The sequence below is a fragment of the Streptomyces sp. R818 genome (assembly GCF_056172735.1).
In genome coordinates, this window is record NZ_JAOCNE010000010.1 from 57,033 (window position 1) to 114,031 (window position 56,999).

Genomic DNA, 56,999 nt, shown 5'->3' on the forward strand with positions numbered 1-56,999 from the left:
TCTGCCCCTGCGGCGCGAAGATCTCCGCGTTGTCGCGCACGCGCAGGAACCAGAGGATGAAGCCGATCGCGGTGACCACGAGCGCGCCCGCCTGCGCGATGCCCAGGAGGCTGTACGCGTCGTCGATGCGGCCGAACCGCCCCTCGTCGTACCCGGACCAGTCGCCGTCGGCGATGTCGGACAGGGTCCCGTACTCGGCGATCCCGACGCCCACCGCGCCCAGGTCGACCGCGATGACGAGGCCGAGCAGCGCCATGGCGAGGGTGGCCAGGCCGTTCGGCGACTTCAGCAGCGCCCAGCGGGCCCTCGGGTCGTAGGGCGCGGACGGCAGCGGCGGCGGCAGCGGCGCCAGGGGCTCCGCCCGCTCAGCCTCCGTGCCCGGCGCCGCCGTCAGCGACCCGAACGCCTCGTCCGAGCAGCGGGCGCACAGCCCGTCCTCGACCAGCGCGTTGTTCTTCCCGCATCTTCTGCACAGCACAGCCGCGCGCCCTCCCCAGGCAACCGCCGCTGTGTTCGACCCCCCGGCCGCGCGGCCAGCGGACCATACGGCCCGCCGCCCTGCGCTGTCCAGTCGTTTCCGCAGGTCAGCCGGTTACCCGACCCGCGAGGTCGACGAACTGCGGCCACGTGAGGTCCGGCTTCCGGGCGTCCCACAGCTTCTGCGCGGTGGCCCGCAGCGGCATCCGTACGCCCTGCGCGACCTGCGCCCGGGTCTGCGACTGCGCGAGGTCGCACCAGACGGCGAAGGTCCCGCCGAGGATCTGGTCGTCGTACTTGGCGGGCACGAGCGTCGTCCCGCGCACGACGCGCGGCGTCCAGCTCTCGTAGATCCGCTTGCCGGTCGGGTAGGTGAAGGTGTTCGGCTGGCCGAGGACGTAGTACAGGAACTCGTCGTTGTAGTTGGTCAGCTTCCGCCCGGCGCTCAGGTACGAGACCGGTTCGCGCGCCCCGATCTCCTTGCCGGTCCAGTACGCGACCTCCAGGTTCTTGTCGGCGTCGACGGTCCCGCCCTCGTAGAACCCGTCGTTCCACGCCTTGAGGTGCCGGTCGTAGGGGGCCATGGTCTTCGCCCGGTCGTTGAGCCAGGACTGCGCGAGGTCCTGCACCCGCGCGCCCGACCCGTGGGCCCGCCGCGCGGCGGTGGCGAGCTGCGGGTAGGAGGTCTCCGGGCTCTTGACGGCCAGCGCCCGGTACTCGTCGGCGCCCAGATGCCAGTACGCGCCCTTGAACAGGCCCGCGTACTCCTTCAGCAGATCGTCCACGATCTTCGCCGACCCCGGCTTGGAGATGTCGACGGCGCCGCGCTGGGCCACGCCGTTCGCGTCGCGCAGCTGCAGATCGGGGTGGGCCTTGATGACGGCGCCGAGGTGCCCGGGCGAGTCGATCTCGGGGACGACCGTGACATGCCGCTCGGCGGCGAGGTCCAGGATCTCCCGCACCTGCGCCTTGGTGAGGTGGTCCTCCGACACGACCTCCGGATGCGAGTCGGACTCGATCCGGAAGGCCTGGTCGTCGGAGAAGTGCAGCCCGAACTGGTTGAACTTCAGGTCCCCGATCTCCCGGATCCGGTCCTTGATGAAGTCGGCGGAGAAATGCTTGCGGGCGATGTCGAGCATGAATCCGCGCTGCGGTTTGGCGGGCTCGTCGGCGACGACCCCCTCGGGCACGGTCGCCCCGCCGCGCGCCTCCTGCTTCAGGGTGCGCGTCCCGTAGAACACGCCGGTCTCGGTCGGCCCGACGATACGGACGGCCCCGTCCCGCACGGTCATCCTGTACGACTCCTGGTTCGCCCGGCGCGCCCCGCCGAGCGCCAGTTCGACGTCCCCGGCGCCCGCCTCGGCGTCCTCGCCCGCGTACGTCAGTCCCAGCTCACCGGCGATCAGCCTGCCCTCGTCGGCGAGCCCCTTGTCCCGCACGACGACCCGGCCGCCGTCCGCCTTCCAGCCGGGCCCGCGCGCCGCGGTGAAGTCGCGGACCGCGGGGATCGTGCGCGGCGGCTTCGACAGCGCGTACGACCTGCTCGGCGAGGGGGACGGGGACGCGGGCGCCGACGAGCCGGTCTTGCCGTCGGACGGTGCCTGCGAGGAGGAACCGTCCCCACCGTCCGGCCAGAGCACGGCCGCGACGACCACCGCCCCGGCCACGACGACCCCGCCGCCCAGCAGCACCTTGCGCTCCACGTCCGACCACCTCCGCTAGCGATCACGTTCCCGCCGACGGTAACGGCCGCCCCCCAGGGGCGCGGGGAACTGCGCGACAAGCCACGACGCGCCGACACGTACAGCCGGACGGAACCACGACGGCGCTCCCACGGAAACGCCCTAAACTCTTCCGTCCGGGTGAAATTCGCGCATCCGTCGGACACCCGCAATCACACCTCGCTAGCGTTACGCCACAAACACACGCACGCCGCACGTATCACCAGACCGTCGCACAGCCCCCACCCGTTCCCGCCGGAGGCACCCGCTGTCCGCGCACCGCGCCCCGTCCCCACCCGGTCGCCGGCCCTTGCCGGCGCAGACCGGATCAGCCCAGGGAGTCGCCCGCTTCAACGCCCTTCCGCGAGCCGCCGCGGAGGACGCCCTGCACAGCTGTTTCGGCAGCCGCGCCTGGGCCCGCCGCCTCGCCGCGCACCGCCCCTACCCCGACCTCGACGCGCTGCTCGCCGCCGCCGACGAGGCCGCGTACGACCTCCCCATCAGCGCGATCTCCGAGGCCCTGGCCCGCGAAGAGCTGCCGTGCCTGCCGGGCGCCGACGTCTACGAGGCCGCGTACACCGCGCTGGCCGCGGCGCACGGCGCGTACGAGTCCCGGTTCGGGCACGCCTTCGTGATCTGCCTGGACGACGTCGCCCCGAGCGAGGCGCTCGACCATCTGCTCGCCGGGATCCACGCCCGGCTCGGCAACGACCGGGAGGAGGAGCGCGTGACCGCCGCGGAGGAGCTGCGCCGACTCGCCCGGGGCCGCATCACCCGTCTCCTGCGCGCGCTGCCCGCCGCGAGGAGCGCGGGGCCGGACGCCGCACGGGGACAGAGCCTGGGCGATAGCCCGTACGTGCCTGTTTGATTGCCTGTTTGATCACACCGGAGGCCCCGGCGCGAACGAGCCGACAACTCGTCGATACGATGACGAGCGGCCGGTGGACCGTACCCGGCCGGGCCCGACCGACAGTGAAGCCGGCGCGGCCCTCAGTCCCGCTCCCGGAGGGTTCTTCCGTGCCGGCTGGAACGCTGTACCGCGGCCGGGAAGGCATGTGGTCGTGGGTGGCTCATCGAGTCACCGGTGTCCTCATCTTCTTCTTCCTGTTCGTACACGTCCTGGACACCGCTCTCGTCCGCGTCTCCCCCGAGTCGTACGACGACGTCGTTTCCACCTACAAGACGCCGATCGTCGCGCTCCTTGAGTACGGCCTCGTCGCCGCCATCCTCTTCCACGCGCTCAACGGCCTGCGTGTCATCGCCGTCGACTTCTGGTCGAAGGGCCCGCGCTACCAGAAGCAGATGCTCTGGACCGTCGTGGGCATCTGGGTCGTCCTGATGATCGGGGCGCTCTACCCGGTCCTCGGCCACGCCGTCCGTGAACTCTTCGGGAGCTGAGGCCAGACATGTCCGCTGAGACCACTTCCGCCCCGTCCGGTGTCGGCCCCGTCGAGAGCGCCCCGCTCTACGACGCCGACAACCCGGCCCCCGTCATCGAGGCGCCGCGCAAGCGCACCTCGAAGACCGGCAAGGGCAGCCGCGGCAACTTCGAGATGGCCGCATGGCTCTTCATGCGCCTGTCGGGCGTCGTCCTGGTCGTCCTCGTCATCGGCCACCTGCTGATCCAGCTCGTCCTCGACGGCGGCGTCTCCAAGGTCGGCTTCGCGTTCGTCGCGGGCCGCTGGGCGTCCCCGTTCTGGCAGGGCTGGGACCTTCTGATGCTGTGGCTCGCGATGCTGCACGGCGCCAACGGCCTGCGTACCGTCATCAACGACTACGCCGAGCGCCCCCAGAGCCGCCTGTGGCTGAAGGGCCTGCTGTACGCCGCGACGGTCTTCACCGTCCTGCTGGGCACGCTGGTGATCTTCACCTTCGACCCGAACATCCGTTAAAGCCGAGGCGAGCGAACCCGTGAAGATTCACAAGTACGAGACCGTCATCGTCGGCGCCGGTGGCGCGGGCATGCGCGCGGCCATCGAGTCGACCAAGCGCAGCCGCACCGCCGTGCTGACCAAGCTCTACCCCACCCGCTCCCACACGGGCGCCGCGCAGGGCGGCATGGCCGCCGCGCTGGCCAACGTGGAGGAGGACAACTGGGAGTGGCACACCTTCGACACGATCAAGGGCGGCGACTACCTGGTCGACCAGGACGCCGCCGAGATCCTCGCGAAGGAGGCCATCGACTCGGTCCTCGACCTGGAGAAGATGGGCCTGCCGTTCAACCGCACCCCGGACGGCACCATCGACCAGCGCCGCTTCGGCGGTCACAGCCGTAACCACGGCGAGGCGCCGGTCCGCCGGTCCTGCTACGCCGCGGACCGCACGGGCCACATGATCCTCCAGACGCTGTACCAGAACTGCGTCAAGGAGGGCGTGGAGTTCTTCAACGAGTTCTACGTCCTGGACCAGCTGATCGTCGAGGAAGACGGCGTCAAGAAGTCCGCCGGTGTGGTCGCCTACGAGCTGGCCACCGGTGAGATCCACGTCTTCCAGGCCAAGTCGGTCATCTACGCCTCCGGCGGCACCGGCAAGTTCTTCAAGGTGACGTCGAACGCGCACACCCTGACCGGCGACGGCCAGGCCGCCTGCTACCGGCGCGGGATCCCGCTGGAGGACATGGAGTTCTTCCAGTTCCACCCGACCGGCATCTGGCGCATGGGCATCCTTCTCACGGAGGGCGCCCGCGGTGAGGGCGGCATCCTCCGCAACAAGGACGGCGAGCGCTTCATGGAGAAGTACGCGCCGGTCATGAAGGACCTCGCGTCCCGTGACGTCGTGTCCCGCTCCATCTACACCGAGATCCGTGAGGGCCGCGGCTGCGGTCCCGAGGGCGACCACGTCTACCTCGACCTCACGCACCTCCCGCCGGAGCAGCTCGACGCCAAGCTCCCGGACATCACCGAGTTTGCGCGGACCTACCTCGGCATCGAGCCCTACACGGACCCGATCCCGATCCAGCCGACCGCGCACTACGCCATGGGCGGCATCCCGACCAACGTCGAGGGTGAGGTCCTCGCGGACAACACCACCGTCGTCCCGGGCCTGTACGCCGCCGGTGAGGTCGCCTGCGTCTCCGTGCACGGCGCCAACCGTCTCGGCACCAACTCGCTGCTCGACATCAACGTCTTCGGGCGTCGTGCGGGCATCGCCGCCGCCGAGTACGCGCACACCACCGGGTTCGTCGAGCTGCCGGAGAACCCGGCGTCGCTCGTCGAGGCCCAGGTCGAGCGGTTGCGCAACGCGACGGGCACCGAGCGCGTCTCGGTCCTGCGCAACGAGCTGCAGGAGTGCATGGACGCCAACGTGATGGTGTTCCGCACCGAGCAGACGATCAAGACGGCCGTCGAGAAGATCGCCGAGCTGCGCAAGCGTTACCTCAACGTCTCGATCCAGGACAAGGGCAAGCGGTTCAACACCGACCTCCTGGAAGCCATCGAGCTGGGCAACCTGCTCGACCTGGCCGAGGTCATGGCGACCTCCGCGCTGGCCCGCAAGGAGTCCCGCGGCGGCCACTACCGCGAGGACTTCCCGAACCGAGACGACGTCAACTTCATGCGCCACACCATGGCGTACCGCGAGGTCGGCGACGACGGCTCCGAGTCCATCCGTCTGGACTACAAGCCGGTCGTCCAGACCCGCTACCAGCCGATGGAGCGTAAGTACTGATGGCAACCCCGATCATGGACAAGGCGGAGGCGGCCGGCACGGCCGAGCCCGGGTTCGCCGACTCCCCGTACATCACCGTCACCTTCCGGATCCGCCGGTTCAACCCGGAGGTCTCGGCGGAGGCGAACTGGGTCGACTTCCAGCTGGAGATCGACCCGAAGGAGCGCGTCCTCGACGCCCTCCACAAGATCAAGTGGGAGCAGGACGGGTCGCTGACCTTCCGCCGCTCCTGCGCGCACGGCATCTGCGGGTCCGACGCGATGCGCATCAACGGCAAGAACCGCCTTGCCTGCAAGACGCTCATCAAGGACATCAACCCGGAGAAGCCGATCACGGTCGAGGCCATCAAGGGCCTGACGGTCCTGAAGGACCTGGTCGTGGACATGGACCCGTTCTTCCAGGCGTACCGCGACGTCATGCCGTTCCTCGTCACGACGGGCAACGAGCCGACGCGTGAGCGCCTGCAGTCCGCCGAGGACCGCGAGCGGTTCGACGACACCACCAAGTGCATCCTGTGCGCCGCGTGCACGTCGTCCTGCCCGGTGTTCTGGAACGACGGCCAGTACTTCGGCCCGGCCGCGATCGTCAACGCGCACCGCTTCATCTTCGACTCGCGCGACGAGGCCGGGGAGCAGCGCCTGGAGATCCTCAACGACCGTGACGGTGTGTGGCGCTGCCGCACCACCTTCAACTGCACGGACGCCTGCCCGCGCGGCATCGAGGTCACCAAGGCGATCCAGGAAGTGAAGCGCGCGCTGATCACGCGCCGCTACTGACCTTCCGGTCGTACCCGGCCCGTGGGCCCCGCTCCTCTGCTGGAGCGGGGCCCACGGCCGTTTCCGGGGCGCCACGGTCGCGCCACCGCCTCGTACGCGGGGAATTGACCGATTCAGCGCTAATCTGACGGTATGTCACAGGTCACGTCATCATCGCTGGACACCCTCGGCTTCGACAACGCCTTGCTCCCCGTCGGCGACCTGGCCGAGGCCGCCGCCTTCTACGAGCGCGCCGGGTTCCCCGTGAAGTTCCGTCTCGACGAGGCCGGTATCGCACTCCTCGGCGTCGGCAAGGAGACGCCGGGGCTGCTGCTGCGGGCCGAGGAAGGGTTCACGCACCGGCTGCCGCCGTGGCCCGCGACGCGGCTCTGGCTGGAGGTGCCGGACGCCCGCGCGACCGCCCGCTCCCTGCTCGAAGCGGGCATCAAGCCGCTCGATCCGCCCTTCTCCACATCCACCGGGTACGTCGTCGAGATCGCGGACCCCTGGGGCAACGTCATCGGGTTCACGGACTACCTCAAACGCCCCGAGCTGGCGCGCACTTGCTGATTCCGCCCTCCAGCTTGAACGTGTTCAAAAACAGGTCTACTGTCACTCCTGTCAGCGTTTTTTGAACGCGTTCAAGGCAGTTCAAGGAGGGTGGGGCATGGACCTCACAGTGGTCGCCTACGTCGTGTACCTCGTCATCAGCATCGGTCTGACCGTCTGGGTGGCACGCACGCTGAGCCGCAACGGCAAGGTCTTCCTCGCCGACGTGCTGCACGGCAACGAAAAGCTGGCCGACGCCGTCAACCACCTGCTGGTGGTCGGCTTCTATCTGGTGAACCTCGGCTTCGTCGCCCTCTACCTGAGCGGCGACGGGACCATCGAGAACGCCCGAGGCGTCTTCGAGGCGCTGTCGACCAAGCTCGGCGTCGTGCTCCTCGTCCTCGGCGTGATGCACCTGGGCAACGTCTACGTCCTCAACAAGATCCGGCGGCGCGGCGTCATGGAGCGCGAACAGCAGCCGCCGGTCCCGCCGCAGGGCTGGGCCGCTCCGGTGGCCGGGGCGTGACAGCGGTGGGAACCCCGGGGGGAGCCATGGGGGAGACGGACCGGGGCGCCCGGGGGGACGCTCCGGTCCGCCGGCTCACCGTGCTCTACGACGCCGAGTGCCCACTGTGCACGTTCGCCCGCGGCTGGCTGGCCCGGCAACGGCAACTGGTGCCGCTGGACTTCGTGCCCGCGGGCTCCGACGAGGCGCGCGGCCGCTTCCCGGGCATCGACCACTCGGCGACGCTCACCGACATCACCGTCATCGGGGACGGCGGGCAGCTCTACCGCGGCCCCGCCGCCTGGGTCGTCTGCATGTGGGCGCTGCGCGAGCACCGGGCCACCGCCCACCGCATGGCGACGCCCGCCGGGATGAAGGTCGCCAAGCAGGTGGTGCTCGGCGCCGCCAAGTACCGCGAACTGCACCAGGGCCGGCAGGCCGGGGGCGGGGCGTACCGGCGCGCGGACGGCTGGGTGTACGACGCGAAGGACGGCTGGTACTACGTGCGGCCCGGCACGGTCAGCGCGAGCCAAGGCCATGGGGCGGGGGGCGCTAGCCACGGGGCCGGGAGCGGGAGCCGCGGGGCCGGGAGCGCGAGCCAAGGCCATGGGGCGGGGGGCGCGAGCAACGGGGTCGGGAGCGCGGCCTGTGACACCGGCTGCCGCGTGGCCGATTAGGCTCTTGGGCGTGGCTACAGACAAGTCGGAGGCCAAGGGCGCCAAGAGTGAGCAGACGCGGGCGCTGATCCTGGAGACCGCGATGCGGCTGTTCCGGGAGCGGGGCTACGACAAGACGACGATGCGGGCCATCGCCCAGGAGGCCGGGGTCTCCGTCGGCAACGCGTACTACTACTTCGCCGGCAAGGAACACCTCATCCAGGGGTTCTACGACCAGATCGCCGCCGAGCACCAGGCGGCGGTCCGGTCCGTCCTGGACCAGGAGACCGACCTCCAGGCGCGGCTCGCCGGGGTCCTCCGGGCGTGGCTGGAGATCGCGGAGCCGTACCACGAGTTCGCGGCGCAGTTCTTCAAGAACGCGGCCGACCCGGACTCGCCGCTCAGCCCCTTCTCGGCGGAGTCGGAGGGGGCGCGGGAGGCGTCGATCGCGGTGCACCGGGAGGTGCTCGCCGGGTCGAGGTCGAAGGTGGCGAAGGAGCTCGCGGTCATCCTGCCCGAGCTGATGTGGCTGTCCCAGATGGGGCTCGTCCTCTACTGGGTCTTCGACAGTTCGCCGGGCCGCGAGCGCAGCCGGCGCCTCGCCGAGAGGGGCGCCCGGCTCACCGCGCGGGGCGTGGCGCTCGCCCGGTTCCGGGTCCTGCGCCCGCTCGTCCTTGAGGTGCACGAACTGTTCATCGATTTCCTGCCGGGGATGACGCGGACGGCGCCGGAGGAACCGTAGCCCGTGGGTGTGTGCCCCGGGCCCCTCTGTCCTTTACCCGGGCTTGGGCCGGTACGGTCGCGGAATGCCCGGCACCACCCCTCCCCCACAGCCCCCTCTTCCCCCACATACCTCGCGGACCGTCTCGCGCATAAGCCGCCGCAGCGCCCTAGGCATGGGCCTCGGCGCGGCGGCCGCACTCGCTCTGCCCGCCGCTCAGGGCGCGTCCGCCGCCACCTCCGTGATCGGGGGCGAGCGGCTGGCCGCCTCCGGTGTGCAGGTGCGGTACGGCGCGGGAGCCCCGAAGCTGCCGAAGCTCGCCGCGAAGGCGTGGCTCGTCGCCGACGGCGACAGCGGCCACGTCCTCGCCTCCTACGGCGCCCACCGCGTCCTGCCGCCCGCGTCGACGCTGAAGATGCTGTTCGCGGACACGGTCCTGCCGGAGTTCGAGCACGGCATGACGTACAAGGTGACGGCGGAGGATCTGGCCGACATCCCGGCGGGCTCCAGCCTCGTCGGCATCCAGGCCGGAACCACGTACACCGTCCACCAGTTGTGGCAGGGCGTCTTCCTGCGCTCCGGGAACGACGCCGTGCACGTGCTCGCCTCGATGTACGGCGGCGTCGGCAAGGCGGTCGCGGCGATGCAGGCCCGCGCGCGGGACCTCCAGGCGCTCGACACGCACGTGGTCAGCCCGGACGGCTTCGACCACCCGGGCCAGGTCTCGTCCGCGTACGACCTGACGCTCTTCGCCCGCGCCGGGCTGCGGAACGCGGACTTCCGCGGCTATTGCGCCACGAAGGTCGCCGACTTCCCCGCGGGCGGAGGCAAGACGTTCCAGATCCAGAACACCGACCGCCTCCTGACCGGGCAGGGCATCGCCGCGTACGAGGGCCTCATCGGCGTCAAGAACGGCTACACCTCGCACGCGGGCAACACCTTCACCGGCGCCGCGACCCGCGAGGGACGCACGCTCCTGGTCACCGTCATGCATCCGAAGGCCGGGTACGAGGCGGTCTACGCGGAGACGGCCGCGCTCCTGGACTGGGCTTTCGCGGCGGGCGACAAGGTGAGCGCGGTCGGCGAGCTGGTCCCGCCGCTGAGCGAACAGCCCAGGTCCTCGGCGTCCCCCGTGCCGGGCGCTCCCGGTGCTCCCGGCGCCGCCTCCGCGACGCCGCCCGCCCAGAGCTCGGAAGGCTGGGCACTGGGCGGCTCGGCGGCGGTCGCGGCGCTGGCGGGCGGCGGTCTTTTCGCGTTGCGCAGGCGCGGGAACGGGAGGCCCACCGGGCGACGCCGCAAGGCGTGAACCCCGGTGGCCTCCGGCTCCGTCAACGCACGGCGTCCGTGCGCGGGTCGGCGCCTGTGCGCGGGCCCAGGCCTGTGCCCGGGGCCACGCCTGTGCCCGGGGTCACGCCTGTGCGCGGGTCGGTCTCGGCCTCCGTCGAGACCTTCATCTCCACCTCCACCTCCACGTCCACCTCCACGTCGTACACCAGTGGTTCGTCGACGACCGTGACGCGCCGGGCGAGCGCGTCGGCGCCGTCCCGGCCGGGCGCGGTCACCGTCAGGACGTACGTGCCGGGGGCCGGGGCCGCCACGATGTAGGAGCCGTCGGCCAGGGACTCGACGCGGTCGAGCGGGCGGCCGTCCCCGGCGACGAGGATGACCGCGGCCCCGGCGAGCGGGTCGCCGTCCGGGGTACGCAGGAAGCCGTGGACGACGGTGGACCCGGCCGGCGTGCCGACGCCGGGCGGCGGTGGCGGGGGCGGCGCCGGGGTCTCGCGGGGCTCCACCGCGAGGTGGGGCAGGCGCCGGTCGAGGCCGCGCGGCAGCCACCAGTTGGCCCGGCCGAGCAGGAACATCGCCGCCGGCACCAGCGCCGTACGCAGGATGAACGCGTCCAGGGCGACCGCCGCCGCGAGCCCGATGCCCGCCATCGCACCCTCCATGTCACCGCTGAGGACGAACGCGGAGAAGACGCAGACCATGATCAGCGCGGCGCAGTTGATGACGCGGCTGGTCTCGGCGAGGCCGACCCGTACGGCGCGCGCGTTGTCCTTCGTGTGCACCCACTCCTCGTGCATCCGGCTGACCAGGAACACCTGGTAGTCCATCGAGAGGCCGAAGAGCAGCGACAGCATGATGACCGGGAGGAAGGCCGTGATGGGCCCCTCCTTGCCGAGGCCGAGGGCCTCCGCGCCCCACCCCCACTGGAAGATCGCGACGAGCACGCCGAACGAGGCCGCCGCCGCGATCAGGTTCATCAGCGCCGCCGTCAGCGGGACCACCAGCGAGCGGAACGCGACCAGGAGCAGCAGGAAACCGAGCGCGATGATCGTGCCGATGAAGTACGGGAGGCGGTCGCCGGTCACCGCCGCAAAGTCCTTGAAGACCGCGGTCACACCGCCGACATGGGCCTCGACCCCGGACTGCGGGATCACGTCGTCGCGCAGCCGGTCGATCAGCTCGTCCGTCTCCACGGACTGCGGTGAGGTCGTCGGCACCACCTGGACGACGGAGACGCCGTGCGCGGGCGGCGCCGCCGCGACCTGCGCGACGCCGTCGGCCGTACGGATCCGTGCCACGAGTTCGGACGCGTCGGCGCCGTCCGGCACGACGACCTGGAGCGGCCCGTTGAACCCGGGCCCGAAGCCCTCCGCGAGAAGGTCGTAGGCCTGCCGGGTGGTGGTCGAGGTCTTGTGGTTGCCCTGGTCGGTGGCGCCGAGGCGCAGTGAGAGCACGGGGATCGCCAGGACCAGCATGACGACGACCGCCGCCGCGCCGATCGTCCGCGGCCGCCTCTGCACGTACGCCGCCCAGCGCGCCGCGAGCCCGCTCGGCTCGGCCGGGTCCGGTCCCTGCGCGGCGAGGCGGCGGCGCCTGCGGCGGCTGAGCACGCGCGGGCCGAGGAGACCGAGCAGCGCCGGCAGCAGCGTGATCGCGGCGAGGACGGAGAGCACGACAGTGAGGGAGGTGGCGATGACGACGCCGTCGAGGAAGCGCAGGTTCATGACCAGCATCCCGGCGAGCGCGATGCAGACCGTGCCGCCCGCGAACAGCACGGCCCGGCCCGAGGTGTTGAGCGCCTGGACCGCCGACTCCTCGGGGGCGAGGCCGCGTTCGATGCCCCTGCGGTGGCGGGTGACGATGAACAGGGCGTAGTCGATGCCGACGCCGAGCCCGATCAGCGAGCCGAGCAGCGGGGCGACCTCGGGGACGTCCGTGACGTGGCTGATCAGCGCCGTCGACATCAGGCCCGTACCCACGCCCATCACCGCGACGACGATCGGCAGCGCCATCGCGAACAGCGAGCCGAACGCCAGGAACAGCACGACCGCGGCCGCCGCGACGCCGACCGCCTCGGACAGGCCCTGCGGCGGCTCCTGGATCCGGGTGATGGCCTGGCCGCCCAGCTCGACCTGGAGCCCGTCGCGTTCGGCCGCTCGCGCCCGGTCGACGACATCCTGCACGAGGTCCTTCGGCACCTCGTTGGCCTGCTGGGTGAAGACGATCCGGGCATAGGCGATGGCGCCGCCGCCCTCCTTGCTGATCTGCGCCGCCGCGCCGGGCCCCGTCCCGTACGGGCTGGTGACCTCGCCGACGCCCTTCATCGCGGCGATGTCCTCCAGCGCGGGCTCGATCCGCTCCCGCACACCCCGGTCCCGTACGGAACCCGCCCCGTCTCCGGTCTTCCAGACGATCGTGTCCGTGTCGCCCGCGCGCTCGGGGAACGCCTTCGTCATCTCGTCGTACGCCGTCTTGGAGTCGGTGTCCGGGAGGGAGAAGACGTTCGCGTAGTCGGTGCCCGCCGCCGTGCCCGTGGCCCCGAGGCCGAACAGCGCCCCCAGCCACAGCATCAGGACCACGAGGCGGTGCGTGTAGCACCACCGTGCCAATGCCGTCACGTTGCTCGCTCCTTCGCTCCTTGTCGATGCGACCGCGTCCCCCGAGGCCTTGACCCGTGCGGACCTCAGCATCCGCCGCCGACCCGCGCCCCGCCGCGGCCCGCCCATGACTCTCAAGGAACTCCAAGAAGCCCGGGGCCCCTGCGGGGGCGGGGCGCGCGGATACTTGGGGCATGAGTGCCGAAGGCAGAAACACTGCGCGGGGGCGCGCCGGGGACGGGAGCGTGGGGGCGGGGGCGGTGCTTGGGGGGTGGGCGCCGGAGACTGGTGCCGGGTCCGCGACGGAGGCCGGTGCCGGGTGTGCGACGGAGGGCTGTGACGGGTGGGCGTCGGAGGTCTGTGGCGGTTGCGCGCCGGAGGTCGGTGCCGGGTCCGCTCCGGGAGCCGGTGCCGAGTCCGCGACGGAGGCCCGTGCCGGGTCCGCGCCGTCCGCGACGGAGGCCCGTGGCGGGACCGCGCCGGAAGCCCACGCCGCGCCCGCCCCAGAGGCTCGCGCCGCATCCGCCCCGGAGGCCGATGCCCGATCCGCTGCGGAGGCGGCCCGTGCCGCGTCCGCCCCGGAAACCCGTACCGGGTCCACGCCGGAGGCGCACGTCGCGACCGTGCTCGTCGTCGAGGACGAGCCGAGTATCGCCGATGTGCTCACGATCGCCCTGCGCTACCACCGCTTCGAGGTGATGACGGCCGGCACCGTGCGCCAGGCCCTCGCCCTCGCCGAGCGGACCCGCCCGGACGCGGCGCTCCTCGACATCATGCTGCCGGACGGCGACGGCCGGGCCCTCGGGCGCGAACTGCGCACGCGGCGACCGGAGATGGCGCTCGTCTTCCTCACCGCCCGGGACGCACCCGCCGAGGTCGTCGGCGCGCTCGGCTTCGGCGACGACTACATCACCAAGCCGTTCAACATCGACGAGGTCATGGCCCGGCTCCACGCCGTCCTGCGCCGCACCCGCCCGACGGACGTCCTGCCGCAGCGGCCCCCGCTCACCTACGGCGACCTCGAACTCGACGACGTCACGTACACCGTCCACCGCGACGGCCGAGCCGTCCACCTCACCCCCACCGAGTACGCCCTCCTCCGCTTCCTCGTGCGCAACGGCGGCCGGATCGTGCCCAAGGAGCAGCTCCTGCGCCATGTATGGCAGTTCGAGCACGCGGCAACGGCCGAGTCCACGGTGGTCGAGACCTACATCAGCTACCTGCGCCGCAAACTCGACACCCTCGGCCCACCGCTGATCACGACACGGCGCGGCGTGGGCTACGGACTGGCGGCGCTGTGAGCACGCGGCTGAGCCCGGCGGCCGGACGACAACAGCGAGCTGGGCGACGACAGTTGGCCGGGCGACGACAGTTGGCCGGGCAGCGACAGTTGGCCGGGCGACGACAGTTGGCCGGGCAGCGACAGTTGGCCGGGCAGCGACAGTTGGCCGGGCGGCGACAGAGGACCGCGCGGCGGCAGTGGACGACCGCGCGATGAGGCGGCACCGGCGCGGAATGCACTCCCTGCGCGCCAAACTGACCCTGGCCAACGTGGTGCTGCTCGCCCTCGGCATCGTCGCCGCGACCGCCGTCAGCCTGATCGGCATGCGCCACTTCCTCCTCGACAACGTCGACCAGGAACTGCGCGCCTCCCGCACCTCCATCCAGCGCACGGGCATCACCCTCAAACAGGTCCAGGCCCTCAGCCAGCTGGGCATCGCGCTGGACAAGATGTCACCGGGCGGCACCGGCGCGGCGGGCTCGCTCCCCCGGTCCGAATCGGTGTTCGTCGCCGTCGACAAGGACGGCGACCCGGTCCCCGTCGGCGCCCTCCGCCCGACCGCCCGCCAGCGCGAACTGGCCGCCGCCGTCGACGACCCCGCCGCCCTCGCCCGCGACACCGCCGTCCGCGACCTGCACCTCGGCGGCGACCCGTACCGCCTGGTCGGTGCCCACCTCGCCGACGACACCACCATCCTGATGGCGACCTCCACCGGCGCCGTGCAGTCCGCCGTCCACAAGGCACTGCACCTCGATCTCGCGTTCGGCGCCGCGCTGCTGCTGTTCCTCGCCGTGGCGACACTGCTCGGCACGCGGCGCCGCCTGCGCCCCCTGGAGGACATGGTGGAGACGGCGTCCGCCATTGCCGAGGGCGATCTGACCCGGCGCGTGCCCTCGCGCCGCGCGCCCGCCCAGGAGACCGAACAACTCCGCATCGCCCTGAACTCGATGCTGCACCAGGTCGAATCGGCCTTCGACACACGCGAACGCAGCGCCGCCCAGCTCCGCCGCTTCGTCGCCGACGCCTCACACGAACTGCGTACGCCGCTCTCCGCGATCCGCGGCTACCTCCAGCTCTACGACAAGGGGATGCTCCGCGACCCCGAGGAACGGGCCCGCGCCTGGCACCGCGTCAACGCCGAGGCCGACCGCATGCAGCGCCTCGTCGACGAGCTCCTCACCCTGGCCCGCCTCGACCAGCGCCCCGAACTCCGCCTGCGCAACGTCGACCTGAGCCGCCTCGCCCGCGACGCCGCCGACGACCTGCGGGTGCAGCAGCCCGAACGCCCGGTGACGGTCGCCGCCGAAGGGGCGGTACTCGTCCGCGCCGACGAGTCGGGGCTGCGCCAGATCCTGGGCAACCTCCTCACCAACGTACGGGTGCACACGCCGGCCCGTACTCCGGTCGCGGTGTCCGTGACGCGGGAGCCGGCCGATTCCGGCGCGGTACGCCTCGTCGTCGCGGACGAGGGCCCGGGGCTCGCACCGGAGGAGGCGGCGCGCGTCTTCGACCGCTTCTTCCGTGTCGGGGGCGCCGCGGGGAGCGGGCTCGGCCTGGCCATCGTGCAGGGGGTGGTGGAGGCGCACGGCGGAGAGGTCACGGTGCGTACGAGCCCGGGGCGGGGCTGTCGGTGACGGTGACGCTGCCGGGGGCAGGCCCGGGAAGGAGGCCGGGAGCGGGCCCGGGACCGGGAGCAAGGCCGGGAACGGGAACGGGGACGGTGGCCGGCGCGCGGTCCGGAGAAGCGGTCGCGGAGGGGACCGCGGAAGAGGGTGCGGAGGGGGCAGGGGCAGGGCCCGGCTCCATGGAGCGGGGTCAGGAACGCACCAGCGCCCAGACCGTCTTGCCGTAACGGCCCCGATGCCACACGCCCCACGCCTCGGCGAGCGCGTCGACCAGATGCAGGCCGCGACCGCTCTCGTCGTCGGGGGTGCGCGGCGGCCGCATCTCGGGATCGGCCGTGGACTCGTCGGACACCTCGATGAAGCACGAGCCGTCCGCGAGCACCGTCACCGCGATCTCGAACTCCCGTTCGCGCGCGGGCCCGTGCCGGATCGCGTTGGTCGCCAGCTCGGAGACGAGCAATATCGCGGCGTCGAGCGCGTCGGCCGGTTCCGTGTGGCCCCAGACAGCGAGGTGATCGCGCACACGCAGTCGCGCCACCCCCACCGAGGCCGGGTGTCGGGGCAGTCTGAACGCACTGCGCCGCAACACACGTAGCCACCTCCTCCACTTAGTGAACACAGGTTCGACACATCATGCAGCGTGAAGGCAACTGTGCGTGTCACTGCGCTCACTTTCCCCACACCACTATTCGGACAGTTTGCCGACGCACAGGAGGGATTCGCGTTCTCAGGCCTGTTTGGAGGCGAGCTCGACGACCGTGATGTCGGACGGCGCCCCCACCCGCACCGGCGGACCCCATGCCCCCGCGCCGCGGCTGACGTAGAGCTGCGTGTCGCCGTACCGCTCGAGCCCGGCGAGCGTCGGGTTGGCCGCGTCGGCGACGAAGTTGCCGGGCCACAGCTGCCCGCCGTGCGTGTGCCCGGACAACTGCAGGTCGACGCCGTGCCGCACCGCTTCGTGAATCATCACCGGCTGGTGCGCGAGCAGCACCGCGGCGCGGGATCTGTCCCGGTCGCCGAGCGCCTTCGCGTAGTCGGGCCCGTCGTCGTGGCTCTCGCCGCTGATGTCGTTGACCCCGGCGAGGTCGAACGCACCCATCTCGACCCGGGCGTTCTCCAACGGGCGCAGCCCGATCTCCCGCACATGCGCGACCCACGGATCAGCGCCGGAGAAGTACTCGTGATTGCCCGTGACGAAGAAGGCGCCGTGCCGCGCGCGCAGACCGGCGAGCGGGGCGACCGCCGGGGCCAGGTCCTCCACACTCCCGTCGACCAGGTCACCGACAACCGCGATCAGGTCCGGCTGCGTGGAGTTGATGGTGTGCACGACCCGCTCGGCGAACCCCCGCCGAGCACGGGCCCGAGGTGGATGTCGCTGACCACCGCGATCCTGAACCCGTGCGCCGAACGCGGCAGCTTGGCCAGCGGCACGGTGACCCGCTTCACCTTCGGCCCCCGCAGCACGCCGTACGCCCCGTTGCCCACGACCCCGACAGCAGCGACGGCGGCCACGGCCCCGACAGACCGAGCGAGCACAAGGCGCCGAGTCGGGTCGGGGGTGGTGACGCCGGACGCGGCGGGATGGGGGGCGACGGAGTTGGGGGGCGACGGCCTCGGGGCGGGCAGAGTCGGGGGAGTCGGGCAGCGTGGCGACAGGAGTGGGACCGACAGGAGCGGGGCCACGGAGTGGGGCGACGGAGTGGGCTCAAGCTCTGCTACTGCAACCTCGGGCACGAACACGCGCCGCAGGAGGGGCCGGACGACCTCCCCCACCAGCAGAGCAAGCAGCAGGTAGAGCGCGAAGGCCATCCACAGGAACCCTGGCCACGCCAGAATCCGCTGCAACAGGAACGGCGCCCCGGCCCGCTCCGCGATCAACGCCGCGAACATGAGCACCGGCCCAGCGACGAACACCCCCGCACCGATCCGCCTCGGCCACCCGGGCCCCGACGTCGTGTCCCGCACGAGCCGCCGCACGCGTAGTAGTGCAACGCCGCGAAGACCCCGAGCACCACAAGGCCGACCAGCACAAACACAACGACCATGACCCCGCCCACCCGTCCCGCCCGCTATCACCGCTATGGCCTGTTGTCGTCCCGCTAGGTCGCCGAGGTGCGCCGCAGAGCGCGCACTCCACGGAACCCGATGCCTCCGACGACCGTCCCCAAGACAAAGGAGACAACGGCGAGTGTCAGATGCACGAAGAAGTACGCCGTCGGGTCACCGGCGTCGTCGAAGGCGAGGCCGCTGCCGTCCTTCCACAGGTTCTTGACGAAAGTGATCCAGATGATCCAGCTCCATACCCCGAAGGCGAGCAGGAACCAGGAGACGGGACGGCTGAGCTTCATACGTTCAGTATCGTCAGCCGCCGTCGCGCACCGCCGCCGGGGTGGGGCCGGAGAGACACAGAACACCTCGGCGAAGACTTACGGGCCGGGTACATGTACGTTTCCGACCGTGCTTGCCTCCCATGCGTCGTACTCGTCGGACTCGTCATATGCGTCGAACACCACAGACACGTCGGACACGACCGACACGACGGACACGACGGCCGCGACAGACGCGCCGTACGTGAAGAACGTCCGACAGCCCGCGCCCAGGCCCACGGCCGCCCCGCTGCGCACCCGGCTGCTGGCGGCTTCCGCGGCCCTGCTGACGGTCTCCGCGCTCTCCCTGGCCGCCGCGCTGCCCGCGTCCGCCGCGGACACCCCGGACAGTGACCCGACGAAGAACGCCTCGGGCAAGGCCGGACCCCCGGCCGACATGTCGACCATCGGCGGCGCACAGCTCGGCAAGCCGGGCACCCAGGTGAACCTCGGAGCCGGCGCTCCCGTCCTCCCCAAGGACCTGACCGCCAAGTCCTGGATCGTCACGGACGCCGAATCCGGCGAGGTACTCGCCTCCCACAACGCGCACTGGCAACTGCCCCCCGCCAGCACCCTCAAAATGCTCTTCGCGGACACGCTCCTCCCCAAGTTCCCCAAGACCACGACGCACAAGGTCCTCCCCTCCGACCTGGACGGCATGGGCGTGGGCTCCAGCCTCGTCGGCGTCAAGGAGAACTTCACCTACACCGTCCACGACCTGTGGCTCGGCGTCTTCCTGCGCTCCGGCAACGACGCCGTGCACGTCCTCTCCGCGATGAACGGCGGCATCCCCCAGACCGTCGAGGACATGCAGACCCACGCCGACGAGCTCCAGGCCAACGACACCCACGTCGTCAGCCCCGACGGCTACGACGCCCCCCGCCAGTACTCCTCCGCCTACGACCTCACCCTCTTCGCCCGCTCCGGCCTGCAGAAGGCGGACTTCCGCGAATACGCCGCCACGGCCACCGCCAAGTTCCCCGAGTCGCAGAAGAAGGGGAAGACGACCAGCCGCTTCGAGATCCAGAACACCAACCGCCTCCTCACCGGCGACGTGGGCCTCGACGCCTACAAGGGCATCGCCGGCGTCAAGAACGGCAACACCACCAACGCGGGCGCCACCTTCACCGGCGTCGCCGAACGCAACAACAAGGTCCTCCTCGTCACCGTCATGCACCCCGACGCCAAGGAGAGCCACGCGGTCTACAAGGAGACCGCCCGCCTCCTCGACTGGGGCTTCCAGGCCGACGGCAAGGTCACCCCGGTCGGCACCCTCGTCCCCCCGAAGAGCGCCGCCTCCCCCAGCGCCTCCGCCACCTCCCAGGGCGACGCGGGCCCCGCCAAGCCGGCCGCCCGCGCCGCGGTCTCCACCTCCAACTCCAGCGGCATCGGCATCGCCCTCGCCATCACCGCAGGCGCCTTGGCCCTCCTGGCCGCAGCGGCGTTCACGGTCCGCAAGAAGTGGCCCACCCGCACCCCCAAACTGTGACCTCCGGATCTCCTCGACTCGGCTGCTCTTGCTCCGCCACGGTCTGGCCATGCTCAGCTCGGCCGGGGCGATTGCTCCGGCACGCTCTGGCCGTGCACAGCTCGGCCGGGGCGATTGCTCCGGCTGGTCCGCTGGTCCGGCCGGGTTGCAGTTGCCGGGCTGAGGCTTCCGGGTTGAGGCTGCCGGATCGAAGGCGCTGGGTTGAGGCCTGCCGGGCCGGGCCACAGCCGCCGGGCTGAGAATTGTGGGGCACGACTGCGTATTGCGTCCCCTGCGTTCACTTCCCGGTTCTGGACGCCCGACCAGCCCCGCCCCCAGCAGCGAGGGAACTCCCACCAGCAGCAAGGGAACTCCCGCCAGCCTCCTCCGCGCCTCGACCACCACGACCACCCTCAGCCTCACCGGCGTCTTCAACCTCAACGGCTCCCCCACCCTCGCCCCCTGCCGCGCTCCCGGCACGGGCCCCCTGCGCACTGCCCGCACCTTCCACACCGGCGGAGCCCACCGCCCCCTCCAACTCGGCGCTCCCCGAATCCCGCCCCCGCGCAGCGAAACGCCCCGTCGCGGTCCATGCCGCACAGAACAGCACCAGCTTCGCCGTGAAGTTGATCCACAACATCAACGCGACCGGCGTACCGAACGCCCCGTACATGCTCTTACCGGCAACCCCCTTGATGTACCCGCCGAGCAACAGCTTCAGCAGCTCGAACCCGGCCGCCCCGATCAACCCCGCCTTGAGCAGATCCCGCCGCCGCGGATGCACCCCCGGCAACAACGTCAGCACGTACAACAACAACAGGAAGTCCGCCGCCACCGCGATAGCGAACGCGAAGACCTGAAGCAGCGCCCCGCCCCATCCCTCCTTGTCGATCCCCAAGTGATCCGCGGACCACCCCACCGCCGTGGACGCCACAGTCGATGCCACCAACGAAGCGAGCCCGGCACCCCCGAGCCCCACCAACACCCCGGCATCCTTGAGCTTGCGCAGGATCGGGTTCTCGTCCCCCTGCGGCAACTCCCACACGGTCCGCAGGCAGTCCCTTATCGACCCGACCCAGCCGACACCGGTGAACAGCAGCAACGCCCCGGCCACCACCCCGATCGTCCCGGCGTTGTCGATCAGCGCCCCGAGGTCCAACTGGTCGGCGATCCCCGGCACCTGCTCGCTGATCTTCTCCTCGAACTTCCGCTGCTGCCCCGGTCCAAGCGTTCCTGCCGCGACCGCCGCCCCCACGGTGATGAGCGGGAACAGCGCCAGGAAGCTGATGAACGTCATCGCCGCCGCCAGCCTCGACCAGAGCACCTCGTCGAGCCGCTCGTAGGCCTTCCAGACATGGGTCCGCATCAGCCGGACGAACAACGGCCCGATTACGGGAAGTCTCTTCAGCCAGTCCATGATCCCCGCCTGCCCTGATCGACCGGTCCGACCGGCTCGACCGGCACACCCGGCCGAACTCGTCTCGCCGCCGCCGGCCTCTCGTCAGCCGGCCCTTCACTCGGTCTCGCACCGAAGGCCAGAGTCCGAGTACCCCAGAACCGCACCACCGTGGCCAGAGCCATCCCCACCCCGGCCCCCGAGACCGTGTCCGCCCGCGACGACGTGAACCCGAGCGCGTAGTGCGAGACCCCGATGCACAGCACCTGCACCACCGCCCCTGCCACATTCACCGCGAAGAACACCCCGTACTGCCGCAATTTCGACGCCCCGGCCGCCCTCTTCCGGTACGTCCCCAGCGCGTTCCCCGCATACGCCACCGAACAACCGGCCACGAACGACAGAGCCTTGGCAGAGATCGGATCCATCCCCACCGACCCGCGCAGCCACACAAAAAACCCCAGGTCAACGGCGTAGGCGCACACCCCCACCACCGCAAACCCCATCAGCTCGGCCCTCAACGCCCGCAGCCGCTCCCTCACTCCACACCCGTTGCGCACAGCGCCTTTCACTCCACGCCCGACACGCACGCCTCCCCAAACTCCAGGCCGCTCACGCGCACTGCCCCTCACTCCACGCTGCTCACGCGCACCTCCCCTCACTCCAGGCCCGACACGCGCATCTCCCCTCGCCTCGCGCCACTCGCGCACGACTTCCCTCACGTCCGCCACCACACCCCGCCCCCTTCCGCTGCCCTGTCCCCACCCCTGGCTCCTGGCTCCCCCCACCCCTGGCGGCACCCCACGCCTCCGCCGCTCACCAGCCCGCGACCGCGAGCCCGTACATCGCCAGCCAGACGAGCCCGATCACCGCCAGTGCCCGGTCCCGCAGCACCACGTCCTCCGGCTCCCCCGCCGTGCCCCGGTCGGCGAAGACCGCGTATCTCAGCACCGCGACGATGAACGCCACCATCGACAACTGCCGCCACGGCAACAGACTGGTGTGCGCAGCCTCTGCCCCTTCCATCGCCCACAGGCAGTACGCGAGCACAGCCACTCCGGCCGCCAACTGCCAAACGAAGCGCAGGTATCCCGTCGTGTACTCGGTCAGCAGAGCCCGCGTGGCGCCCGCTCTGCCCGCCATCTGGACCGACTCCGAATACCGCTTGGCCGAGACCATGAACAACGCCCCGAACCCTGTGGTGATCAGGAACCAGCGCGACAACGGAATCCCCAGCGCAAGTCCCCCGGCCATCGCCCGCATCAGGAACCCGGTGGTCACCACGATCAGGTCGACCACCAGCACGTGCTTGAGGCTGACGCAGTACGCCAACTGCATCCCGACATAGGCGGCCAGCAACGCCGCCGTCACCGGATTGCACAGCACCACCGCCCCGACCGGCGCGAGCACGGCCAACGCCCCGCCGACGGCATACGCGACCGGCACTGGAACCAGCCCCGCCGCCACCGGCCGACGCCTCTTCACCGGATGCGCCCGATCCGCCTCCGCGTCCCGCGCGTCATTGATCAGGTACACCGCCGATGCCGCCGCCGTGAACAACACGAACACCACTGCCAGTCGCACGATCGCGTCCGGCGCGAACAACTCACCCGCCGCAGCCGGCGCGGCCACCACCAGAACGTTCTTCACCCACTGCTTCGGCCTGGCCGTCCTCACCAACCCGGCCGACAACCCGACCGACATGGCAACGGCTCCCGCCGAAACCTGCCCACGCGGCCGCTCCAGCGCCACCGTGCCCGCCCCGCCGGCACGCGCCGCCCCTGTCCACGACGCCACACCCCCACTCACCCCCATGTCCTCCACACCTCCAGCCCTCTCCTCACGCACCTCACCACCCATTCCGACCCCCTTCGACCCCTTCTCCGCCCTGCCCCCGTCCTCGACACACTCCGCACCTCGCACTTCCTCACGCGACGGCCCGGCCCCCTCCCCCAACACGGCCCGCTCCACCGGCTCCGGCTCCGCTGACTGAATCGGCCCCGCCGATTCCGCTCGCCCCACTCGTTCCCTCACCGCGCCCCACCCCCGGCCACCCAACGGGCCCCGAGCTGCGCGGTGAGTGCGCCCAGCACCGCCCCCGCCGCGATATCGGAGGGATAGTGCACACCGACCACCATCCGCGAGACGCACACCGCGGCCGCCAGCGGCGGCACCAGCCGCGCCCCCACCGGCCCCAGCGCCCCGTACGCGACTGCCGCCGCGGCCGCCGACGTCGCATGGGAGCTGGGGAACGAGTGCTTCCCCGCCGTCCGCACCAGCGGTTCCGCGCCCGCTTCACCGCCCGGCCTCGGCCTGCGCACCACCCGTTTCACACCCATGCTGGTCAGGTGCGCTCCCGCCGTCAGAGCCGTCCCGCGCAACCACGCCGTACGCCGTTCACGATTGGCCGCGGCGCCCACAAGCCCCATCGCCAGCCACAACGCCGCATGCTCGCCCGCCCAGGACAGCGCACGCGCCGCCCCGGCCACGCGCCGGTCGGTGCCACAGTCACGCAATGCCGACAACAATCGACGGTCCAGGTCGTCCATGTGGCTCACTCTGCGTCCCGGACCACTCATATTGTTGGCTATTCATAACGACATCCCCTGAATCACCCGTTCCGGGGAGAGATCGACAGATTTGGAGTGAATTCTCTTATTCAGGGCGATACGGTCTCGCACATGGCTGCCGACCCCGCACCCGCCCCCACTTCCGTGCCCGCACCTGTCGCCGCCCCTTCGCCTCTCGCTCCGACCGCATCCACGCTCAGCCCTTCAGCCCCCACCTCTGCTGAGCCGACCTCTTCCTCCCCCTCGGTCCCGGCAGCAACTTCCGCCTCACTCTCCTCTGAATCCACCCCTTCATCCCCTTCTTCATGCAGCGAAGCCGCTCCGCCCCCGCCCTCGGGGTCGCTTCCCGCGTGGACCCCTGGGTACGACACGGTGCCCATCACCGGCTGGGGCCGGACGGCGCCCACGTCCGCCTACCTGGTGCGCCCCCGCTCCTACGAGGAGGTCGTAGCGGCGATCGGGGAATGCGCCCTCCCCGGCCGTCGGGGCGGCATCGCCCGTGGCCTGGGCCGCGCCTACGGCGACGCGGCGCAGAATGCCGGGGGCGCCGTCCTGGACATGACCGCGCTGGATGCGGTCCATGCCATCGATGCCGCCGGCGGCACTGTGTTGTGTGACGCCGGAATCTCGCTGCACCGGTTGATGGAAGTCCTCCTTCCTCTCGGCTGGTTCGTCCCGGTGACTCCGGGCACGCGCTATGTCACGGTCGGCGGCGCGATCGGCGCCGACATCCACGGCAAGAACCACCACGTCTCCGGGTCGTTCTCCCGCCACGTCCTCGCTTTCGAGCTCCTCACTGCCGACGGCGAGATCCGGATCGTCGAGCGCGGCACCGAACTCTTCGACGCCACCACCGGCGGCATGGGGCTGACCGGCGTCATCCTCACCGCCACGGTGCAACTGCAGCGCGTCGAGACCTCGTTGATGACCGTCGACACCGAGCGCGCCTCCGACCTCGACGATCTGCTGGCCCGGCTCACCGCCACGGATCACCGTTACCGCTACTCGGTCGCCTGGATCGACCTGCTGGCCCGCGGAGCTGCACTGGGCCGTTCCGTCCTGACCCGAGGGGATCACGCCCCGCTGGACGCTCTGCCTGCCCGCTCACGTCGCAAGTCGCTCGCCTTCCGACCCGGCCGGCTCCCGTCCGCTCCGTCCTTCATCCCGGAAGGTCTCCTGGGCCGGGCGACAGTCGGGCTGTTCAACGAGTTCTGGTACCGCAAAGCCCCCGCATCACGTGTCGGCGAGATCCAGAAGATGTCGACGTTCTTCCACCCCCTCGACGGCGTTCCGCACTGGAACCGAATTTATGGGCGCAGCGGTTTCGTGCAGTACCAGTTCGTCATCGGATACGGGAAGGAAGAGGCTCTCCGACGTATCGTGCAGCGCATTTCGAAGCGCCGCTGCCCTTCATTTCTCGCTGTACTCAAACGCTTCGGCGAGGGGGATTCGGGCTGGTTGTCTTTTCCCATGCCGGGTTGGACCCTCGCTCTCGACATCCCGGCCAATCTGCCGGGGCTCTCCACATTCCTCGACGAACTCGATGAGGAGGTGGCAGCGGCGGACGGCCGCGTCTACCTCGCCAAGGACTCCCGACTCCGCCCCGAACTTCTTTCGGCCATGTATCCACGCTTGGAGAATTTCCGCGCACTGCGGGCACGGATGGACCCCCAACAGGTCTTCCGCTCCGACTTGTCGCGTCGGCTGAACCTGTGATTTCTGGACCGGCGCGGATCCATTTCCACATCCGAACTTGCACTCGCTCCCGAAATTTAATTCGTCCCCGCCTGCGCTCACGCACCCGTACGCACGCATCCATGTGACGCACCCGCCCGTCCGATTCCCGCCGCGGCCCCTCCGCGCCTTCGTCACTTTCAATACACCGCTCGGACCGATCAGGTTCCCGGATCTCATTCGTCGACTTCCCGGCCGCCGGCCGACACCGCGACACCGCACCCTTGGAGTTCGGATCTCATGAAGGACGCCTTCGGCACCCCGCAGTCCCTGCTCATCCTCGGTGGCACGTCCGAGATCGCCCTTGCGACAGCCCGCCGGCTGGTCGCCCGCCGTACCCGTAGCGTATGGCTCGCGGGCCGTCCGTCCCCCGCGCTCGACCGTGCCGTGGCGCAGCTGCGGGAGGTGGGCGCGGAGGCGCATGCCGTCCCGTTCGACGCCCTGGACTCGGAGTCCCACGAGGAGACGCTCGGCAAGGTCTTCGCCGAGGGCGACATCGACATGGTGCTGCTGGCCTTCGGTGTCCTCGGCGATCAAGCCCGGGACGAGGGCGAGCCGATGGCCGCGGTGCGTGTCGCGCAGACCAACTACACGGGCGCGGTCTCGGCCGGTCTGGTCTGCGCCCGGGCCCTGCAGACCCAGGGGCACGGCTCGCTGGTCGTGCTTTCTTCGGTCGCGGGTGAGCGGGCCCGTCGCGCGAACTTCATCTACGGCTCGAGCAAGGCAGGCCTAGACGCTTTCGCCCAGGGGCTGGGTGACGCCCTGCACGGCACGGGCGTCCACGTCATGGTGGTGCGCCCGGGGTTCGTACGGTCGAAGATGACGGCCGGCATGGCGGAGGCGCCGATGGCCACGACACCGGAGGCGGTGGCCCTCGCCATCGAGACGGGGCTTCGGCGCCGCTCGGAGACGGTCTGGGTGCCTGGGGCGCTGCGCGTGGTGATGTCGGCGCTGCGGCACGTGCCTCGGCCGTTGTTCCGCAGGCTCCCGGTCTGACGGTCGCCACGCGCGCGTTGCCGCGTGTTCGTGCTTGCGCGATCTCGGTCAGCGTGCGGGCAGTCGCCGTCCGCGCTTCGTCCGGTCGGGTGCCTGCGCGGGGAGCGTGGGTTTGCCGAAGGTGAAGTCGCGCAGCCGCCGCCAGATGCCGTCCTCACCCTGCTCATAGAGGGCGAAGCCATTGCACGACCATGCCGCCTCGTAGTCGGCGAGCTCCTCGAAGGCGTGGTCCATCGCCTCTTCGGAGATCCCGTGCGCCACGGTGACGTGCGGGTGGTACGGGAACTGCAGCTCGCGCGCGACCGGCCCCGACGCGTCACGCACTTGCTTCTGCAGCCAGGTGCAGGCCTCGGCGCCCTCGACGACCTGCACGAACACGACGGGTGACAACGGCCTGAATGTGCCCGTGCCCGAGAGGCGCATCGCGAAGGGCCGCCCGGAGGCCGCGACCTCCACCAGATGTGTCTCGATCGCCGGGAGATCCCCTGCCTCCACCTCGGTCGGCGGAAGCAGGGTGATGTGCGTGGGGATGCCGTGCGCCGCGGGGTCGCCGAAGCCCGCACGCCGCTCCTGGAGCAGGCTGCCGTGAGGCTCCGGGACCGCGATCGAGACACCGATCGTTACGGTCCCCACGTCGTACTCCTGTCGTCGTGTGGCGGGCGTGCGGGCGGGCGTGCAACAGGTGCGGACTAGTGCTTGGCGGGCAGGAAGCCGACCTTCTCGTACGCCTGGGAAAGGGTCTCGGCGGCGACGGTACGCGCCTTCTCCGCACCCTTGGCCAGGATCGAGTCGAGCGTCTCCGGGTCGTCCAGGTACTCCTGGGTGCGGGTCCGGAACGGTGTCACGAAGTCCACCATGACCTCAGCCAGGTCCGTCTTGAGCGCACCGTACATCTTGCCCTCGTACTTCTGCTCCAGTTCCGGGATACCGGCGCCGGTGAGGGTCGAGTAGATCGTGAGCAGGTTGCTGACGCCCGGCTTCTTCTCCGCGTCGTAGCGGATCACGGTCTCGGTGTCGGTGACCGCGCTCTTGACCTTCTTGGCGGTGGTCTTCGGCTCGTCGAGGAGGTTGATGAGGCCCTTCGGCATCGACGCCGACTTGCTCATTTTGATCGACGGGTCCTGAAGGTCGTAGATCTTGGCCGTTTCCTTCAGGATGTACGGCGCCGGGATCGTGAAGGTCTCCCCGAAGCGGCCGTTGAAGCGCTCGGCCAGGTCGCGCGTCAGCTCGATGTGCTGGCGCTGGTCCTCGCCGACCGGGACCTGGTTGGCCTGGTACAGGAGGATGTCCGCGACCTGCAGGATCGGGTACGTGAAGAGACCGACGGTGGCGCGGTCGGCACCCTGCTTGGCGGACTTGTCCTTGAACTGCGTCATACGGCTCGCCTCGCCGAACCCTGTGAGGCAGTTCATGATCCAGCCGAGCTGAGCGTGCTCGGGAACGTGGCTCTGGACGAACAGCGTGCAGCGATCCGGGTCGAGACCGGCGGCAAGGAGCTGCGCCGCGGCGAGCCGTGTGTTCGCCAGGAGCTCCTTCGGGTCCTGCGGAACCGTGATCGCGTGCAGGTCCACCACCATGTAGAAGGCGTCGTGGGACTCCTGCAGGGCCACCCACTGGCGGACCGCGCCGAGGTAGTTGCCGAGGTGGAACGAGCCTGCGGTGGGCTGGATACCGGAGAGCACGCGAGGACTATCAGAGGCCATGCTCCTCATTCTCTCAGGTGTCTCTCATTGCTCGGGTCCAGGTGCGCGACGTGTGCGCACCGCATGCGGAGACTGCGCACGCAGGCACGGGCCTGGGCATGACGGAACGTGAGAACCCGTGCGGTACGAGTGGGAACCGATCATCGCCGGCCGGTGTATCAAGGGTGTGAGGGCACAGGGGGAAGTCCTGGAGGGGGGCCGCATCGTCGACGAAGGTGCGGTGATCGCCCGCGTGCGCGCCGGAGAGCCGGAGGCGTATGCGGAGCTGGTCCGCGCCTTCACGGGCATCGCTCTGCGCGCGGCGAGGGCGCTGGGCGCGGGGGCGGACGCGGAAGACGTGGTACAGCAGTCCTTCTTCAAGGCGTACTGCAGCTTGGGGCGATTCAAGGACGGTTCGGCGTTCCGGCCGTGGTTGCTCAAGATCGTCGCCAATGAGACGAGGAACACAGTGCGATCGGCGGGGAGACAGCGCTCCGCCCTCGGCCGAGAAGCCGCGATGGTCGAGGCCGAGCCGCTGATACCGGAGTCCGTCGATCCGGCGGCCGCGGCGATCGAGATAGAGCGCCGGGCCGAGCTGCTCGACGCGCTGGAGCGGCTGAGTCAGGAGCACCGGCTCGTCGTCACCTACCGCTATCTCCTGGAGATGGACGAGGCGGAGACGGCGCAGGCGCTCGGCTGGCCGCGTGGCACGGTCAAGTCCCGGCTCAACCGGGCGCTGCGCAAGCTGGGTGAGTTGTTGCCCGGCGCGGCGCAGGAGTCCGCTGCAGTACCGGCGCAGCGCTCGAGGAAGGGAGGTGACGAGCATGGGCGGGCCACGCGGTGAGGGGCCGGAGCTGCCTGACGAGCTGCGTGCACTGGGCCGCCTTCTGGAGGGTCCGGAGAACGCGGGCGCGACAATGGCGGAGCGCGTGCTGGCCCAAATACTCGCCGAGCGGGCGCCCGCGCCGGTCGTGGAGCCGCGCGGACTACGGAGTCTCTTGTTCGCGATACGGCGATGGGTGCGGCTGCGCTGGCGCGCGCTGGTCGCCGCCTTGTGCGGGGTGGCGACGATCGTGGTGTTCACGCCTCCGGTACGGGCGGCGGTCGCGGACTGGTTCGGCTTCGGTGGGGTCGAGGTGCATTACGACCCCTCGGCCACTCCGTCGACGGGCGCACGTGTCCCGGGGTGCGGCGCCTCTCTTTCGCTGAGGGAGGCCGCACGGCGAGCCGGTTTCGAACCTTCGGTCCCGTCCGAACTGGGCAGGCCGCACGCGTTCACGGTCACCCGTGAGCCAGGCGATCGCTTGCTGCTCACTCTGTGCTGGCGGGCCGCGGGCCGCACGATACGGCTCAACGAGTACCCCGCCCACCTCGACATCGGCTTCACCAAGACGGTGCCGCACCCTCCCCGCTGGGTCACGGTGAGTGGCTCCCCCGGCTTGTGGTTCACGGACGAGCACCGGTTGAGCTTCTGGATGGACGACGAGCACGGCTACCAGTGGACCCGCTCGGAGCGGACAGCGGGCCCGACGCTGCTGTGGACGCACGCAACAGACGGCGCCGACCTCACACTGCGCCTGGAAGGCGTCGCGTCCATGGACGAAGCGCTGAAGATCGCGGAATCCGCGGACGAGGCACGCGAGGGCTGAGACGCGAGGTTGAGGCGACCACCCGACAGCCCGGGCCGGGCCGAAAAGACACCCCGAAGGATCGGGAAGCTCGAAGCGTCGAGCGGTGTACCAGAAGTGAACCGGCACGGAGTCCCCGTGCCGGACCGACTGGGGGTTCGGATGCGTACGTTACGAAGAGGGGCGGCGCTACTCACAGCGATGGCAGCCGCACTGGCCTTGGTTCTGTGGAGCGGCTCGCATGCGTTGGCCGGCGGACCTACGAGCGTCCTTGTCGTTTCGCCGGAGAGCAAGCAGAGCGCGTCGCTCTACTTCAGCGACAAGGAGTACAGCGCTCTGAACGGTCTGCTCGGTCAGCCGGGTGAGTCGTCCCAGGAACTGCCGCCCGGACTCGGGGTAGGCGCGGGGCGACAGCTCAACGTCACATGGATGATCCACGATGTGCAGCCGTGGCGCATGGACCGCGTGTATCCCGACACGCCGGGCACCGAGGCCATCTGGATACACACCTCCGCAGAACTTCCGAGGTCGTACAACGGCTATTGGCACAAGGCGCAGAAACCGGCCGAGCTGCGCACCCTGCTGCACAAGCTGGGCGTGATGGGCAAACGGTCGCCCGGAGGGGCTCCACCCGTTTTTCCGCACCCGGAGAGTTCGGGGGACTCGGCGGTCACGGCTCCCGGGGCCGACGCGGAGACGCCGACAGCGGCCTCGGCGGTGAGCCGGAGCACCAACTGGTGGTGGGCGCTGCCTGGCCTCGCTGCCGGAGCAGCCGTGGCTCTGCTGGTACGGCCGATGGTGGCGCGCATACCGGAGTCCTTGGCCCTGGTGCGGCGCCGTCGGGAAACAGGGCCGAGGCAGGAACTGCGGGATCTGTGAGCGCCCGGTGGCCGAGCCCCGGAGTGCCGCCGAGGCGAGGCGGCGCCGCCTCCGTCGGGACATGCCCGTCCAGAGGCGGCGACCAGTGAGGGCGACCGGTGATCAGGGTCAGGTGAGGTCGACCGACGGGTAGAGCGGGAAGCCGGTGAGCAGTTCGGCCGCCCGGTGGGCGACCTCGTCGGCGACCTTGGCCTCCAGGACGTGCTGCGCCTTGGAGGGGGCTCCCTTGCTGGTGGTGCCGGGCTCGGTGGCCGTGAGGACACGGTCGATGAGCGCGGCGATCTCGTCCATCTCGCCCCTCCCCAGTCCGCGCGTGGTGAGCGCGGGGGTGCCGATGCGGATGCCGGAGGTGTACCAGGCGCCGTTCGGGTCGGCGGGGATGGCGTTGCGGTTGGTGACGATGCCGGAATCGAGAAGCGCGGACTCGGCCTGTCGGCCGGTCAGACCATAGGAGGTGGCGACATCGATCAGATTGAGGTGGTTGTCCGTACCGCCGGTGACCAGGGTGGCACCGCGACGGGTGAGGCCCTCGGCGAGAGCCCGGGCGTTGTCGACGACGGCCTGGGCGTAGCCACGGAAGTCGGGGCGGCGCGCCTCGGCGAGAGCGACAGCCTTGGCCGCCATGACGTGCGGGAGCGGTCCGCCCAGCACCATCGGGCAGCCTCGGTCGACCTGGTCGGCGAGCGAGTCGTCGCACAGGACCATGCCGCCGCGCGGGCCGCGCAGCGACTTGTGGGTGGTCGTGGTGACGATCTGGGCGTGAGGCACCGGGTCAAAGTCGCCAATGAGCACCTTGCCGGCGACGAGGCCGGCGAAGTGCGCCATGTCGACCATCAGCGTCGCCCCGACCTCGTCGGCGATCTCCCGCATGAGGCGGAAGTTCACCAGACGCGGATAGGCGGAGTAGCCCGCCACGATGATCATCGGCTTGAACTCGCGGGCCGTGGCGCGCAGCGCCTCGTAGTCCAGGAGTCCGGTGGCCGGGTCGGTGCCGTAGCTGCGCTGGTCGAACATCTTGCCGGAGATGTTGGGCCGGAAGCCGTGGGTGAGGTGGCCGCCGGCGTCCAGGGACATACCGAGCATGCGCTGGTTGCCGAAGGCCTGGCGCAGTTCGGCCCAGTCGGCGTCGGACAGGTCGTTGACGTTGCGCACGCCGGCCCGCTGCAGGGCCGGAACCTCGACGCGGTCGGCGAGGACGGCCCAGAAGGCGACGAGGTTGGCGTCGATGCCCGAGTGCGGCTGCACGTAGGCGTGCTGCGCGCCGAACAGCTCGCGGGCGTGCTCGGCGGCCAGGGACTCGACGGTGTCGACGTTGCGGCAGCCGGCGTAGAAGCGGCGGCCGACGGTGCCCTCGGCGTACTTGTCGCTGAACCAGTTGCCCATCGCGAGGAGGGTGGCCGGAGAGGCGTAGTTCTCACTGGCGATCAGCTTGAGCATCTCGCGTTGGTCGGCGATCTCCTGACCGATGGCGTCGGCGACCCGGGGCTCCACGCCCCGGATGACGTCGAGGGCGCTGCGGAAGGCGACGGACTCGGTGGAGAGAGAGGAGGAAGGGGTGGGCTCTGGCATGACGGACCTCCGGGACGGGTTTCCCCGGGCCCGGATGAGATCGGGCGCACGGGGCGGTGCACGGTTCGGCCCAGGCGCACGGCACACAGTTCGCGGGCCGCTCCCCGATGGTCGGTCCCATCCCAGCGCGCCAGTCACGGCCCGGACATCACACTACCGGGCGCGGCGGTGCGGGAGGTTTCCGCGTCCATGATGCGAGCGACGATAGGAATGGGCGACAAACCCGTTTCGCGCCGTAAGAGCCGTAAGGCCTTCAGAGCCGTAAGAACGGAGATCCCGTGACATCTGTGACTCCCGCCCACACCGAGGGGAACGCACGTGCCGCTACGGAGAGCCTGATCACTGACTCCGACGAGCACAGCGCGCACAACTATCACCCGCTGCCTGTCGTCGTCGCCACGGCGGAGGGCGCCTGGATGACCGACGTGGAGGGGCGGCGCTACCTGGACATGCTGGCCGGATACTCCGCGCTGAATTTCGGGCACGGCAACCGGCGGCTGATCGACGCCGCGAAGGCCCAGCTGGACCGGGTCACCCTGACCTCCCGGGCGTTCCATCACGACCGGTTCGCCGAGTTCTGTACGCAGCTCGCCGCTTTGTGCGGCATGGAGATGGTGCTGCCGATGAACACGGGGGCGGAGGCGGTGGAGACCGCGGTGAAGACCGCACGCAAGTGGGGCTACCGAGTGAAGGGGGTGCCGGACGGGCGAGCCCGGATCGTGGTCGCGAGCGACAACTTCCACGGCCGGACGACGACGATCGTCAGCTTCTCGACGGACCCGGAGGCCCGGGCGGATTTCGGGCCCTACACGCCGGGGTTCGACATCGTCCCGTACGGCGACCTGGCGGCGCTGGAGGGCGCGATCACCGAGGACACGGTGGCGGTGCTGCTCGAGCCGGTGCAGGGCGAGGCGGGGGTGCTGGTGCCGCCGCCGGGCTACCTCGCGGGGGTACGGGAGGCGACGCGCGAGCGGGGCGTGCTGTTCATCGCGGACGAGATCCAGTCGGGGCTCGGCCGGACGGGGCGGACGTTCGCCTGCGAGCACGAAGGCGTGGTCCCCGACATCTACGTGCTGGGCAAGGCGCTCGGCGGTGGCGTCGTACCGGTGTCGGCGGTGGTATCGAACAGGGAGGTGCTCGGGGTGTTCCGGCCGGGCGAGCACGGGTCGACGTTCGGCGGCAATCCGCTCGCCTGCGCCGTGGCGCTCGAGGTGATCGCGATGCTGCGCGACGGCGAGTTCCAGCAGCGGGCCGCGGAACTGGGTGAGCACCTCCACGCCGAGCTGGGCCTGTTGGCTGGGACGGGCAAGGTGACGGAGGTCCGGGGCCGCGGGCTCTGGGCAGGAGTCGACATCGATCCCGCGTACGGGACGGGCCGGGAGATCTCGGAGAAGTTGCTGGAGCGGGGTGTCCTCGTCAAGGACACCCATGGCTCCACGATCCGGATCGCCCCGCCCCTGGTGGTCAGTAAGGAGGATCTGGACTGGGGGCTCGACCAGCTCCGTGCGGTACTCGGCGCGTGAACGGCAGCGCCCGGACAGACGTCCGACAGCTCCTTGACATCTGAACAGTGACAGCCCCGGCCGGCGCTAGAGGATGACGTGCGGCAGGAAGCGGGCGTACTCGTCCGTGACCGGACCCGCGGACTCACGGATGCCGAGTCCTGCCGCCTCGTTCTCCACCACCCAGGCGCCGAGCACCACGCGGTTGCCGTCGAAGTCCGGCAGGGGGCACAGCTCCTGGTAGCAGCACGGCTCCTCGCGGACGAGTGGCGCGGCCGGGGCGCTGCTCGGTTCGTGGAGGGTGATGCCCGCGCCCTCGCGGCCGAGGAGGGGCTTGGCGACGTACCCGGTGGTGCGGGCGAGCTCGCGCGGGCCGTCCAGGTAGGCGGGAAGGAGGTTCGGGTGGCCTGGGAAGAGTTCCCAGAGGATCGCGAGGAGCGCCTTGTTGGAGAGGAGCATCTTCCAGGCGGGTTCGATCCAGAGGGTGGTCCCGGTGCTGCCGCCGTTGTCGAGCGTGTCCAGGACGTGCGGCGCGAAGCGGTCGGTGGTCAGCCACTCCCACGGGTAGAGCTTGAAGCAGCTGCGGATGAAGCGGAGTTTCTTGTCGACGAAGCGCCGCGACAGCGGGTCCCAGCCGATGTCCTCCACGGATATCGCTTCCGTGTCCAGACCTGCCTGGGCGGCGGTCTCGCGCAGGTACGCCACGGTCATCAGGTCCTCGCCGAGTTCATCGGCGGCGGAGTGCGCGAAGTACAGGGGGCTGCCGGGCGGGAGGAGCGTGGCCTGCTTCTTCCAGGCGTCGACCAGGCGCTCGTGCAGCGAGTTCCACTGGTCGGCGCCGGGGAAGCGCTCCTCCATCCAGAACCACTGGGGGCTCGCGGCCTCGACGAGGGAGGTGGGTGTGTCGGCGTTGTACTCCAGGAGTTTGGCCGGAGCTCCGCCACGGCCGTCGTACCGGAGATCGAAGCGGCCGTAGACGGAGGGGAGTTCCGCGCGGCGGTGCCAGGACTCGCGGACGAGCGACTGGAGGCGCGGGTCGGTGATGCCAAGGTCGGCGAGGCGGTCCTGGGCGACGAGGTGCTCGGCCGCGGCCAGGCACATCTCGTGCAGCTCTTCGACGACCTCTTCGAGCGCCTCGACCTCGGGGAGGGAGAACGCGTAATAGGCGCTCTCATCCCAGTAGGGGCGCAGGGAATCATCGGGGTAGCGGGTGAGCGGGTAGATCAGTCCCTGGTTCTCGACGGTCTGCTGCCAGCCGTCGCGGGGCTGGATGGTATGGCGCCGCATCTCCGGTTCAGCCGCCCCCGGAGCCGGAGCCCGAGCAGCCGAAGCCGCCACGGTCGACGGCTTCGCTCTTGCTGAAGGTGCCGTCGTCGGCGCGGCGACCGCTGACGTCGGGGTCGTAGTACCAGGCGCCGTCGACGCGTCCGCTCTTGCCGGTGCCGCTCGTGCCGCCACCGGTGGTGGACTTGCGGCCCTTGCCGGCCGAGGTCGTTCCCGAGCCGCTCTTGCAGTACTGGTCGCTGACGATCTTGTAGCCGCTGTATGTGTCGTAGCTGTCGCGGTCCACGCAGCGCCGGTCCGGATCGGAACCGCACGAGGTCAGAGCTGTGGCGAGCACGCCCATGCCACCGAGCACCACTGTGCTCGACCGTAGCCGTCGTCGTTTCTCCGCCATGTTTCTGCACTCCCCCGTCTGTCGATGCTCGGACATGTCGGTGTCCAGACACGTCCGAGGCAAGCGTAAAAGAACGCGGAAGGCGTCCGCGCACCGCCTGCGACAACTAGGGCGGCTTGGGCGGCCTGGGCGGCTACGGCAGCACGCGGCACAGTGCGTCCAGGGCTCCGGCCCAGGCGTGGTCGGGTGGGGTGCCGTAGCCGACGACCAGGGCGTCGAGTGTGGTGGTCGTCGCCGCGGCGTGCTCGTGACGGAAGCTGGAGAGTCCCGCGACACCGAGGCGTTGCCAGGCAGCGGCGCGGACCACGGACTGTTCCGTGCCGGTGGGGAGTTGGAGGACAGCGTGCAGGCCCGCGGCGATACCGGTGGCGTGGACGGCCGGGGCGTTCTCGGCGAGGGCGGCGACGAGCTGGTCACGGCGGCCGCGGTAGCGCAGGCGGGCGTTGCGCAGGTGGCGGTCGTAGGCGCCGGAGTTCAGGAACTCGGCGAGGGTCAGCTGGTCCAGGACTCCGCAGGACCAGTCGGTGGCCCCCTTGGCCTCCACGACCTCGTCGGTGAGGGACGCCGGGAGGACCATCCAGCCGAGGCGCAGCCCGGGGGCGAGTGACTTGCTCGCCGTGCCGAGGTAGACGACACGGTCCGGGTCGAGTCCTTGAAGTGCGCCGACCGGTTGGCGGTCGTAGCGGAATTCGCCGTCGTAGTCGTCCTCCAGGATCAGGCCGCCTGTTCGACGGGCCCAGTCGACAACGGCGGCTCTGCGGTCCGGGTGCAGCGGTACGCCGATGGGGAACTGGTGGGCGGGCGTGAGCAGGGCAGCGCCGACGGCGAGGCGTTCGGTGGCTCCGCGTGGGCCGTTCGTGGCCCAGGCGTCCAGTTGCCCGGTGTCCGTGCCGAGTTCGTCGAGAGGGAGGGGGTGCGTGCGCAGGGCGGCACGGTGCAGGACGTTCCAGTGGACGTCGAGGCCGTAGGTCTCCACGGCTACGTCCTGGACGCCGCGGCGGCGCAGTACCTCGCCGAGCAGCATCAGGCCCTGCGCGAAGCCGGCGCAGACGATGACGCGGTCGGGGTGGGCGTGGACGCCCCGGGCGCGGGAGAGGTAGCCGGCGAGAGCGGTGCGGAGTTCGGGGCGGCCTCGGGGGTCGCCGTAGCCGAGGGCTTCGTTCGGGGCGGCGGTCAGGGCCCGCCGGGACGCCTTGAGCCATTCGGTACGGGGGAAGGAGGCGAGGTCGGGGGTGCCGGGGTGCAGGTCGTGGAGGAGTCTGCCCGGGCTGCGGCGGCCGGGGGCGGGGGCCGGGCGAGGGGCTTCGACGGGGCGTTCGGCGACGCGGGTGCCCGAGCCCTGGCGGGCGGTGAGCCAGCCTTCCGCGACGAGGTCGGCGTAGGCGTCGGCGACGGTGTTGCGGGCGATGCCCAGATCGGCCGCGAGTGTGCGGGACGCGGGCAGTCGGGTGCCGGGGGCGAGGCGTCCGCCGCGTACCGCTTCGCGGAGTGCGTCGGTCAGGCCTCGGCGCAGGCCGGTGCCGGTGCCCGCACCGGTGGGCTCGATGTGCAGGTCGATGCCGAGTGCTCGACCGGAAGGCGAAGTGGCCCAGGATTTCTCCATGGGAATGGACCATACCGTTGGGCCACCTCGTTCGTAGGCTCGCAGCATGACCACGCACGAGAGCAACCACGAGAGCAACTCAGAACAGGCCGGGCACGGTGCGGCGGAGCACGGGACGGGTGGCGGGTACATGCATGAGCACACCCCACGGCTCGCCTGGTCCCAGCACGCCCCCGAGGTCTTCAAGGCGATGGTCCGGCTCGACGCGGCGGCTCGCCAGGGGGTCGACCCGGTGACGTACGAGCTGGTCAAGATCCGCGCCTCGCAGATCAACCGCTGTGCGCTCTGCCTGGACATGCACTCCAAGGACGCGCTGGCCGCCGGGGAGAGTGTGGAGCGGATCATCCAGCTCGCCGCCTGGGAGGAGTCGAAGCACTACTACACCGAGAAGGAGATCGCCGCGATCGAGCTGACGGACGCGATCACGGTGCTCACGGACGGCTTCGTGCCGGACGAGGTGTACGAGCGGGCGGCGAAGCTGTACGACGAGCGGGAGCTGAGCCAGTTGATCGCGGCGATCACGACGATCAACGCGTGGAACCGGTTCGGGGTGTCCACGCGTCAGGCGCCCGGGCACTACCAGGCGGGGGACTTCAAGTGAGTGCCCGGACGACGGAGCTGGACGCCGGGGTGCGGAATGCGATGTCCGCGTTGAGCGCCGCCGCGAAGAAAGGGCTCGGTGACGCGGTCCTGGCCGAGCTGGTGATGATCCGGGCCTCGCAGATCAACGCGTGTGCGTTCTGCCTGGACATGCACGTCGAGGTCGCCGTCGACAAGAACGGGGAGAGCGCGAAACGCATCGCCCTGCTCAGCGCCTGGCGTGAGGCCGGTGAGCTTTACAGCGAGCGGGAGCGGGCGGCTCTGGCGTTGACCGAGGCGGTGACGGTCCTTACGGACGGTTTCGTGCCCGATGAGGTGTACGAGAGCGCGGCGAAGCACTTCAGTGAGGCGGAGCTGGCGCACCTCATCGGGGTGATTGCGGTGATCAACAGCTGGAACCGGTTGATGGTCAGCCGCCGTATCGAGCCGGGAGGTCCCGCGTGGTGAGTGCGGAGGGGCTGGGCAGCTCGGGGGCGCGGGTGGACGTGTTCCGTGCGCTGCACCAGGGGCGGGCGGCGGGGGATCCGCTGGTGCTGCCCGGGCCGTGGAACGCGGCCAGTGCGCGGGTCTTCGAGGAGGCCGGGTTCCCGGCGCTGGCGACGCCGAGTGCGGGGGTCGCGGCGTCGCTCGGCTACGCGGACGGGCAGACGCCGGCGGACGAGATGTTCGCCGCCGTGACGCGGATCGTGAGGTCCGTGTCGGTGCCGGTCTCCGCCGACATCGAGGGCGGGTACGGGATCGCGCCGAAGGAGCTCGTGGAGCGGCTCCTCGGGACAGGGGCCGTCGGGTGCAATCTCGAGGACTCAGCCGACCCTGCGGAGTCCGCGTCCGGGTCGGTTCTCAAGGACCCGCGGCGGCACGCCGACTGGCTGGCCGAGGTGCGGGCGGCCGCGGGGGACCGGATCGTGCTGAACGCACGGATCGACACGTTCATCAGGGGCGTCGACGATCCGGTCGAGGAGGCGGTTAAGCGGGCTCGGCTGTATGTGGCCGCGGGGGCGGACTGTGTGTACCCGATCGGGGCGCCCGCCGAGGTGCTGCCCCGTCTGCGGGCCGGTATCGAGGGGCCGATCAACGTCGGGGCGCCGCTCGGCGGGCCTTCGTTCCGGGAGTGGGGGGAGCTGGGGGCGACGCGGATCACGTTCGGCCCCGGGCTGCAGCGACGGGCGGCTGCAGCGCTGCGGGAGATCGCGGAGGGCCTCGCCTGAAGCCCGACGGATGCGGATGCGCGTCTGAAGCCCGACGGATGCGCGGCGGAGACGGGGCGGATGCGCGCCGGAAGCAAGGCGCATGCGCGGCGGGTGCGCATGGACGTGCCGGGTGCCCCCGTCAGGAGAGGCACCCGGCACCGTAGAACCTGCCCGGCTATCGAGGGAGCCACGCCTGCCAGGTTGAGCGGTGTGCGTCGATCCACTTCTTCGCCGCCTCGTCGGGCGACAGCTTCTGCTCGGCGATCATGAGGGAGACCTCGTTCTGGTCCTCCGTGGTCCAGTGGAAGTTCCTGAGAAGGGCCGCGGCCTTACCGCCGTTCCTGGCGAAGTCGGCGTTGAGGTACTTCTGCAGCGGGGTCCGCGGGTAGGCGCAGGCGACCTTCTCGGGGTCGGCGTCGCAGCCCTCCTTGTAGGCGGGCAGCTTCACCTCGGTCATCGGCACCTTCTTGAAGAGCCATTGCGGCTGGTACCAGTACGTGAGGAACGGCTTCTTCTGCTTGGCGAACTGCTTGATCTGGGTGATCTGGGCAGCCTCGGAGCCGGAGAAAACGACCTGCAGGTCCAATCTCAGGTTCTGGACGAGGGCTTTGTCGTTCGTGACGTAGGACGGTGAGCCGTCGAGCAGTTGGCCCTTGCCGCCGCTCTCCGCGGTCTTCAGCTGGTCGGCGTACTTGTTGAGGTTCTTCCAGTCCGTGACGTCCGGGTGCTGCTTCGCGAAGTACGTGGGGACGAACCAGCCGATGTGTCCGGTGACGCCGAGGTCGCCGCCACTGCGGATGGTCTTCTTGTCCTTGACGTAGCGCTGTTCCTGGTCGGGGTGGCCCCAGTCCTCCAGGATCGCGTCGACGCGGCCCTGGCTGAGGGCGTCCCAGGCGGGGACCTCGTCGACCTGGACGGTGTCGACGCGGTAGCCGAGTTCGTGCTCCAGAAGGTACTGGGCGACGGCGACGTTGGCCTGGGCGCCGACCCAGGACTGGACGGAGAGGGTCACCGTCCTGGCGCCCTGGGCGTTGGCGTAGGGGGACGCCTGTTTGGTCATGTCGGCGGCGCCGCAGCCGGTGAGGACCAGGAGTGCGCCGAGGCCGGCGACTGCCCCCAGGTACCTGTGCCTGCGACCCCGAGCGGCCGTGACCGCCCTGTTCGGCGTGGTCGGTGTGGTCGGCGTGGTCGGTGTGGTCGGTGTTCGCATGTCAGGCCCCCTTTCCGGAGCGGGTGCGGCGTTCCGTCGGCTGAGTCACCCGGTCGAGCATCAGGCCGAGGCAGACGATCGCGGCGCCCGCGACGAGGCCGGTGGCGAGGTCGCCCTGGGCGAGGCCGAAGACGACGTCGTAGCCGAGCGCGCCGCCGCCGACGAGACCACCGATGATCACGACGGCGAGGACCAGGACGACCCCCTGGTTGACGGCGAGGAGCAACGCGGGCCGTGCGAGCGGGAGTTGCACCTGGCGCAGTTGCTGGCCGGTCGTGGCGCCCATCGAGCGGGACGCCTCCAACGCCGCCGGGTCGACCTGCCGCAGGCCCTGGGAGGTGATGCGGACGACGGCGGGCAGCGCATAGACGATGGCCGCCGCGGCGGCCGGGGCGCGGCCGACACCGAAGAGGGCGACCACCGGGATCAGGTAGACGAACTGGGGCATGGTCTGGAAGACGTCGAGGACGGGACGCAGGGCGCGTTCGAGGCGTTCGCTGCGGGCGGCCGCGATGCCGATGGCGAAGCCGAGGACGAGGGTCACGGCGACGGCGGCGAGGACCTGGGAGAGCGTGTCCAGGGACGGTTTCCAGACGCCGAGCACGCCGATCGCGGCCATGGCGAGCACGGCGGTCAGGGCGGTGCGCCAGCTGCCGATCAGCCAGGCGAGCGCGGCGACGATCACCAGCACCGACCACCAGGGCAGCCAGGTCAGACCGGAGCGCAGGGGGTCGAGGATCCAGGTGGTGAAGTGGCCGGCCCAGTCGGCGGTACCGCCCACGTAGGGGACGCCGGTGTAGAGGTGGTCGGTCATCCAGTCGACGGCGTCGTTGACGGGGGTGGCGATGGTGACGACCCAGGAGCCGGGCCAGTCGAGGTGGTCGGTGAAGCGGGTTGCGAGGGCCGCCACGAGGGTGCCCGCGGCGACGACGGCCCACTTCCAGGGGGCCGGGGGCTCGTGGGAGCCGAGCCGTTCGCCCGCCGCGCCGGTCACGCGGTCAAGGACGACGGCGAGCAGCACGATCGGGATGCCGGCGGCGAGGGCGGCGCCGACGTCGACGGAGGCGAGCGCCTGGTAGACGCGGTCGCCGAGGCCGCCCGCGCCGATGACCGAGGCGATGACGGCCATGGAGAGGGCCATCATGATCGTCTGGTTGACGCCGAGGAGGAGCTCCTTGCGGGCCAGGGGCAGGCGGGCGGTCAGGAGGCGCTGGCGTCCTGTGGCGCCGAGCGAGGCGACGGCCTCCATGACGCCGCTGTCGGCCGAGCGCAGGCCCAGGGCGGTGAGGCGGGCCATGGGCGGGGCCGCGTAGACGACCGTGGCGAGGACCGCGGCGGGGACGCCGATGCCGAAGACCAGGACGACCGGGAGGAGGTACGCGTACGCCGGGAACACCTGCATGGTGTCGAGGACCGGGCGCAGGGCGCGGTTCATCCGGTCGCTGAGGCCCGCGGCGAGGCCGAGCAGAGCGCCCAGGGCGATCGAGACGAGTACGGCGACGACCATCAGCGCCAGCGTCTGGACCGTGGGCACCCACATGCCGAGGGCGCCGCACGCGAGGAGCGCGAGTACGGAGGTGGCGGCGAGGCGGACGCCCGCGACGCGCCAGGCGATCAGTCCGGCGGCGACCGTGACGCCGGCCCAGCCTGCGGCGAGCAGGACGAGGTAGACGGCGCGGACGGAGAGGACGATCGCGTTGCTGATGTGGCCGAGGAAGTACAGGAAGAGGGGGTGGCTGTCCCGGTTGTCGATGATCCAGTCGCTGGCCTTGCCGAGCGGTTCGGAGAGATCGACGGTGAGGGCGTCGGGCCAGGTGCCGCTGGACCAGCGGGCGTTGACGATCGGCGCGATGACCGCGGTGAGGGCGGCCAGGAGGAGGAGCTTGCCGAGGTTGCTCCGCAGGGCTCCGGAAATTCTGGCACCCGGGGTTTTCCGAGTGCCCCCGAGGCCCTCCGCGTCCTGGCTGCCCTTGGTGTCCCGGGGGCCCTGGGGGTCCTGAGGATCCTGAGGGTCCTGGTTCTCGGCCGGATTGGCTGTGACTGCGGCTGACATGTCAGGAGGCGTCCTCTCCGGCGGGGCGGAGGGGCGACGGCTCGGACGGGGTCTCCGTCCCTTCAGGGCGCGCGGCCGTCGGCGTGGCTGCGCCCTTGTCCGGGTCGCCGGTGCCCGGGGGCACGTCAGAATGCGGTGTCATATCGGAGACCGGCGTCGGATCAGCCTCAGCGCGCTCGTCCTCGGCTTTGGGCGTCACGCCAGACTTGGAACTCTCACCTTCGAGCTCGGGCGCCGCACCAGCGCCGGACTTCGAGCCTTCGGCCCCTGGCGCCGCACCAGCGCCGGAATCCGAACCTCCGGCCTCCGGCCGCGCACCAGCCCTGGGGCTCGAACCTTCAGCCCCCGGCGTCACACCAGCCCCGGACCCCGAACTCCCGGCCCCCGGCGTCACACCAACCCCGGAGACCGAACTCCCGGCCCCCGGCGTCACACCAGCCCCGGACCCCGAACTCCCGGCCCCCGGCGTCGCAGACCCCGCGCTCCCGTCCCCGACCCCCCTCGTCGTCCCCGCCACAACCCCCAGAAGCCGCTCGTGATCGACGACGCCGACGCACTGGCCCGCGTCCATCACCCGTACCGCGAACCCGCTGCGGGCCACCGCGTCGATCGCCTCCGAGACCGTGGCGTCGGGGGCTATCTCGGGGCCTCGGGTGGTTTCGTCGGTGTCGGCGGGGCGCATGGCGCGGCGGACCGTCATGACCTGTTCGCGGGGGACGTCGCGGACGAAGGCGCGGACGTAGTCGTCGGCGGGGGCGCCGACGATCTCCTCGGGGGTGCCGAGCTGGACGATGCGGCCGTCGCGCATGAGGGCGATGCGGTCGCCGAGGCGCAGGGCCTCGTTGAGGTCGTGGGTGATGAAGACCATCGTGCGGCCCTCCTCGCGGTGCAGGCGCACGACCTCCTCCTGCATGTCGCGCCGGATCAGCGGGTCGAGCGCGCTGAACGGTTCGTCGAAGAGGAGGACTTCGGGGTCCACGGCGAGCGCGCGGGCCAGGCCGACACGCTGTTGCTGGCCACCGGAGAGCTGACCCGGGCGGCGCGACTCCAGCCCCTGCAGGCCCACCTTCGCGACGACCTCGAGCGCCTTCGCCCGGCGTTCGGCGCGTCCGACGCCCTGGATCTCGAGGCCGTAGGCGACGTTGTCGAGGACCGTGCGGTGCGGCAGCAGGCCGAAGTGCTGGAAAACCATGGCGGCGCGGTGGCGGCGCAGGGCGCGCAGCCGGCTCTTGTCCATGGCGCGGACATCCTCGCCGTCGATGGACAGCGTCCCGGACGTCGGTTCGATGAGGCGGGTCAGACAGCGCACCAGGGTGGACTTGCCCGAGCCGGACAGGCCCATGACAACGAACACCTCACCGCGTTCGACGTCGAAGGAGACGTCACGCACGGCGGCGGTGCAGCCGGTGCGGGAGCGGAATTCGGCGGCGCCGAGGCCGGCGAGTTCGGGATCGCCGGGGACGCGTTCGGACTTGGGGCCGAACACTTTCCACAGGTTGCGGACGGAGAAGACGGCCTCACCGGCACCAGCGTCCAGGGCCCCGTTACGGTCCGGAGCAGGGTCCTTCACCGCAGTCTGCGTACTCATCACGCATCACCACCCAGCAATTCGGCGCACTTCTCCCCGACCATGAGCACCCCGATCATCGGGTTCACCGCGGGCATCGTCGGGAAGACGGACGCGTCGGCGATTCGGATGGAACGCAGCCCGCGGACCCGCAACTCGGGGTCGACCACCGCGAGTTCATCACCCGCGGCGCCGATGCGACAGGTTCCGGCCGGGTGGTAGACGGTGTGGGCGACCTTGCGGGCGTATTCGCCGAGCTCCTCGTCACCGGTGATGTCGGGTCCGGGGCACACCTCGCGCTTGAGCCAGCCGGCGAGCGGCTGCGTCTTCGCGATCTCGCGGGCGATGCGGATGCCGTCGACGAGGGTGCGCCCGTCGTAGTCGTCCTCGTCGGTGAAGTAGCGGAAGTCGAGGGCGGGCTTGTCCTCGGGGTTCGCGCTGGTCAGAGAGAGGCGGCCGCGGCTCTTCGGCTTGGGGATGTTCGGCGTCATGGAGACGCCGTGCTCGGGCCTGACGTAGCCGAGGCGTTCCGGGTTGTCGGTGAACGGGATCTGGTAGAAGTGGAACATCAGGTCGGGCCCGGCGGCCTCGGGGTCGCGCTGGATGAACAGGCCCGCGTCGCTGTCCATCGCGCTGTTGTCGGGGATGGGGCCGTCCGTCTCCCAGACGATCACCGACTCCGGGTGGTCGAGCAGGTTCTCCCCGACGCCCGGCAGGTCGTGCACGACGGGTATGCCGAGCCGCTCCAGGTCGGCCTTGGGACCGATGCCGGAGTGCAGCAGCAGGCGGGGCGTGTCGACGGCACCGGCGCACACGACGACCTCGCGGCGCGCGCTGATCAGCCTCTCCTCGCCGTCCTTCGTGCGTACGTGCACGCCGCGGGCCCGGGGGCTACCCGGCAGGCCCCCGTCGTCGACGAAGCCGAGCTTGTACGCCCACGTCTCGAGCAGCAGCGTCAGGTTCGGGCGGTCACCCGCCTCCATGTGCGGGTGGAGGTACGCGACCGAGGCCGACGACCGCTTGTTGTTCTCGGGGTGGTAGGCGAGGTCGAAGAAGCCGACGCCGTCCTTGAACGGGGCCTTGTTGAAGCCCTCGACGCGCGGCACACCGGTCGCGGCCTGCGCGGCTTCGACGAAGTCGCGGGCGATGGCGTTCCGGTCCTTCTCGTCGACGGCGACGATGTTGTTGCGCAGCTTGGCGAAGTACGGGTCCATCGCCTTGTGGTCCCAGCCCTCGGCCCCGGCGGCCGCCCACTCGTCCCAGTCGCCGGGCAGCGGCTTGAACGAGATCAGGGTGTTGTGCGACGAGCAGCCGCCGAGCACCTTGGCGCGGCTGTGCAGGATGTGCGAGTTGCCGCGCGGCTGTTCGGTCGTGGTGTAGCCGTAGTCGAGGTCGCCGCCGAGCAGGCCGAGCCAGCGGCGCAGGGTCAGCACGTCGTCGCGGTCGATGTCGCTGGGGCCGCCCTCGATGACGGCGACGGTGGTGTCCGGGTTCTCGGTGAGCCGGGAGGCGATCACCGATCCGGCGGTGCCGCCGCCGACGATCACGTAGTCGTACGTGTCGTCCGGCGCATGGGGGCTCTCGGGGTTTTCAGGCATGCGTCAACTCCTCTGCGGGGCGCGGTACTTCATAGAAGGACGTAACGGATGTGCTGGACGTAACGGATGTGCTGGACGTGATGGATGTGCTGGACGTCACGGATGGAACGGACGTCATGGATGGAACGGAGTTCGAAAGCGCGGGGCGCGGGATCAGCCCGCGAACCAGCGCACCGGCTTCGGCGCCAGGTTCTGGTACACGTGCTTCGCTTCGCGGTACTCGGCGAGTCCGGCCGGGCCCAGCTCTCGTCCGACGCCGCTCTTGCCGAAGCCGCCCCACTCGGCCTGCGGCAGGTAGGGGTGGAAGTCGTTGATCCAGACCGTGCCGTGGCGCAGGCGGGCGGCGACGCGGCGGGCGCGGCCCGGGTCCGCGGTCCAGACGCCGCCGGCGAGCCCGTACTCTGTGTCGTTGGCGAGGGCGACGGCCTCGTCCTCCGTGCGGAAGGTCTCGACGGTCAGGATCGGCCCGAACGTCTCCTCACGCACGACGCGCATCTCGCGGTGGCACTGGTCGAGGACGGTCGGCTCGTAGAAGTAGCCGGTGGCGGGGCGTACGTCGCTGGGCTCGGGGCGCTTGCCGCCGCAGCGCAGCACGGCGCCCTCGGCGAGCGCGGAGGCGACGTACGACTCGGTCTTGTCGCGCTGCTGCTCACTGACGAGCGGCCCGCACTCGACGCCGTCCTCCGTACCGCGGCCGAGCCGGATCTTCTCGGCGCGGCGGGCGAGTTCGGCGACGAAGCGTTCGCGGACGGACTCCTCGATGATGAGCCGGGAGCCGGCGGAGCAGACCTGGCCGCTGTGGATGAACGCGGCGTTGAGCGCCTGGTCGACGGCGGTGTCGAAGCCGTCCTCGGTCTCGCAGGCGTCGGCGAAGACGACGTTCGGGTTCTTGCCGCCGAGTTCGAGGGCGACCTTCTTGACGCCCGCGGCGGCGGCCTGCGCGACCTTGACGCCGCTGACCAGGCCGCCGGTGAAGGAGACCAGGTCGACATCGGGGTGGTCGGCGAGGCGGGCGCCGACCGAGGCACCGGGACCCGTCACGATGTTGGCGACGCCGGCGGGCAGCCCCGCTTCCCCGAGGAGTTCGACGAGCACGACCGTCGTCAGCGGCGTGATCTCGCTCGGCTTGATGACGAAGGTGTTGCCCGCGGCCAGGGCCGGGGCGATCTTCCAGCTCGCCTGGAGCAGCGGGTAGTTCCACGGCGTGATCATCGAGCAGACACCGACCGGCTCGTGCACGACGACGCTGTGGATGTCCTCGGAGCCCGCGTCCACGACACGTCCGGCACCCTCCCCGATCACGAGATCGGCGAAGTAACGGAAGGCGTCCGCGACGCAGTCGACGTCGACGCGGCCCTCCTCGACCGTCTTGCCCGCGTCCCGGCTCTCCAGGAGGCCGATCTTCTCCCGGTCGCGTACGAGGAGGTCGGCGACGCGGCGCAGCAGCGCGGCGCGCTCGGCGACCGGCATCCTGGGCCAGGGCCCTTCGTCGAAGGCGCGGCGGGCGGCGGCTATGGCGGCGTCCGCGTCCTCGGCACCGCCTTCGGCGATCACCGCGAAGGTCTTGCCGTCCGCGGGGTCGAGGATCTCCCGGCTCTCCCCCGAGGCGGCGCCGCGCCACTCCCCGCCGACATGAATGGTGCTCCGAACCGACACAACTGACCCGTCTGACACGTCCTGCTTCGCCTTCCGCTTCCGTTACCCGAAGCACTCCGAGCGCCGCAGGACGGCCTCTCGGCGCGCTCTGCCGTGATGCCGGATGTCCCTGCCCGGGGTGGCGGGAACCATGCGCGTTCCGTGACCGATAGTGCGCCGTGTCACCACCCATACGCCGTATGCGCCGGTCAAAGCGGCGAAACGTACCCTGGGGATGTTCTGTCCTCGGGGGGTGCGCGCATGGTCGAAGAGAGCCGGAGGCAGCCCGCGAAGAAGTACGGGTGGGTGTGGGTGCTCGTGTCGGCCGTCTGCACGGCGACGCTGCTCGCGGCGACCGCACGCTCCGGCGATGACGGTGGCGGTGCCGGTGCTGATGCTGGTGCTGGTGCTGGTGCCAAGGAAGAAGGCGTCGGTGATGTCGCGCAGCTCTCCGTCCGCGACCTCGCCGACAAGGCGCAGCAAGAACTCCGCGACACCACATCGCTGCACGTCACAGTCGTGGACCGGTCCAAGGGAGGCGGCGGCACCTCCCCCACCGCGATGGCCCTCACGCTCGACCGGGACAGGAACTGCATGGCGACGCTCACGTTCGGGGCGAACGGCAAGGCCGACGTCGTGCGACGCGGGGACCGGGTATGGGCGCGCATGGACGACAAGCTGTGGCGGGCGCGGGTGCCGGGCGCCAAGGGCAAGGCGGCGGCCGGCCGCCTGCAGGGCCGTTACGTCGCGGGCCCCGTCGACAACCCCGTACTCAAGGACCTCGCGGGCGTCTGCGACCTGACCGCTGTGCAGGAACAGTTGCGCGGCGAGACGAAGTCCGACGGGATCGACGAGAAGGGCGCGCCGACCACGCTGGACGGAACCCCGGTCGTCCCGCTGACCGGCGAGGAGAAGAACGGCACGCGCAGGACGCTGTACGTGGCCACGCGCGGCAAGCCGTACGCGGTGAAGTACACCGAGGTCAGCGCCGGTGCGTCCGGTACCCGCAAGGTCGACACGACGACGCGGTACGAGGACTACGGCCGGCCGGTGCCGCTGCGGACGCCGCCCGCCTCCGACTCGGTGGACGTCGCCGAACTCGACCTCCTCGACGCCGAGTAGGCCGAGTAGGCCGAGTAGGCCGATCGGGAGATGGCGCGCGGAGTGCGCATCCCAAGGACGCGGGGAACTGCGGGCAACCACACATGACCCGCAGACGGCCGGCCCGGCCCCAAATACAGAACCGCCCACGGCGAGTCGCGGAAACAACTCACCGAGGGCGGCGCACCTAGTCAGGACCCAGGGGTCAGGACCGGAGGTCAGGACCGGGGGTCACAACCGGAGGTCAGAGCAGGCCGAGACCGCGCACGGCCTCGCGCTCCTCCGCCAGCTCCTGGACGGACGCGTCGATGCGCGCACGCGAGAACTCGTTGATGTCGAGGCCCTGGACGATCTCGTACTTGCCGTCCTTGGTGGTGACGGGGAACGAGGAGATGAGGCCCTCGGGGACGCCGTACGAGCCGTCCGACGGGATGCCCATGGACGTCCAGTCACCCTCGGCCGTGCCGTTGACCCAGGTGTACACGTGGTCGATCGCGGCGTTGGCGGCCGACGCGGCCGACGACGCGCCGCGCGCCTCGATGATCGCGGCGCCGCGCTTGGCGACGGTCGGGATGAACTCGTCCGCGAGCCACTTCTCGTCGTTCACGGTCTCGGCGGCGTTCTTGCCGGCGATCGTGGCGTGGAAGATGTCCGGGTACTGGGTGGCGGAGTGGTTGCCCCAGATGGTCAGGCGCTTGATGTCGGCGACCGTCGAGCCCGTCTTCTTCGCGAGCTGGGTCAGCGCGCGGTTGTGGTCGAGGCGCGTCATGGCGGTGAAGCGCTCGGCCGGTACGTCCGGCGCGGCGGCCTGGGCGATGAGGGCGTTGGTGTTGGCCGGGTTGCCGACGACGAGGACCTTGATGTCGTCCGCAGCGTGGTCGTTGATGGCCTTGCCCTGGGGCTTGAAGATGCCGCCGTTGGCCTCGAGGAGGTCACCGCGCTCCATGCCCTTGGTGCGGGGGCGGGCGCCGACGAGGAGACCGACGTTGGCGCCGTCGAAGGCGACGTTCGGGTCGTCGGTGATCTCGATGCCCTGGAGCAGCGGGAAGGCGCAGTCGTCGAGCTCCATGGCGGTGCCCTCGGCGGCCTTGAGCGCCGGGGTGATCTCCAGGAGGCGCAGCTTGACCGGCACGTCCGCGCCGAGCAGCTGGCCGGAGGCGATGCGGAAGAGCAGTGCGTAGCCGATCTGGCCGGCTGCGCCGGTGACGGTGACGTTCACGGGAGTGCGGGTCATGGCGTTCTCCGTAGGACAGCGGGTCTTTTGATCGATCTCTCGGCATCAAGAGATCCGCTCGTCAGGCTATCGCGCCCCGCCCCTGCCGGACCTATCGGTACGTGTGGCTCACCCCACAGGGCGATCACACGCACCCCGGGTCCGAAGCTCCCCCGAACACGGGACACGGGGCGGCCGCCGGCCCGGGGGAGGGGCATCGGCGGCCGCCATGGGTGTCACCGTGTGACCATCCCGTGGGGGTACTCATGCGCCTTCCCCGAAAGCGCGTGCCCATGCACGTCCCCGTGTACGTGCCCTAGTACGTGCCCTAGTACGTGCCCATGCACGTCCTCATGTACGTCCCCCGTGCACGTCCGTCACGCGGCGCCCGGCGCTACTCCGTGCAGCCCCGCTGGCCGGAGACGAGCGTCGCGCACGCCTTCGCGTCCGCGGGCGAACCCACCGCCACCATCGGCGTGTACGCGTCCGTGTCGGCGTCGTCGACCAGGCCCTTCTTCGACTTCTTGCCGCCCGCGTCGAGTCGCACGCTGTCGCCCGGGGCCGCGCCCTGGATCCGCGCCCAGGCCGCCTTGCACGTCTTGCTGTAGCGGACCTCGACGGTGACGGCGCCGACGACGGCCCGCGCGGGGCTGTCGGCATGGTCACCGCCGCACCCCATGGCCTCCGGGTCCTTTCCGGTGCAGCCGGCGCCCACGCACTCGACACCCGCGGGCAGGACGGGCGCGCTCGTCGTCGGCGACGGCGAGGGCTCGGCCTTCTTGTCTTTGTGGCCGGTGAGGAAGCTGGTCAGGGCGTAGGCGACGACCACGAGGAGCGCCGTGCCGACGACCCCGGCGAGGAACACGAGCACCCGCCACTTGCCACGACCCCGGCCACGACCGGACCCGGGTCCGGAACCCGCACCCGCACCCGCACCCGAGGCCGAAGCGACCGGTGGTCCGAAACCGACCGGCGGCGGCCCGAACTGGTCCACGGGCGGCACCGACCTCTGCGACGGCACGGTCACCGCACCCCCAGCACTCACGCCACCGGCACCGGCACCCCGGGCCCCGGCACCGGCACCGGCACCCGCCCCGGCACCGGCACCGGACGCAGCACCGGCACCGGTCCCGGACCCGGCCGCGACACCCCGCGTCGCCGTGGCCGTCGGTCCCCCGAACTCCCCCAGCGCCGCCCGCGCCTGGGATATGCGTATCGCCTCCATGGTCATGTCATGACGCATCTCGGAGCGGCTCCAGGCGCGCTCCGCGAGCTCCCACAGGGTCGTCAGATGGACGGGGCTGGTGCCGGTCACCTCGGCGAGCGCCACGACCGCGCCCTTGGGCGCGAGCAGCCGCCCGTTCAGATACCGCTCCCAGGAGGTCTTGCTGTACCCGGTGCGGTCCGCCAGCGCGGCGATGCCGAGTCCGCTGCGGTCGACCAGTCTGCGCAGCTGGCTCGCGAACTCCGCGAGCTGCGGGTCGAGTTCGTCCGGTAGCGCCTTCCAACGAGGCATCGCTTACCCCTCTTCCCCCCGTACGTGCTGACTTACCCCGCCACTCCCCGCCGTTCCCCGCCGTTTCCTGCTGCCCCGCCGTCCCACCGTTTGCGCCGACCGGCCCGACCGGGCCGTTCTCCCGACAACGTCCCTCGTCTGACTGGGATGCGCAGAGCCAGGGTGACAGTTCCCAAGTCGACGGCGGCCTGTGCCCTCTGCCGACAAAAACCCCGGGGCGGACCGGACATCGTCACACAAGGACGAAGGGCCTCCGCCCCGGAGGCCCCGTCCGTCGTACGAGGAACAGGAACACTCAGCGCACGGTGAAGTGCAGCGTGTCCTGGAGGAAGGGGATCTGCAGCCACGGACTCGGCTGCGCCATCATCGCGAGCAGCACGATGGCGAGGCCGAGGACCCCGTATGTGATCATGTCGGTGAAGCGGGAGCGCACGGCGAGCATGCCGACGGACGGCAGGACCCAGCGCAGCGCGGCGCCGCCGAGGAGGGCCACACCCACCAGGATCGTGCCGACGCGGAACAGGCCGAACGCGGTGAGCAGCAGTCCGAGCCCGGTCACCACGAGCACCGCGATCAACGGCCACTGGCGGGCGGGGACGGGGGCGTCGGCGGGGGCCGCGCGGCCCCCGCCCTCGGGGCGTGCGGTGTCGCGCGTCCACAACGGGAAGCGGCGCGTGCCCCGCTTCCTGCCCCGCACGCCCTTGACGACGCCCTCGTCGTGGACGCTCTCGTCGTGGACACCCTCGTCGTGGACGCCCTCACCTTGGGCACCCTCGTCCTGAGCGCCCGCGCCCTGGGCACCCGCGCTCACGACACCGTCACCCACGGCACCGGCATCGCCCGACGCGCTCACGTCCTGGACATCAGCCTGGACATCAGCCTGGGCATCAGCCTGGGCATCCGCGTCCCGGGCACCCACACCCCGGGTGCCCGCGCCGTCCCGGGAGGCCTCAGCGAACACCGCTGGCGTTCCGCTCGGCCGCCTCGACGACGTTGACCAGGAGCTGGGCGCGGGTCATCGGGCCCACGCCGCCGGGGTTCGGGGAGATCCAGCCCGCGACCTCGGCGACACCGGGGTGCACATCGCCGACGATCTTGCCGTTCTCGTCGCGCGAGACACCGACGTCGAGGATCGCCGCGCCCGGCTTGATGTCCTCGGGCTTGATCAGGTGCGGGACGCCCGCCGCGGCGACGACGATGTCGGCACGCTTGAGGTGCGCGGAGAGGTCACGGGTGCCGGTGTGGCACTGGGTGACCGTCGCGTTCTCCGACTTGCGGGTGAGCAGCAGCGGCATCGGACGGCCGATGGTCACGCCGCGGCCGACCACGACGACCTCCGCGCCCTTGATCTCGACGCCGTGCTTGCGCAGCAGCGTGATGATGCCGAACGGGGTGCAGGGCAGCGGCGCCGGCTCGTTCAGGACGAGGCGGCCGAGGTTCATCGGGTGCAGGCCGTCCGCGTCCTTGGCCGGGTCCATCAGTTCGAGGATGCGGTTCTCGTCGATGCCCTTGGGCAGCGGCAGCTGGACGATGTAGCCGGTGCAGGCCGGGTCCTCGTTCAGCTCGCGGACGACGGCCTCGATCTCCTCCTGCGTGGCCGTCGCGGGCAGCTCGCGCTGGATGGAGGCGATGCCGACCTGCGCGCAGTCGCGGTGCTTTCCTGCCACGTACTTCTGGCTGCCGGGATCCTCGCCGACCAGGACGGTGCCGAGTCCGGGCGTGACCCCCTTCTCCTTCAGGGCCGCCACGCGGGCGGTCAGTTCGGACTTGATCGCGGCTGCGGTGGCCTTGCCATCGAGAATCTGGGCGGTCATGGTGCCCATTCTTTCAGGGCGGCCCTGCTTCACCCAAGTTGCACTTGCACAACGGCCTGACGGCCCACTGGACAGGAGCATGTCCGATTAAGGAGCATGATCCACGCAGTGCCGCGGACGGCGGCCGGGGGGCGAACCGCACAAGCGGTGGTATTTCCGTTCGAACACCTCCGCATTCCTCCGCGGGGCCGCGCCGTCCCCGTAGTCGTCCCCGGAGGAATCTCGCCATGAGTTACGGCGAACCGAACAACCCTTACGGTCAGCAACCACCGCAGCCGAACCCGTACGGCCAGCAGGCCCCGCAAGGCGTCCCGCCGCAGCAGGGTTACGGCTATCCGCAGCAGCAACAGGGCTACGGCTATCCGCAGGCGCCCGGCCCGTCGTACGGGGCGTATCCGCAGCAGCCGGGCATGCCCGGTCCCGGCATGGGAGGAATGCCGCCGGTCGCCGGCATGGGCCGTCGGCTCGGGGCCCGCGCGATCGACGGCGCCCTGTTCGGGATCATTTACCTCGTGGCCATCGCCCCGATGTTCGTCGACTCGGTGAAGAGCGCCGTCGACTGCGACCCGGCCTCGGCCACGTACGACGCCTGCGTCAACAACGCGAGTGCGGACATGATGGGCAAGATCCTGCCCATCGCCGGCGCGTTCATGGTGCTGACCCTGCTCTACGAGACGCTGATGATCGCCTTCGTCGGCGCCACCCTCGGCAAGCTCGCTGTCGGCATCCGTGTCCTGCGGCTGGAGAACGGCCAGAAGCCGGGCCTCGGCAAGGGGCTCCTGCGCTGGCTCATCCCCATCGTCGGTTACCTCGCCTGCGGTCTCGGCATGCTGCTCGTGTATCTGTCGCCGTTCTTCGACAACTCCGGCCGTCAGCAGGGGTGGCACGACAAGGTCGCCGGCACGATCGCGGTCAAGGTCAAGGGCTGAACCCGGACCATGTGGAGACGGGGCCCGCCGGTCGTCGACCGGCGGGCCCCGTCTCGTACACCCGTCCGACTCAGTGGAAGAAGTGGCGCGTCCCCGTGAAGTACATCGTCACGCCCGCCTTCTTCGCGGCCTCGACGACCTGCTCGTCACGGATCGAGCCGCCGGGCTGCACGATCGCCTTGACGCCCGCGTCGATGAGGATCTGCGGCCCGTCCGGGAAGGGGAAGAACGCGTCGGAGGCGGCGTACGCGCCGCGCGCCCGCTCCTCGCCCGCCCGCTCGACGGCGAGCTTGCAGGAGTCGACGCGGTTGACCTGGCCCATGCCGACGCCGACCGAGGCACCGTCCTTGGCGAGCAGGATCGCGTTGGACTTCACGGCGCGGCACGCCTTCCAGGCGAACGCCAGCTCGTCCAGCTCGCCCTGCGAGAGCGCGTCGCCGGTCGCGAGGGTCCAGGAGGCCGGGTTGTCGCCGTCGGCCTGGAGGCGGTCGGTGACCTGGAGGAGCGCGCCGCCGTCGATCTGCTTGGTCTCGACCGGGGCGGACGGGCCGTTCGGGGCGCGCAGCACGCGGATGTTCTTCTTCTTGGTGAGGGCTTCGAGCGCGCCGTCCTCGTAGTCCGGCGCGACGATGACCTCGGTGAAGATGTCGGCGACCTGCTCCGCCATCTCCTTCGTCACCGGCCGGTTGACCGCGATCACGCCGCCGTACGCCGAGACCGGGTCGCAGGCGTGCGCCTTGCGGTGGGCCTCCGCGACGTTCGAGGCGACGGCGATCCCGCACGGGTTCGCGTGCTTGATGATCGCGACGCAGGGGTCGTCGTGGTCGTACGCGGCACGGCGCGCGGCGTCCGTGTCGGTGAAGTTGTTGTACGACATCTCCTTGCCGTGCAGCTGCTCCGCCTCGGCCAGGCCGCCGGTGCCGTCGACGTAGAGGGCGGCGCCCTGGTGCGGGTTCTCGCCGTAGCGCAGGACGTTCTTGCGCGCGTACGTGGCGCCCAGGAACTCGGGGTGACCGCTGTCGTCGGCGGCCGCGTAGTCGGCGGCGAACCAGGAGGCGACGGCCACGTCGTACGAGGCGGTGTGCTGGAACGCCTCGGCGGCGAGCCGCTTGCGCGTGGTGAGGTCGAAGCCGCCGTCCTGCACGGCCGCGAGGACGTCGGCGTAGCGGCGCGGGCTGGTGACCACGGCGACCGACGGGTGGTTCTTGGCGGCGGCGCGGACCATCGAGGGGCCGCCGATGTCGATCTGCTCGACGCACTCGTCCGGGGTGGCGCCCGAGGCGACGGTCTCCTTGAACGGGTACAGGTTGACGACGACCAGCTCGAACGGCTTCACACCGAGGTCGGCGAGCTGCTTCTGGTGGTCATCGAGGCGCAGGTCGGCGAGGATGCCGGCGTGGACCTTCGGGTGCAGGGTCTTCACGCGGCCGTCGAGGCACTCGGGGAACCCGGTGACATCCTCGACCCTGGTGACCGGGACCCCGGCGGCGGCGATCTTCGCGGCGGTCGATCCGGTGGAGACCAGCTCGACACCCGCCTCGTGGAGCCCGCGCGCCAGCTCCTCCAGACCGGTCTTGTCGTAGACGCTGACCAGCGCCCGGCGGATGGGCCGCTTGTCGCTCTCGGCGGTCACGAGGTCGCTCACGGGATAACTACCTTTCGTCCCTCAATGCTGTAGCCGTTGCGGGCCAGACGCCCCACGACATCGACGAGCAGCGTGCGCTCGACTTCCTTGATGCGCTCGTGCAGAGCGCGCTCACCGTCGTCCGAGTCCGCTTCCACGATCTCCACCACGCCCTGGGCGATGATCGGGCCGGTGTCGACGCCGTCGTCGACGAAGTGGACGGTGCAGCCGGTGACCTTCGCGCCGTACGCGAGGGCGTCGCGCACACCGTGGGCACCGGGAAAACTGGGCAGCAGGGCCGGGTGCGTGTTGACGAACCGGCCGCCGAAGCGGGCGAGGAACTCCTTGCCCACGATCTTCATGAACCCGGCGGAGACGACCAGGTCCGGCTCGTACGCGGCCGTCGCCTCGGCGAGCGCGCGGTCCCATTCCTCGCGGGTGGCGTGGTCCCTGACCCGGCAGACGAACGTCGGGATCCCGGCGCGCTCGGCGCGCTCCAGACCGACGATGCCGGTCCGGTCGGCGCCGACGGCGACGATCTCCGCGCCGTACGCGTCCGCTCCCCGCTCCGCGATGGCGTCGAGCAGAGCCTGCAAATTCGTACCTGATCCGGAGACCAGCACGACGAGGCGCTTGGCCTTGGCCACGGCGGGGCCCTTTCTCGTACAGGGGCGTACTTGTATGTTCCTACGGAAGCTTCGCGCTGCCCCATACGGGGGACTCTACGAAGCGGCCGACCGTCAGCAACGATACCGGCACACCAGCCAGCCCCCACGGGACGGGGGCGCGGCCGGGAGGTAGCGTCAGCGTGCGGGAAGACCGAGCCTTCGCGCGGAACGCGGAACGCGGAGCGGGCGCGGGACGTTGACGTGAGTGAACGTAAAGAACGGACCAAACCGCAGCGCGATCCGATCGCCGACGACCTACGCGTCGACGACGACCTACGCGGCCGACGGCTCACGCACCCGACGACCGCAACCGACGACCTAGGGGAAGACGCACACCTGATGCCGGACCGAAGCCTTCGCCAGTCCCAGGAGTCCAAGGAGTCCGACGAGGGCAAGAACTCCGGGGCCTCCGGCGGGACCGGGACCCCTGGGAACTCCGCGACGCCCGGAGACACCGGGAACACCGGGAACACCGGGAACACCGGCGCGGACAATCCGTTCGCACCGCCGCCCGAGGACGCCCCGGACCGCCCCTGGCAGCCGCGCCGCCCGGACGGTTCCGACGCCGATCAGGGCGGGCACGGCGACGGGCGTTCGCGCTGGGGCAGCCAGTGGAGCGACCGCCAGCCAGGACCCGCCCAGGGCGGCCGGTTCGGCGACCGCCCCGGCAACAACAACGGCGGCGGACAGGGCGGCCCCGAGGGCCAGGGACCCGGCCGCGGCCCCGGCTCCGGCGGCATGCGCTGGGACCCGACCGACCCGGCCCAGCGCCGCGCGCGCTACGCCCTCCTGTCCGGCATGTGGGGCTTCTTCTTCGCTCTGTTCGCCTGGCCGTACGTGGCCCTGCTGCTCGGCGCGCTCGCCCTGTACTGGAGCATCAGCGCCCTCCGCGCGAAGCCCCGCGCCGCGAACCCGGACACCCCCGCACCGCCCGTCAAGACCGAGGGCGCCCCCGCCTCGCGTCCGCAGACCACGGCGGCGATCAGCGGCCTGGTCACGGGTGCGCTGGCGCTGGCGATGGTGGCGTCGATGTTCGCGGCGAAGCTCGTCTACAGCGACTACTACGAGTGCCGGGCCGACGCCCTGACCCACGCGGCGGACCAGTCCTGCGAGGACCTTCTGCCGAAGCAGCTCCGGCCGCTGCTCGGGACGCGGTGACGGTACGTCAGGTAGCAGGACCGGCCTGAGCTTCGGGGCCCGGCTCCGGCGGTCCCGGCTTCGACAGCCCCGGCTCCGGCGGTCCCGGCTCCGGCTTCGGTTTCGCGTTCGGGGCCGGGGGTTCGTTCCTCGGTGCGTCCCTCAGGATGGCCCAGCGCTCCGCGCGTGACTCCTCGTCGAAGAAGTCGAACGGGTCGAAGTCGTCGTCCGT

At 70.8% G+C, this 56,999-nt stretch carries 50 protein-coding genes, 3 pseudogenes and 1 riboswitch (2 of these 54 cut by a window edge); of the genes and pseudogenes, 25 read left to right on the forward strand and 28 right to left on the reverse strand.

Annotated elements, in window-relative coordinates; genetic code table 11:
* Positions 1-478, reverse strand: partial view of a DUF4328 domain-containing protein gene (locus N5I75_RS24340; protein WP_476680561.1) — the 5' portion only. It extends 377 nt beyond the left edge of the window; 478 of the gene's 855 nt are visible here — the first part of the coding sequence; its start codon is at positions 476-478; its stop codon lies off the left edge, out of view.
* Positions 479-584: 106 nt separating this feature from the next.
* Positions 585-2,180 carry a beta-N-acetylhexosaminidase gene (locus N5I75_RS24345; protein ID WP_476680563.1) on the reverse strand — a complete coding sequence of 532 codons (1,596 nt, stop codon included), beginning with the start codon at positions 2,178-2,180 and terminating at the stop codon, positions 585-587.
* A 328-nt stretch (positions 2,181-2,508) separates the two neighbouring features.
* On the opposite strand from N5I75_RS24345, the gene N5I75_RS24350 reads away from it, so the two are divergent.
* The 10 genes from N5I75_RS24350 to N5I75_RS24395 all read left to right on the forward strand — a co-directional run bounded on the left by N5I75_RS24350 (position 2,509) and on the right by N5I75_RS24395 (position 10,356).
* Positions 2,509-3,066 carry a 2-oxo-4-hydroxy-4-carboxy-5-ureidoimidazoline decarboxylase gene (locus tag N5I75_RS24350; protein WP_476680565.1) on the forward strand — a complete coding sequence of 186 codons (558 nt, stop codon included), beginning with the start codon at positions 2,509-2,511 and terminating at the stop codon, positions 3,064-3,066.
* Positions 3,067-3,215: 149 nt separating this feature from the next.
* Positions 3,216-3,596, forward strand: coding sequence for a succinate dehydrogenase, cytochrome b556 subunit (gene sdhC, locus N5I75_RS24355; RefSeq protein ID WP_394431184.1), 381 nt, complete (start codon positions 3,216-3,218; stop codon positions 3,594-3,596).
* Positions 3,597-3,604: 8 nt separating this feature from the next.
* Positions 3,605-4,090 (forward strand): succinate dehydrogenase hydrophobic membrane anchor subunit, encoded by a 486-nt coding sequence (locus N5I75_RS24360; protein WP_476680567.1) that lies wholly within the window; start codon positions 3,605-3,607, stop codon positions 4,088-4,090.
* A 19-nt stretch (positions 4,091-4,109) separates the two neighbouring features.
* Complete coding sequence (sdhA, locus tag N5I75_RS24365) at positions 4,110-5,864, forward strand: succinate dehydrogenase flavoprotein subunit (protein WP_476680569.1); 1,755 nt, start codon at positions 4,110-4,112, stop codon at positions 5,862-5,864.
* Positions 5,864-6,640: a succinate dehydrogenase iron-sulfur subunit gene (locus N5I75_RS24370; protein WP_476680571.1), complete on the forward strand. Its 777-nt coding sequence runs from the start codon at positions 5,864-5,866 to the stop codon at positions 6,638-6,640. Before sdhA ends, N5I75_RS24370 begins: the two co-directional genes overlap by 1 nt.
* 132 nt (positions 6,641-6,772) lie before the next feature.
* Positions 6,773-7,189, forward strand: coding sequence for a VOC family protein (locus N5I75_RS24375; protein ID WP_476680573.1), 417 nt, complete (start codon positions 6,773-6,775; stop codon positions 7,187-7,189).
* Positions 7,190-7,286: 97 nt separating this feature from the next.
* Positions 7,287-7,694, forward strand: a complete 408-nt coding sequence (locus N5I75_RS24380) for a hypothetical protein (protein WP_476680575.1) — start codon at positions 7,287-7,289, stop codon at positions 7,692-7,694.
* A gap of 26 nt (positions 7,695-7,720) precedes the next feature.
* Positions 7,721-8,350 carry a thiol-disulfide oxidoreductase DCC family protein gene (locus N5I75_RS24385; RefSeq protein WP_476680577.1) on the forward strand — a complete coding sequence of 210 codons (630 nt, stop codon included), beginning with the start codon at positions 7,721-7,723 and terminating at the stop codon, positions 8,348-8,350.
* Positions 8,280-9,071, forward strand: coding sequence for a TetR/AcrR family transcriptional regulator (locus tag N5I75_RS24390; protein WP_476680579.1), 792 nt, complete (start codon positions 8,280-8,282; stop codon positions 9,069-9,071). The genes N5I75_RS24385 and N5I75_RS24390 overlap by 71 nt, the downstream gene beginning before the upstream one ends.
* A 154-nt stretch (positions 9,072-9,225) precedes the next feature.
* Positions 9,226-10,356: a D-alanyl-D-alanine carboxypeptidase family protein gene (locus N5I75_RS24395; protein ID WP_476680581.1), complete on the forward strand. Its 1,131-nt coding sequence runs from the start codon at positions 9,226-9,228 to the stop codon at positions 10,354-10,356.
* A gap of 22 nt (positions 10,357-10,378) precedes the next feature.
* Here N5I75_RS24395 and N5I75_RS24400 read toward each other — a convergent pair whose 3' ends face one another.
* Complete coding sequence (locus tag N5I75_RS24400; protein ID WP_476680732.1) at positions 10,379-12,946, reverse strand: MMPL family transporter; 2,568 nt, start codon at positions 12,944-12,946, stop codon at positions 10,379-10,381.
* A 611-nt stretch (positions 12,947-13,557) separates the two neighbouring features.
* Here N5I75_RS24400 and N5I75_RS24405 point away from each other — a divergent pair.
* Both N5I75_RS24405 and N5I75_RS24410 read left to right on the forward strand, forming a co-directional pair.
* On the forward strand, positions 13,558-14,235 hold the full coding sequence (locus N5I75_RS24405) for a response regulator transcription factor (RefSeq protein ID WP_476680583.1): 678 nt from the start codon (positions 13,558-13,560) through the stop codon (positions 14,233-14,235).
* Between the two features lie 193 nt (positions 14,236-14,428).
* Positions 14,429-15,873 (forward strand): annotated as a pseudogene (locus N5I75_RS24410) (sensor histidine kinase); the annotation flags it as partial.
* 158 nt (positions 15,874-16,031) lie between these two features.
* On the opposite strand, the gene N5I75_RS24415 reads toward N5I75_RS24410, so the two are convergent.
* The 3 genes and pseudogenes from N5I75_RS24415 to N5I75_RS24425 all read right to left on the reverse strand — a co-directional run bounded on the left by N5I75_RS24415 (position 16,032) and on the right by N5I75_RS24425 (position 18,189).
* Positions 16,032-16,430 carry an ATP-binding protein gene (locus N5I75_RS24415; protein ID WP_476680585.1) on the reverse strand — a complete coding sequence of 133 codons (399 nt, stop codon included), beginning with the start codon at positions 16,428-16,430 and terminating at the stop codon, positions 16,032-16,034.
* Between the two features lie 138 nt (positions 16,431-16,568).
* Positions 16,569-17,886: pseudogene (locus N5I75_RS24420) on the reverse strand (metallophosphoesterase).
* A gap of 54 nt (positions 17,887-17,940) precedes the next feature.
* The gene (locus tag N5I75_RS24425; protein ID WP_398198087.1) at positions 17,941-18,189 is read right to left on the reverse strand and encodes an SCO4848 family membrane protein; all 249 of its coding nucleotides are present in this window, start codon (positions 18,187-18,189) and stop codon (positions 17,941-17,943) included.
* Positions 18,190-18,412: 223 nt separating this feature from the next.
* On the opposite strand from N5I75_RS24425, the gene N5I75_RS24430 reads away from it, so the two are divergent.
* Positions 18,413-19,696 (forward strand): D-alanyl-D-alanine carboxypeptidase family protein, encoded by a 1,284-nt coding sequence (locus tag N5I75_RS24430; protein ID WP_476680734.1) that lies wholly within the window; start codon positions 18,413-18,415, stop codon positions 19,694-19,696.
* A gap of 277 nt (positions 19,697-19,973) precedes the next feature.
* Here N5I75_RS24430 and N5I75_RS24435 read toward each other — a convergent pair whose 3' ends face one another.
* From N5I75_RS24435 to N5I75_RS24450, 4 genes are all read right to left on the reverse strand, one after another.
* Positions 19,974-21,092 (reverse strand): YihY/virulence factor BrkB family protein, encoded by a 1,119-nt coding sequence (locus tag N5I75_RS24435; RefSeq protein WP_476680587.1) that lies wholly within the window; start codon positions 21,090-21,092, stop codon positions 19,974-19,976.
* Positions 21,080-21,601, reverse strand: coding sequence for a GtrA family protein (locus N5I75_RS24440; RefSeq protein WP_476680736.1), 522 nt, complete (start codon positions 21,599-21,601; stop codon positions 21,080-21,082). Before N5I75_RS24440 ends, N5I75_RS24435 begins: the two co-directional genes overlap by 13 nt.
* Before the next feature lie 286 nt (positions 21,602-21,887).
* Entirely contained in the window at positions 21,888-22,775 is an 888-nt protein-coding gene (locus N5I75_RS24445; protein WP_476680738.1) for a decaprenyl-phosphate phosphoribosyltransferase, read from the reverse strand.
* Positions 22,776-23,101: 326 nt separating this feature from the next.
* Positions 23,102-23,620: a phosphatase PAP2 family protein gene (locus N5I75_RS24450; protein ID WP_476680589.1), complete on the reverse strand. Its 519-nt coding sequence runs from the start codon at positions 23,618-23,620 to the stop codon at positions 23,102-23,104.
* A 393-nt stretch (positions 23,621-24,013) separates the two neighbouring features.
* Here N5I75_RS24450 and N5I75_RS24455 point away from each other — a divergent pair, with 393 nt between their 5' ends.
* Positions 24,014-25,357: an FAD-binding protein gene (locus N5I75_RS24455; RefSeq protein WP_476680591.1), complete on the forward strand. Its 1,344-nt coding sequence runs from the start codon at positions 24,014-24,016 to the stop codon at positions 25,355-25,357.
* Between the two features lie 258 nt (positions 25,358-25,615).
* Complete coding sequence (locus tag N5I75_RS24460) at positions 25,616-26,371, forward strand: decaprenylphospho-beta-D-erythro-pentofuranosid-2-ulose 2-reductase (RefSeq protein WP_476680593.1); 756 nt, start codon at positions 25,616-25,618, stop codon at positions 26,369-26,371.
* 48 nt (positions 26,372-26,419) lie between these two features.
* Here N5I75_RS24460 and N5I75_RS24465 read toward each other — a convergent pair whose 3' ends face one another.
* Both N5I75_RS24465 and trpS read right to left on the reverse strand, forming a co-directional pair.
* Positions 26,420-27,004: a 2'-5' RNA ligase family protein gene (locus tag N5I75_RS24465; protein WP_476680595.1), complete on the reverse strand. Its 585-nt coding sequence runs from the start codon at positions 27,002-27,004 to the stop codon at positions 26,420-26,422.
* Positions 27,005-27,060: 56 nt separating this feature from the next.
* A complete protein-coding gene (gene trpS / locus N5I75_RS24470; RefSeq protein WP_476680597.1) occupies positions 27,061-28,074 on the reverse strand; it encodes a tryptophan--tRNA ligase in 1,014 nt (337 codons plus the stop codon).
* Between the two features lie 166 nt (positions 28,075-28,240).
* Between trpS and N5I75_RS24475 the strand changes: the two genes are divergently transcribed.
* The 3 genes from N5I75_RS24475 (at position 28,241) to N5I75_RS24485 (ending at position 30,560) form a co-directional block, all read left to right on the forward strand.
* Entirely contained in the window at positions 28,241-28,897 is a 657-nt protein-coding gene (locus tag N5I75_RS24475; RefSeq protein WP_476680599.1) for an RNA polymerase sigma factor, read from the forward strand.
* Positions 28,878-29,702 carry a hypothetical protein gene (locus N5I75_RS24480; protein WP_476680601.1) on the forward strand — a complete coding sequence of 275 codons (825 nt, stop codon included), beginning with the start codon at positions 28,878-28,880 and terminating at the stop codon, positions 29,700-29,702. Before N5I75_RS24475 ends, N5I75_RS24480 begins: the two co-directional genes overlap by 20 nt.
* A gap of 180 nt (positions 29,703-29,882) precedes the next feature.
* Positions 29,883-30,560 carry a hypothetical protein gene (locus N5I75_RS24485; protein WP_476680603.1) on the forward strand — a complete coding sequence of 226 codons (678 nt, stop codon included), beginning with the start codon at positions 29,883-29,885 and terminating at the stop codon, positions 30,558-30,560.
* A 108-nt stretch (positions 30,561-30,668) separates the two neighbouring features.
* On the opposite strand, the gene N5I75_RS24490 is transcribed toward N5I75_RS24485, so the two are convergent.
* The gene (locus N5I75_RS24490) at positions 30,669-32,129 is read right to left on the reverse strand and encodes a glycine hydroxymethyltransferase (protein WP_476680605.1); all 1,461 of its coding nucleotides are present in this window, start codon (positions 32,127-32,129) and stop codon (positions 30,669-30,671) included.
* Between the two features lie 61 nt (positions 32,130-32,190).
* Positions 32,191-32,277: riboswitch (ZMP/ZTP riboswitch) on the reverse strand.
* Positions 32,278-32,464: 187 nt separating this feature from the next.
* Here N5I75_RS24490 and rocD point away from each other — a divergent pair.
* Positions 32,465-33,652 carry an ornithine--oxo-acid transaminase gene (gene rocD, locus N5I75_RS24495; protein ID WP_476680740.1) on the forward strand — a complete coding sequence of 396 codons (1,188 nt, stop codon included), beginning with the start codon at positions 32,465-32,467 and terminating at the stop codon, positions 33,650-33,652.
* Between the two features lie 66 nt (positions 33,653-33,718).
* On the opposite strand, the gene N5I75_RS24500 is transcribed toward rocD, so the two are convergent.
* From N5I75_RS24500 to pdxR, 3 genes are all read right to left on the reverse strand, one after another.
* A complete protein-coding gene (locus tag N5I75_RS24500) occupies positions 33,719-34,918 on the reverse strand; it encodes a glutathionylspermidine synthase family protein (protein WP_476680607.1) in 1,200 nt (399 codons plus the stop codon).
* A gap of 7 nt (positions 34,919-34,925) precedes the next feature.
* Positions 34,926-35,309, reverse strand: coding sequence for a hypothetical protein (locus N5I75_RS24505; protein WP_476680609.1), 384 nt, complete (start codon positions 35,307-35,309; stop codon positions 34,926-34,928).
* A gap of 133 nt (positions 35,310-35,442) precedes the next feature.
* Positions 35,443-36,912 (reverse strand): MocR-like pyridoxine biosynthesis transcription factor PdxR, encoded by a 1,470-nt coding sequence (gene pdxR / locus N5I75_RS24510; protein ID WP_476680611.1) that lies wholly within the window; start codon positions 36,910-36,912, stop codon positions 35,443-35,445.
* A 46-nt stretch (positions 36,913-36,958) separates the two neighbouring features.
* Between pdxR and N5I75_RS24515 the strand changes: the two genes are divergently transcribed.
* The 3 genes from N5I75_RS24515 to N5I75_RS24525 are packed head-to-tail and all read left to right on the forward strand — an operon-like array spanning position 36,959 to position 38,720.
* The gene (locus N5I75_RS24515; protein WP_476680613.1) at positions 36,959-37,513 is read left to right on the forward strand and encodes a carboxymuconolactone decarboxylase family protein; all 555 of its coding nucleotides are present in this window, start codon (positions 36,959-36,961) and stop codon (positions 37,511-37,513) included.
* Positions 37,510-37,959 (forward strand): carboxymuconolactone decarboxylase family protein, encoded by a 450-nt coding sequence (locus N5I75_RS24520; protein WP_476680615.1) that lies wholly within the window; start codon positions 37,510-37,512, stop codon positions 37,957-37,959. The genes N5I75_RS24515 and N5I75_RS24520 overlap by 4 nt, the downstream gene beginning before the upstream one ends.
* Positions 37,956-38,720 carry an isocitrate lyase/PEP mutase family protein gene (locus tag N5I75_RS24525; protein ID WP_476680742.1) on the forward strand — a complete coding sequence of 255 codons (765 nt, stop codon included), beginning with the start codon at positions 37,956-37,958 and terminating at the stop codon, positions 38,718-38,720. The genes N5I75_RS24520 and N5I75_RS24525 overlap by 4 nt, the downstream gene beginning before the upstream one ends.
* A 157-nt stretch (positions 38,721-38,877) precedes the next feature.
* On the opposite strand, the gene N5I75_RS24530 is transcribed toward N5I75_RS24525, so the two are convergent.
* The 5 genes and pseudogenes from N5I75_RS24530 to N5I75_RS24550 all read right to left on the reverse strand — a co-directional run bounded on the left by N5I75_RS24530 (position 38,878) and on the right by N5I75_RS24550 (position 46,786).
* A complete protein-coding gene (locus N5I75_RS24530; RefSeq protein ID WP_476680744.1) occupies positions 38,878-39,762 on the reverse strand; it encodes an ABC transporter substrate-binding protein in 885 nt (294 codons plus the stop codon).
* 151 nt (positions 39,763-39,913) lie between these two features.
* Complete coding sequence (locus N5I75_RS24535) at positions 39,914-41,965, reverse strand: ABC transporter permease (RefSeq protein WP_476680617.1); 2,052 nt, start codon at positions 41,963-41,965, stop codon at positions 39,914-39,916.
* 496 nt (positions 41,966-42,461) lie between these two features.
* A pseudogene (locus tag N5I75_RS24540) lies at positions 42,462-43,553 on the reverse strand (quaternary amine ABC transporter ATP-binding protein); the annotation flags it as partial.
* Positions 43,553-45,130, reverse strand: coding sequence for a GMC family oxidoreductase (locus tag N5I75_RS24545; protein ID WP_476680619.1), 1,578 nt, complete (start codon positions 45,128-45,130; stop codon positions 43,553-43,555). The pseudogene N5I75_RS24540 and the gene N5I75_RS24545, both read right to left, overlap by 1 nt.
* Positions 45,131-45,283: 153 nt before the next feature.
* The gene (locus N5I75_RS24550) at positions 45,284-46,786 is read right to left on the reverse strand and encodes an aldehyde dehydrogenase family protein (RefSeq protein ID WP_476680621.1); all 1,503 of its coding nucleotides are present in this window, start codon (positions 46,784-46,786) and stop codon (positions 45,284-45,286) included.
* Between the two features lie 240 nt (positions 46,787-47,026).
* On the opposite strand from N5I75_RS24550, the gene N5I75_RS24555 reads away from it, so the two are divergent.
* Positions 47,027-47,887, forward strand: a complete 861-nt coding sequence (locus N5I75_RS24555; RefSeq protein ID WP_476680623.1) for a hypothetical protein — start codon at positions 47,027-47,029, stop codon at positions 47,885-47,887.
* A gap of 223 nt (positions 47,888-48,110) precedes the next feature.
* Here N5I75_RS24555 and N5I75_RS24560 read toward each other — a convergent pair whose 3' ends face one another.
* From N5I75_RS24560 to N5I75_RS24575, 4 genes are all read right to left on the reverse strand, one after another.
* Positions 48,111-49,100, reverse strand: a complete 990-nt coding sequence (locus tag N5I75_RS24560; protein ID WP_476680625.1) for a malate dehydrogenase — start codon at positions 49,098-49,100, stop codon at positions 48,111-48,113.
* A 373-nt stretch (positions 49,101-49,473) separates the two neighbouring features.
* Positions 49,474-50,595 carry an XRE family transcriptional regulator gene (locus N5I75_RS24565; protein ID WP_476680627.1) on the reverse strand — a complete coding sequence of 374 codons (1,122 nt, stop codon included), beginning with the start codon at positions 50,593-50,595 and terminating at the stop codon, positions 49,474-49,476.
* A 295-nt stretch (positions 50,596-50,890) separates the two neighbouring features.
* Positions 50,891-51,406, reverse strand: a complete 516-nt coding sequence (locus N5I75_RS24570) for a DUF3017 domain-containing protein (RefSeq protein ID WP_476680629.1) — start codon at positions 51,404-51,406, stop codon at positions 50,891-50,893.
* 139 nt (positions 51,407-51,545) lie between these two features.
* Complete coding sequence (locus N5I75_RS24575) at positions 51,546-52,409, reverse strand: bifunctional methylenetetrahydrofolate dehydrogenase/methenyltetrahydrofolate cyclohydrolase (protein ID WP_476680631.1); 864 nt, start codon at positions 52,407-52,409, stop codon at positions 51,546-51,548.
* 227 nt (positions 52,410-52,636) lie between these two features.
* On the opposite strand from N5I75_RS24575, the gene N5I75_RS24580 reads away from it, so the two are divergent.
* Entirely contained in the window at positions 52,637-53,338 is a 702-nt protein-coding gene (locus N5I75_RS24580; protein WP_476680633.1) for an RDD family protein, read from the forward strand.
* Between the two features lie 70 nt (positions 53,339-53,408).
* Here N5I75_RS24580 and purH read toward each other — a convergent pair whose 3' ends face one another.
* Together purH and purN are read right to left on the reverse strand one after the other, a co-directional pair.
* Entirely contained in the window at positions 53,409-54,971 is a 1,563-nt protein-coding gene (gene purH, locus N5I75_RS24585; RefSeq protein WP_476680746.1) for a bifunctional phosphoribosylaminoimidazolecarboxamide formyltransferase/IMP cyclohydrolase, read from the reverse strand.
* A gap of 8 nt (positions 54,972-54,979) precedes the next feature.
* Positions 54,980-55,609 (reverse strand): phosphoribosylglycinamide formyltransferase, encoded by a 630-nt coding sequence (gene purN / locus N5I75_RS24590; RefSeq protein ID WP_476680635.1) that lies wholly within the window; start codon positions 55,607-55,609, stop codon positions 54,980-54,982.
* A 360-nt stretch (positions 55,610-55,969) separates the two neighbouring features.
* On the opposite strand from purN, the gene N5I75_RS24595 reads away from it, so the two are divergent.
* Entirely contained in the window at positions 55,970-56,788 is an 819-nt protein-coding gene (locus N5I75_RS24595; RefSeq protein ID WP_476680637.1) for a hypothetical protein, read from the forward strand.
* Between the two features lie 7 nt (positions 56,789-56,795).
* Here N5I75_RS24595 and N5I75_RS24600 read toward each other — a convergent pair whose 3' ends face one another.
* On the reverse strand, positions 56,796-56,999 hold the end of the coding sequence (locus tag N5I75_RS24600) for a cell division protein PerM (protein ID WP_476680748.1). The gene runs 1,509 nt beyond the window's last position; the window shows 204 of its 1,713 coding nt (coding positions 1,510-1,713); the start codon falls outside the window, past its right edge; the stop codon is at positions 56,796-56,798.

What these genes read in the sequence shown, in the direction of transcription:
- N5I75_RS24535 (WP_476680617.1), bottom strand. Translation starts at nt 41,965, where the DNA reads ATGTCAGCCGCAGTCACAGCCAATCCGGCCGAGAACCAGGACCCTCAG.
- N5I75_RS24375 (WP_476680573.1), top strand. Translation starts at nt 6,773, where the DNA reads ATGTCACAGGTCACGTCATCATCGCTGGACACCCTCGGCTTCGACAAC.
- N5I75_RS24460 (WP_476680593.1), top strand. Translation starts at nt 25,616, where the DNA reads ATGAAGGACGCCTTCGGCACCCCGCAGTCCCTGCTCATCCTCGGTGGC.
- N5I75_RS24485 (WP_476680603.1), top strand. Translation starts at nt 29,883, where the DNA reads ATGGCAGCCGCACTGGCCTTGGTTCTGTGGAGCGGCTCGCATGCGTTG.
- N5I75_RS24565 (WP_476680627.1), bottom strand. Translation starts at nt 50,595, where the DNA reads ATGCCTCGTTGGAAGGCGCTACCGGACGAACTCGACCCGCAGCTCGCG.
- N5I75_RS24595 (WP_476680637.1), top strand. Translation starts at nt 55,970, where the DNA reads ATGCCGGACCGAAGCCTTCGCCAGTCCCAGGAGTCCAAGGAGTCCGAC.
- N5I75_RS24445 (WP_476680738.1), bottom strand. Translation starts at nt 22,775, where the DNA reads ATGTCGGTCGGGTTGTCGGCCGGGTTGGTGAGGACGGCCAGGCCGAAG.
- N5I75_RS24390 (WP_476680579.1), top strand. Translation starts at nt 8,280, where the DNA reads ATGGGGCGGGGGGCGCGAGCAACGGGGTCGGGAGCGCGGCCTGTGACA.
- pdxR (WP_476680611.1), bottom strand. Translation starts at nt 36,912, where the DNA reads ATGGAGAAATCCTGGGCCACTTCGCCTTCCGGTCGAGCACTCGGCATC.
- N5I75_RS24545 (WP_476680619.1), bottom strand. Translation starts at nt 45,130, where the DNA reads ATGCCTGAAAACCCCGAGAGCCCCCATGCGCCGGACGACACGTACGAC.
- N5I75_RS24580 (WP_476680633.1), top strand. Translation starts at nt 52,637, where the DNA reads ATGAGTTACGGCGAACCGAACAACCCTTACGGTCAGCAACCACCGCAG.
- N5I75_RS24515 (WP_476680613.1), top strand. Translation starts at nt 36,959, where the DNA reads ATGACCACGCACGAGAGCAACCACGAGAGCAACTCAGAACAGGCCGGG.
- N5I75_RS24385 (WP_476680577.1), top strand. Translation starts at nt 7,721, where the DNA reads ATGGGGGAGACGGACCGGGGCGCCCGGGGGGACGCTCCGGTCCGCCGG.
- N5I75_RS24435 (WP_476680587.1), bottom strand. Translation starts at nt 21,092, where the DNA reads ATGGACTGGCTGAAGAGACTTCCCGTAATCGGGCCGTTGTTCGTCCGG.
- N5I75_RS24555 (WP_476680623.1), top strand. Translation starts at nt 47,027, where the DNA reads ATGGTCGAAGAGAGCCGGAGGCAGCCCGCGAAGAAGTACGGGTGGGTG.
- N5I75_RS24505 (WP_476680609.1), bottom strand. Translation starts at nt 35,309, where the DNA reads ATGGCGGAGAAACGACGACGGCTACGGTCGAGCACAGTGGTGCTCGGT.
- N5I75_RS24370 (WP_476680571.1), top strand. Translation starts at nt 5,864, where the DNA reads ATGGCAACCCCGATCATGGACAAGGCGGAGGCGGCCGGCACGGCCGAG.
- N5I75_RS24380 (WP_476680575.1), top strand. Translation starts at nt 7,287, where the DNA reads ATGGACCTCACAGTGGTCGCCTACGTCGTGTACCTCGTCATCAGCATC.
- trpS (WP_476680597.1), bottom strand. Translation starts at nt 28,074, where the DNA reads ATGGCCTCTGATAGTCCTCGCGTGCTCTCCGGTATCCAGCCCACCGCA.
- N5I75_RS24360 (WP_476680567.1), top strand. Translation starts at nt 3,605, where the DNA reads ATGTCCGCTGAGACCACTTCCGCCCCGTCCGGTGTCGGCCCCGTCGAG.
- N5I75_RS24575 (WP_476680631.1), bottom strand. Translation starts at nt 52,409, where the DNA reads ATGACCGCCCAGATTCTCGATGGCAAGGCCACCGCAGCCGCGATCAAG.
- N5I75_RS24490 (WP_476680605.1), bottom strand. Translation starts at nt 32,129, where the DNA reads ATGCCAGAGCCCACCCCTTCCTCCTCTCTCTCCACCGAGTCCGTCGCC.
- N5I75_RS24530 (WP_476680744.1), bottom strand. Translation starts at nt 39,762, where the DNA reads ATGACCAAACAGGCGTCCCCCTACGCCAACGCCCAGGGCGCCAGGACG.
- N5I75_RS24500 (WP_476680607.1), bottom strand. Translation starts at nt 34,918, where the DNA reads ATGCGGCGCCATACCATCCAGCCCCGCGACGGCTGGCAGCAGACCGTC.
- N5I75_RS24395 (WP_476680581.1), top strand. Translation starts at nt 9,226, where the DNA reads ATGGGCCTCGGCGCGGCGGCCGCACTCGCTCTGCCCGCCGCTCAGGGC.
- N5I75_RS24480 (WP_476680601.1), top strand. Translation starts at nt 28,878, where the DNA reads ATGGGCGGGCCACGCGGTGAGGGGCCGGAGCTGCCTGACGAGCTGCGT.
- N5I75_RS24560 (WP_476680625.1), bottom strand. Translation starts at nt 49,100, where the DNA reads ATGACCCGCACTCCCGTGAACGTCACCGTCACCGGCGCAGCCGGCCAG.
- N5I75_RS24450 (WP_476680589.1), bottom strand. Translation starts at nt 23,620, where the DNA reads ATGGACGACCTGGACCGTCGATTGTTGTCGGCATTGCGTGACTGTGGC.
- N5I75_RS24425 (WP_398198087.1), bottom strand. Translation starts at nt 18,189, where the DNA reads ATGAAGCTCAGCCGTCCCGTCTCCTGGTTCCTGCTCGCCTTCGGGGTA.